We start from the raw sequence: 54776 nt of genomic DNA, 5'->3' as shown, positions 1-54776 counted from the left end.
CTTCATCCGCACGACCCGGTCGTAAACCTCGCGCGCCAGCAGCCGCAGCGGAAAGCCGATCACGCCGCTCGAATGCGCGCACATCCGTTCGATGGCGAGATGGGTCTTGCCTGTGTTGGTGGGCCCCAGAATCGCCCGAACAATCCCGTCGTCACGCAACGCCATGATGCGAATGTGGCACGCCCACCGCGAAGTGCAAGCGGGCCATTTGTCTACATCGGCTTAAATCGACATTAACCATATGCGGGCAGGAGGAAGGCTCACTCCGGGAGCGAAGCGTGCTGGCACGAAGCATAGGGCAGGAAGCGGGGGCATATCGCCCGGCTTTCGCTCGCGCAGCGCCGGCCGCAACGCCCAGCTTCGGCGCCCGCAGGAAGAGCTGGCGCGACGTGGAACTCGCCATCGACCTGGCCGAGGATTTCGGATCGCGCCGCTGGTGGCGCGGTTTTGCCACCCTGACTGCGCTGACAGTCGCCACCGCGCTGATGACCCCGCCATTCGTGCCATTGCCCGGCGGCCATCCCGCTGCAGTCAACGAAGCCGAAGAAGCCCAATTTGCCGCCGCCGGGATTGGCACGCTGGTCGAGGGCAGCACGGCCGGCATGGCGATGGCTCCAACCCGCGCGGTCGAGACTCTCTCCGCCGCCCCCGAACGCCCGCGGATCGACCTGTTCGCCCGCCTTGCTCCGCGTGAAAACCTCGCCCGCATGCTCGTCCGCCTCGGCGCCCGGGTCGGCGACGCGGGGCAAGCCCAACTCCTCCTCGGCGAAACCTCGATCGCGCCGGGCACCAGCATCGCCATCACCCTTGGCCGCAACGAGGGCGGGGTCCGTCCGGTAGAGCGCCTGTCCTTCCGCTCGGGGCTCGATGCCGAGGTCATCATCACCGGCTCCCCCGCCGGGCTTCGCCTCGATCGCCAGTCGATCGCGGTCGATGCCACCCCATTGCGCATCCGCGGGCGAGTCGGCGACGGCCTTTACTGGTCGCTCCGCGCTGCCGGGATTGCCCCCGACATCGCCTCCGATTATCTCAAAGCGCTGGGCGGCCAGCTCGACCTCGGCACCGATATTGCCGCCAACGACCGCTTCGACCTGGTCATCGCCAATCGCCGCGCCGCGACGGGCGAAAATGAGCCCGGCGCCCTGCTCTACGCCGGCCTCGACCGCGCCTCGGGCGCTCCGCTCCAGCTCGTCAAATGGACCGTCGGCAGCTCTTCGCTATGGTATGAAGCCTCGGGCGTCGGGCGCCAGGTCAGCGGCATGATCTGGCCCGTCTCCGCGCCGATCACGTCGGGCTTCGGCGAACGCTATCACCCGATTCTCCACTTCATGCGGATGCACAACGGGATTGATTTCGGCGCCCATTTCGGCACCCCGATCGTCGCCGCCGCCGATGGCACGGTCGAGCGCGTCGGCTGGGCTGGCGGCTATGGCGAGCAGGTCCGCCTCGCCCACGCCGGCGGGATCGAGACCAGCTACAGCCACATGAGCCGGATAGTCGTCGCCCCGGGGAGCGTCATCCGCCAGGGCCAGCTGATCGGCTATTCGGGCAACAGCGGCCTGTCGACCGGTCCTCACCTCCATTATGAAGTCATGCGCAGCGGGCAGGCGATCAACCCGATGTCGGTCCGCTTCATTGCCCACGCCACCCTCGACGGCCCGTCCCTCACCGCCTTCAAGGCGCGGCTCGCAAGTCTGCTCGGCGTCGGAGAAAAGGGCTAGGGAAGGCAGACCGAGACGCTAGGCGCGCGTGATCTCGATCGCCTCCTCGAACCGCACCGACGCCAGCACCGCGCCGTCATCGTCTTCGATATCGATCCGCCCGCGCAGGTCCAGTTGACCGCCACGCACTTCGTGGCTGAGGTAACCGCGAATTCCGTCGATCGCCATGGCCCGCGCTTCATCGAGCGACGCAAGCAGATGACCTTCGCGGTCATCGGCATCGACGCGGGTGTTGATCAGGTGAAGATGATAGGTTTCCACACGCAGAAATTATGGCGCTTTTCTGCGCATGTCCTTCGCATAAGTTAAGCCCGGTTTACCGCCCCCGCCGCCAGCTGCGGGTTTTACCTTCCATGCCCGCGCCAGCGCTTGATCGTGCGCTGGATAATCCCTTCCTCGCCCCCGGTTTCGCGCCACAGCGCGGCGAAGCTGGGGTCGCTCGACGCCGGGCGCTTTTCGGGCTCGAGGTCGTCGAACCGCACCCGGATCGGGATGGCCACGCCCTCGCCGCAGACGATGCACTCGCGGTTGCGAAGCGCCGGGATCGCGTCGAGAAACCCGCGCGCGCCTTCGGGCATCGCGGCCCGCACGCACGCCTGATCACGCTCGTTGTTCAGTCGCATGGCGACGATCGTGCCGCACTGCGACAACACGCCTTCGGCCAGATCCGACGGCCGCTGGGTAATCAGGCCGAGCGACACGCCATATTTTCGCCCTTCCTTGGCGATCCGCTCGAGGATCTTGCGTACGGCCTGCCCCTTGGCGGTGTCGTCCTTGGGAACATAGCGATGGGCTTCCTCGCACACGAGCAGGATCGGCCGCTGCGCCTCGGTCCGCGACCAGATGGCATAATCGAACACCATCCGCGCCAGCACCGACACCACCACTGACGTGACTTCGGACGGGATCCCAGACACGTCGACGATCGAGATCGGCCGGCCATGGCTCGGCAGGCGGAACAGCTTCGCCAGAAACGATCCCATCGAATCCGACACCAGCATGCCTGAGAACATGAACGAATAACGCGGATCGGCCTTTAGCTCGTCGAGCTTGGACTTCAGCCGCTGATACGGCAGCGTGTCCCCGGCGCGGTCGAGCTTGCCCATCTCGTTGACCAGGATCGTGTTGAGGTCGGACAACAGATAGGGAATCGGCGAATCGACCGTGATGCGCCCGTAATTTTCAGCCGTCTTGCCCTTTGACCGAGCGCCCAGCAGGCATTTGGCCAGGATGTCGGCATCGCGCTGGCGTTCGCCGCCGTCGGTCGTCAGCAGAACCTCGCAATGCTCCTCAAAGTTGAGCAGCCAGTAGGGGAGCTGGAGGTTGTCGGCGTTGAACAGCTCGCCGCAATCCTTGAACGCAGCGGAATATTCGCCGTGCGGATCGATCATCACAATGTGCCCCTCGGGCGACAATTGTGAGATTCGGTGGAGGATCAACGCGACCGAGGTCGACTTGCCCGTACCGGTCGACCCAAGGATTGCAAAATGCTTCGACAGCATCGGATCGACATACAGCGTGCCGCGAATATCCTCGGTCGGATAGACCGTTCCAATCTCGATATGCGGGCTGTCGTCGGCGGCGAAGATGCCCTGCATGTCATGGGTCGACACCGGGTAAACCTTGTCCCCGGGGATCGGATAGCGCGTGACGCCGCGACGGAAACTGGTCAGCGAACCGTCGGCGGTCTGCTGGCCCTCGCCCAGAAAGTCGACATGCGCGCAGACCGTTCCGGGCTCGTCGCCGGCGCGCAGTGTGCGGACGTTGGCGATCAGCCAGGTTCCGTTGGCCAGCATCTTGATCTGGCTGCCGACCTGGCCCGACATCGCCAGGCTGAGGTCCGCATGGCCCGCCAGCACATGAAGCGCGGCGGCGTCCATCACCACGCTCGACCCTGACCCGGCAATTTCGATCACGCGCCCGATCGCCTCGACCGGACCCGACGGCGCAGCAGCGGCGCGACCGGGCACGCTTTCGCCATCGCCATAGCTCCCGATGTCGTCGAGAAACTGCTTGAGGCTGCTGTTATCGTCCATGGCGCGCGGATCCACTCATTCGTTTACGAACGAACGGGGTAGGCGAGCGCGGTTAAGATAGGGTTAGAGTTACCCCCGCCGCCGGAATGCAGCCGCCGCCGCCCAGCCCAGCCCGAGCGACAGCAGCACTGCCGCCAGTCCATAGAAAAAGGCGTGCCGCCGCGCGACGAGCGCCACGTAGCGCTCGAAGCCCGACTTGCCGATCTTCACGTCGCGGGTCGCCGCCGCCAGCACCCGGCCATCCTCGATCAGGAAGGTCTCGGCGGTGTAGGTCCCGACCGGGACCTGGCTCGGAATGGTGATCACCGCGCGGTACAGCACACCATTATTGACCTCGATCCCGTGCGGATTCTCGGCGTAGAGGCCCTGCCGCGTACGCAGGTCGAGCAGCCCCGCCTCGAAATGACGCTCGCGCCCGGGCAGTGCGCCTCCCCCGGGGGACAGCTGGAGGTTGCGCAGGCCAAGCTCGTAAATCGACGCCGTTCGATCATCGACCAGCTCGCGCAGCGGGCGCGACGAGGCGACCGAGTAAAAGCTCGGCGCCGATCGGAAGCGGCTCTGGTCGGTGTTCATCCAGATCCCCGCGACCTTCTGCTTCTCGCGGATCAGGATCGGCTGGTCGGGGCCGCGCAGCACGACCACGACATCGGCCGGCTTCTCGGGCACCCGCCCGCCGGGGTAAAGCACCGCGCCGAACAGCAAAAGCTGCGCCCCGGTGAAGCTGTAGCGGATCTCGACCTCGCGCGCCGATACGTCGGGGACCAGCTCGGGCTTGGTCGCGGCGCCCAGCAGGGGCAGCGCGACGAGAAGAAGTAAGGGGCCTCGCTTCACACCAGCTCGATTTTTGCTGTCGATCTGCTTCACAGCAGCTCGATCGTGAAAATCTCGTCGGGGCGCCATGCCAGCCCCAGCGCCATGCGCAGGGCGACCAGCAAAATGATCACCGCCAGCGCCAGCCGCAGCAGGTCGGGCTTCATCCGCGTCGCCAGGATCGCGCCATATTGCGCTCCGATCACGCCGCCGATCAACAACAGACCCGCCAGCACGATGTCGACCGCGCCACTGGTCAACGCCTGGATCATCGTCGTCGCCGCGCTCACCGCCAAAATCATGACCAGGCTGGTGCCGATCACCACCCGCGCCGCCATGCCGAGCAAATAGATCATCGCCGGGACCAGGATGAAGCCGCCGCCGACCCCCAGCAGCACCGTCAGCGTGCCCGCGGCAAAGCCGAGCATCGCCGGGGCGAGCGGGGAGATATACAGTCCCGAGGCATAGAAGCGCGTGCGCAGGGGCAGGCTCGCGACCCAGCGGTTGTGGCGCGGAGTGACCTTGGGTTCGGCACGTTTCAGCCAGCCGAGCGCGAACAGCGCGTCCTTGAGCATCAGCACGCCGATCGATCCGAGCAGCACGACGTAGAGAAAGCCGACGACCAGGTCGACTTGCCCCGTCGCCTGAAGGATGGTGAACAGCGCCGCCCCGGCCAGGCTGCCGAACAGCCCGCCGCCGATCATCACCAGCCCCATCTTGAGATCGACCCCGCCGCGTCGCCAGTGGGCCAGCGCCCCCGACACGCTCGCCCCGGTAATCTGGGTCGTCGCCGATGCCACTGCAACGGTCGGCGGGATACCGTAAAAGATCAAAAGCGGTGTCGTCAAAAAGCCTCCACCGACCCCAAACAGACCGGATAGGAGACCGACCAGCGCACCAAGCGCAATAATCAAAAGCGCATTAACCGACTGACCGGCGATGGGGAGGTAGATGTGCATGGCCGGGGGCGACGCTACGGCGCGGGGGCGAAGGTCGCAATGGCGGGAAGGTTAGAAATCCCCCGCGATCGTGACTGCCGGACCTGAACTGGGGAAGGCCGTGCCCCGCAAGCGCTGGCGGTAATCGAGGTGGACTCTGATCCCCTTCTTCATCCTGATGCTCAGCCGCGGACCGGCGTCGAGGCGGTAGAGATGCGGCTGCGCTCCGCCCCACACCCCGAACCCGCCCGAAATGTTGCGCCACAAGGGCCGTGTCAGGGTGAAGGCTCCATCACCGAACAGGTCGTGCGACTTGATTCCGACCACTCCGGCCTGGGCATAGCCGTCAAGCCGGAAGCCCATCGGCATCGGCTGGTCCCACAGCCCGCCCTCGACGAACATCGCAAAGTCATTGCGGCCCCCGGCGCGGCCGAAACGCTGGCGGCGTTCGGCGGTAATCGCGAAGGGCACCGATTGCCGCGGCCGATAGCGCAGCCCCAGCGCCGCTTCGCCGCCCCGCGCGCCGCCAATCGGGCTCGACGCGCGCAGGCTCGCGCCCAGATTAGGTGTCACCCAATAGGTCATTCGCGCCCCAGCCTGGCTTCCCCCGAGCGAACCCCCGCTGGCCGATAGGCTGTTGGGCCCGAGAAGGTCGCCGGGCTTGCCGCGCATCATCGCCCAGCTGCTAAGCTCGAGCTTGCGCGATTTTCGCATCAGCGGCGGCGCACTGGGGTCCTCGAAGGTCGGCGGGTGCGACCCGGGCAGCGCCGCCGAAGCAAGCTGGACTGGCGGCGCCTCGGGCACGGCCGGTTCGCCCGAGAAGGGCAAGCGCCGCGGTTCGGGCATTAGTGTATCGGCGACATCGGACCGTCCCTCCTCGCGAGAGGCCCGCGCCCGCGATTGGCGCAACGACGCAGGATAATAAATGGGCGGCAAATAGATCGGCTGGACGTAGGCCTGCTGGGGATAAGCCCGTGGCGGAGGCCCATATTGGGGATAGGGATTTTGGGGCGGATAGGCATATTGCGGATAGGGCGCACCTGCCCCGGTCGCATAAGGATAGGGCTGGGGAGAACTGCTGACCGGGTCGAGCGGCGCGAACAGGGTCGGCGCGGGGGTTTCCACGGGGTGGGCCGGCACGCTGCTCGCCGCCACCCCGGTTCCGGGTGCAACCCCGGTCAGGCTGACGGCACGCACCCCTGCCCAGGCGAGGACGGCCATGCCGAGGAAGCGGGTCGAAGCGGTCATGCGCCAAGCTCCTTGGGGAAAATATGCTGGGTCTTGTCCCATTTGGGGGGAGCGGCAGGATCGTGCAGCGCCAGCGCGCGGCGCACCGCCAGAATCGCGATCAAATTGGCGACAAACAGCCGCGGGATCGACAGCAACCCCTGCCACAGGCCGTAAGAGGCGGTCGTGAACAGCGCGCGCACCAGCATCCGCCACAGCAGCAGGACAAAGTTGAGCTTGAGCAGCAGCATCAGTTTCGGGCCGATGTTCGCTTCGATCGGGGCGCCGAGCGCCTGCGCCAGCGACAGCTGCGCCCACAGGATCGACGCGCCATAGCCCGCGACCATCAGCAGCGCGGCGAGCGGCCCGCGCCGATCGCGCATCCGCATCCACCGCTCGCCCAGGCCCGCGCCCCAGCCGAGCCGGTCCCAGCCGGCAAAGGCGATTCCCCCGATCCACCGCGCCTTCTGCCGCACCGCCGCATCGAGGGTCGCGGGAAAATGGCTTCGCGAGGCGATCGCGGCACGGTCCCCGGGGGCGGCGGGAATGCGGACGAACATTGTCTTGAGCCCGAGCGCCCCGAGCCGGAGCCCGATCTCATAATCCTCGGTCATGCTGTCGGTTGCGAACGGGCGTCCGCCATGAACCGCGGCGAGCCGCGCCAGCGCGCCCCGCTCGATCGCGCATGCCACCCCGGCAAGCGGGATCGCCGCCCCGACGGCCTCGCGAACGACCAGCTCCTTGCCATGGTTTTCGGCGAACTCGTCGCAATAATGGCCCGCGATCCACGGGCTCGTCGGATCGGGCAGCGGCACGACCGGCAACTGGATCGCCGCCGCTCGCCCGATCAGCGCGGCGAACAGGCCAAGCTCGCTGGCATGGACCACATCCTCGGCGTCATGAAGCACGACCGCGCGCGCCGGGCCACGCCGCCCTTCCTCGGCGATCAGGGCGACATAAAGCGCGTTGAGGCAATCGGCCTTGGTCGTCGGACCGGAATGCGGCACCGCCACCGTGACGACACGCGGATCGGCCACGCTCGAAATCGCCAGCGCGGTCGCCGGATCATTGGGATAATGGCCGACGAACAGCCGATACTCCCCCGCCCCGAAGCGAAGCAGCGTCTCGCGCAGCATCGGCGCGATGACCGCGCTCTCGTCCCAGGCCGGAATGAATACCGCCATCCAACCCGGGCCCGCAGGCGGATCGAGCGTGGTTGCAAAGGCGCGCGGGAAACGCGAATAGACCGCCGCTCCGCGCCACAGCCGCCGCACACCATACAGAAAGTCGACGATCAAATCGTCGACCGCGAACAACGCAAAGCCGACGCCGGCGAACAGCGCAAGCTCTTCGGCGATCGCGACCATGATCGGCGCGAGTGAAGGGACGTCGGCCCCATTTCAGTCAGACGATACCCGGCGCATGACCCCCCATGGGCTGCGATGTGCCGAGCAGCGTAAGACTGCCACATCTGCGACCGTAGGGCAAGCAGGCGGGAACTACGGGGAAAAGGGTGCGCGTCCGCGGCGGATTGGCTAGGGTAAGCCGATGACGATATGGAGAGCTTGTGGAGGCGCGGGTCTCGTCCTGCTGTTGACTGCGGCGGCACCGCGCATTGTCTTTGCCGACGGGGCGTGGGCGGCGTTCGATCGCGGCGGGCGGTGCGAGGCGGTCAGCCGCGCCGCTCGAGTGACCACCGACCGTGCCGAGCAGGCCAGCGTCGCCATCCTGTTCGATCGGGCGTCCCACGCCCGCGGTCAGCTTGCCGTGCGCCTCGGCAAGCCGATGCGCCCCGGAGGTACCGTCATGCTGACGATCCGCGACATCCCCTTCCTGCTCGTCGCGCGGCCGCCCTTCGCGTGGAGCAGCGGCCCTGCGCAGGAAGCCGCGATCATCGCCGCAATTCGCCAGGGCGGGGCGATGCGGGTCGAGGCGGGAGGCGCCGGCGGCCGCTTCGTCGATCGATACGCGCTCGACGGCGCGGCAGGCGCGATCGATGCTGCGGCGGCTTGCGCTGCTCGCACCTAGAAAAATCGCGCGAACATCGCTAGATGGCCTCATCCATGAGCGCCGACACCAACTTGATGCCGATTCCCGGCCAGATCGACCCCGTGCCCGTGGCGCGCCCGACGACGGTCCGCGACGACGGCCGGATCGAGCTGATCGGGCGCCCCCGCGAAGCAATCCGCGCGGCGCTCGAAGACGCCGGGCTCGACCCTCGCGTTGCCAAGCTTCGCGCCAAGCAGATCTTTCACTGGGTCTATAATCGCGGTGTCACCGACTTTGCGCTGATGACCGACATCGCCAAGGCGCAGCAGCCATGGATGGCCGAGCGGTTCGTCATCACCCGCCCCGAAGTGGTTGAGGCGCAGGTCTCGACCGACGGCACGCGCAAGTGGCTGTTGCGCACCCACGACGGCCACGATTACGAGATGGTGTTCATTCCCGACGCCGATCGCGGGACGTTGTGCGTGTCGAGTCAGGTTGGTTGCACGCTCAATTGCCGCTTCTGCCACACCGGCACAATGCGCCTCGTCCGCAACCTCGAACCCGCCGAGATCGTCGGCCAAGTGATGCTTGCCCGTGATGCGCTTGGCGAATGGCCGTCGGCGCCCGAGGGCCGGATGCTGACCAATATCGTCATGATGGGGATGGGAGAGCCGCTCTATAATTTCGACCATGTCCGCGACGCGCTCAAGATCGTGATGGATGGTGACGGGCTTGGCCTGTCGAAGCGCCGGATCACCCTGTCGACCTCAGGAGTGGTGCCGATGATGGCGCGCGCGGGCGAAGAAATCGGGGTAAATCTCGCGGTCTCGCTTCACGCCGTAACCAAGGAAGTGCGCGACGAGATCGTCCCGATCAACCGCAAATATGGCATCGACGAATTGCTCGCCGCCTGCGCCGCGTACCCCGGTGCCAATAATGCGCGGCGAATCACCTTCGAATATGTCATGCTGAAGGACAAGAATGACAGCGACGCCGAGGCGCGCGAGCTGGTCCGCCTGATCCGCCATTACGACCTTCCCGCCAAGGTGAACCTGATCCCGTTCAATCCATGGCCCGGCGCGACCTATGAGTGTTCGACGCCCGAACGGATCAGGAGCTTCTCGAACATTATTTTCCAAGGCGGCATTTCGGCCCCGGTGCGGACCCCGCGCGGCCGCGACATCGACGCTGCCTGCGGTCAGCTCAAGACCGCGTCGGAGAAGAAAAGCCGCGCCGAGCTCGACCGGCTGGCCGACGAAAAACAGGCGGCGCTCGAAGCCGAATGAACCCGGCCGGGCTTGTCCGCAAGGCTCTCGTCCAGCGCGTGCGCGCGCGGTTCAACGATCTCGATCGCGGCGAGCGCCCGGTCGACCGCTCGACGAATGCCCTGTTCGCCCCCGACAGCGTGGCGTGGCGAGTGCATGGCGACGTCACGTCGATGATGGTCGGCGGGATCGCTGCGCTGCTGGTCGAGATGCTTCACCCGCTCGCGCTCGGCGGGGTGTGGGACCATAGCAATGTCGCCGCCGACATGCCCGGCCGCCTGCGCCGCACCGCGCGCTTTATTGCGCTGACCACGTTCGGCGAGCGCAGCGCCGCCACGGCCGCGATCGCCCGAGTCGCTTCGATCCATAAGCAAGTCCAGGGCACGCTTCCCGATGGCCGTGCTTACCGCGCCGACGACCCCGCGTTGCTCGCATGGATCCATGTCGCGGGATCGCTCAGCTTCCTCGACGGCTGGATCCGCTACGGCGAACCCGATCTTAGCCTCGCCGACCAGGACCGTTATTTCGCCGAAGTCGCCCAAATCGCGCGGCTGCTCGGCGCCGATCCTGTCCCTGAAACGCGGGCCCATGCCGAGGCACTCGTCGCCCGCTTCCGGCCAGAACTTGTCGCCGACGATCGCACCGCCGCCTTCCGCCGACTCATCCTCGACGCGCCTGCCCCGTCGCTGGCCGAAGCCCCGCTCCAGCGGCTGCTGATGGCCGCTGCGGTCGACCTTATGCCCGACTGGGCGCGGTCGATGCACTCGCTCCGCGCGCCGCTGCTCATGCGACCCGCCGTTCGGGGCGCGACGCGGGGCATGGCAGGCACGCTGCGCTGGGCGTTCGGCGGCGGGGTTCGCTAGACTTGCGCGCCGCGCGTGTCCTCGGCAAACAGCGCCACGGGGCGGGGAGAGACGAATGTCACTGATCGGGAAATTGCTTGGCACGCTCGTCAAGAAGGGGCGGATGACGCTGATCACCGCCGACGGCAAGCGCGAGAGCTTTGGTCCCGATGCCGACGCCAAGCCGATCACCATTCGCTTCACCGATCGCAAGCTCGCCTTCGAAATCGTCCGCAACCCGCGGCTCGCGTTCGGCGAGGCCTATATGGATGGTCGGCTGATCGTCGAGGAAGGCAGCATCCTTGACCTGCTCGAGCTGATCGTCGGCGCCAATCGCTGGGAGTTTGGCGGCAGGGGTCGCAAACTCATGTCGAAGGGCAGGATGAGCGAAGTCGCCGCACTGTTCCGCCGCAACCCCGCCGCCAAATCGAAGAAAAACGTCGCTCACCACTACGACCTCAGCGACGACCTCTACGACCTCTTCCTCGATCCCGACCGCCAGTACAGCTGCGCCTATTACACCGACCCCGCCAACAGCCTGGAAGAGGCGCAGGCCGACAAGAAGGCGCATATCGCCGCCAAGCTCGACCTGAAGCCCGGACAGCGAGTGCTCGACATCGGCTGCGGCTGGGGCGGGATGGCGCTTTATCTCAACCGCGTCGCCGGGGTCGACGTGCTCGGCATCACTTTGTCGAAGGAACAGCTCAAGGTCGCGCGCGAGCGGGCCGAAGCGGCGGGTGTCGCCGACCATGTGAAGTTTGAACTCATCGACTATCGCAGCCTCACCGGCAGTTTCGACCGGATCGTTTCGGTCGGCATGTTCGAACATGTCGGCGCGGCGCATTACGACGAGTTTTTCGCCACCTGCCATCGGTTGCTCGCGCAGGACGGCGTTATGTTGCTCCACACCATCGGCAAGCTTGGATCGGCCGGGTCGCCCGATCCGTTCACCAACAAATGGATCTTCCCCGGCTATCACTTGCCCTCGCTCAGCCAGATGAATGCCTCGAGCGAAAAGGTCCGCCTCATCGCCAGCGATACCGAGATGCTGCGCGTGCACTATGCCTATACGCTGCGCGCCTGGCTTGAGCGATGCGACGCACGCAGAGCCGATATCGTCGCCATGTATGACGAACGCTTTTACCGGATGTGGGAGTTTTACCTCGCCGGCGGAATCGTGATGTTCGAGAACGGCTCGGCGTGCAATTTCCAAGTGCAGTATATCCGCGACCGCTACGCCCTGCCGATCACTCGCGACTATATGGCAGAAGCGGAAGCGCGCTACCGGGCAAGCGAACTCGCCCGGTAGGCCGGTCTCTCACTTGGCGTGCAGTTCGGCCAGCAGCGCCGGCGCTGGATACAGCACGCGCAGTCCTTCCTCGAGTGCCGCGGTCGACACCGCGACGGTGCGATTGTTGCTGCCGTCATAGGCATAGTCGCCTGCTAGGCTATGGATATTGCCGTCGAATGCCGCGCCGATGACATTGGCCTCGCGGTCGATCACCGGCGATCCCGAATTGCCGCCGATAATGTCGTTGGTGGTGATATAGTCATAGGTAACATTGGGGTTGAGCTTCGCCTTATTGGTGACGAACGCACTCGGCAGGTCGAACGGCGCCGCCCCCGTCGCGCGGTCGTAAATCCCGCCCATCAGGGTGCGCGTCGGCACCATCTTGCCGCGCTCCATCCAGCCCGCGACCTTGCCATAGCTGATGCGCAGCGTGAACGTTGCGTCGGGATACAGCGTATCGCCATAGGCGGCGAAGCGCGCATCGGCGATCTTGCCCCGCGCCGCAGTGATCGGCCCGGTATATTGCTCGTCGGTGAGCGCAATCATCTGGCGGTCGCGCGCATCGAGCCGGCGGGCCAACCGGATCATCGGGTCGGTCGAGGCGTTGATCGCGGCTTGCCCGCCATTCCACAGCGCCCGGCGATAGACCGGGTCGCGAAGCTTGGTCCCGGCGATGAGCCTGGCGGCCATTGCCTCGGGCGATTCGCGGCCCAGCAGCAGCTTCACATCGGCATCGTCCGGCCCCAGATATTCGCGCGCCTTCGACAGGTAAAACTCCAGCTTCAGCTGGTCGACCCACGGCGTCACCGGGGTCGGGTCGAGCAGCTGCTTCTCGAGCAACGGCAGCGCGCTGTCACTATAGCCGGGAAGCCGCTCGCCATCAGGCTTGGTCCGCTCGGCTGCCGACCGCACCAGCGCCGCCGCATAGCCGAACAAGTCGCTGCGCGGGCGCAGGAAGCGCCGCGTCAGGTAGATGTTGCGATAGGCCGCAACCGCCTTTTCCGAATCGGCCCATGGATCGCCGATCCCGGGCTTGCCGACCGAGCGCGAGCGAAGATCGGCTTCGGCCGCCGCCATCTTGGCCGACAGCGCGGGGTCGTTGAGCGCCTTCACCCGGCCGATGTAGACTTTAAGGCTATTCTCGATTCCGTCGAGATCTTCCTTGCCCTCGCGCGCTCGCTGCGGGCTTTGCGCCATCGCCGCGATGAAGCGGCCGCGAAGCTCGCTGAACAGCAGCGCATCCATCGGCGCACTGACTTCGCGCGAAAAGGCCAGCTGCGACTGAGTCAGCAAGCGTTCGGTCGTCCCCGGATTGCCGACGACGAAGGTCGCCTCGCCATCGGCCGGGGCGCGGGCGGTCCAGGTCAGATGCTGCGGCGTCATCACCGGCTTGCTATTTTCATAAGCGCGCAGGAAACTGCCATCCAAGGCATAGCGCGGGAAATTGAAATTGTCGGGATCACCGCCGAACTGCTCGGCGCGCGATTCGGGCGCCCACACGATCCGCACGTCCGAATATTTGCGATAGGTGTAGAGCTTGAACTGACCGCCGCCGTAGAGCGTTACTACCTGGCATCGCGTCGTCTTGCGGTCAGGGCAACCGGCGCCCTCGATCTGCGCCCCTGCCGCCGTGCGCGCCTTGACCGCGGCAAGTCCCGTCAGCGATCCGACCGCCGCCTTCATCTGCGGCGTCACGTCACTGATCGACGTCACCACTTCGGCTTGCTGCCCCGGGCATAATTTCTCCTCGGTCCGAGCACGCGCGACATACCCGTTCTTGAGCAGGTCGGCGCCGCCTTCGGACAGGTCCTGCAGGCAGCCGGCAACGCAATGGTGGTTGGTCAGGATAAGCCCGCTCGCCGAAACAAAGCTTGCCGAGCAGCCACCCGTCAACCGCACCGCCGACCCGCGCACTCGGTCGAGCCACGCCTGGTCGGGGGCAAAGCCATAGTCGGCGCGCATCTTGGCTGCGGGGAAGGCATCAAATGTCCACATCCCCTCGTCGGCGCGCGCGGCGGCAAGCGGGATCGAGAGCATCGTGCCGAGCAAGGCAAAGCGAGTCGTAAGGCGCATCGGAGGGCTCCGGATTGGTTGTGATTGATTCACATCCCAGCAGCAAAAAGGGCCCGGCGCAAGCACCGGACCCTCCCTGTTCGACGAACGGTTGGCGAGCGCCTTACTTGCCGCGCAGCTCCCGCTCGGCGGCGCGTTCTTCCGGCGTGACCTGCCCGTCGTGATTAGCATCCATCCGGTCGAACCGCATCAGCGCCATGTCGGTAGCTTCCTTCAGCGTCACGCGGCCGTCGTGATTAGCATCGGCCATGCTCCACATCCGCGCCATGCCGCCGCCTCCCATGCCGCCGTGATCGCCGCCTCTCATCTTGCCGCCACCCATGCCGCTACCCATTCCATGGTTCATCGGCGCGCGGGCGAACTCATCGCGACTGATAATGCCGTCATGGTTGGTGTCGATCATGTCGAACATCGCGTTGCGGTCCATCGGCATCGGCCGATCGGCGTTGCTGTTCGGCGATCCGCCTGCAGCTCCGTCCCAATTGCGCCCCGCAGCGGTGAGTTCAGCTTGGTCGAGCACCCCGTCATGGTTGGTGTCGAGCATCGCAAAGGCGCGCTGGGTGCGGGCGATCACTTCGGCGCGAGTCTGAACCTTGTCCTTCATTCCCATCCCCTGGACATTCCCGTGTCCCATACCCTGCCCCATCCGATCGGGCTGCCCGGCAGGCATCGTCTGGGCGAGGACCGGCGCCGCGACGAGCAGCGCGGTGGCGGCGAGGAGAAGCTTGTTCATGATCGTTTCACTCCGACAAAAGATGACGCGCGATTACCCCGCCTACAATGTATGCCGCTTGAATAGGACGCGCCTCGATGGCAGGGCGCGCGGGCGACCAACAATAGGGTTTTATACATGGCCGATCGCCTGCGCCGCGTGGTGCTCGCCTACTCCGGCGGGCTCGACACCAGCGTTATCCTGAAGTGGCTTCAGACGACATACAAGTGCGAGGTCGTGACCTTCACCGCCGACCTGGGGCAGGGCGAGGAGCTCGAGCCGGCGCGCGCCAAGGCCGCGCTGATGGGGGTCAAGCCGGAACATATCTTCATCGACGACCTCAAGGAGGAGTTCGTCGGCGACTATGTCTTCCCCATGATGCGCGCCAACGCGCTCTACGAGGGCCTCTACCTGCTCGGTACTTCGATCGCCCGTCCGCTGATCGCCAAGCGCCAGATCGAGATCGCGCGGATGGTCGGTGCCGACGCGGTCAGCCACGGCGCGACCGGCAAGGGCAATGATCAGGTCCGCTTCGAGCTTGGCTATTACGCCCTCGCCCCCGACATTAGGGTCATCGCCCCGTGGCGCGAGTGGGACCTGACCAGCCGCACCGCACTGATCGAGTTCGCCGAGAAGAACCAGATTCCGGTGCCGAAGGACAAGCGCGGCGAAAGCCCCTTTTCGACCGACGCCAACCTCCTCCACACCTCGTCCGAGGGCAAGGTGCTCGAGGATCCGTGGATCGAGGTTCCCGATTATGTCTACTCACGCACCGACGACCTCGTCTCTGCCCCCGATACCCCCGAGGAAATCACTGTCGAGTTCCGCCAGGGCGACGCAGTCGCGGTCAATGGCGAAGCCTTGTCCCCCGCCAATTTGCTCGCGAAACTCAACACACTGGGCAAGCGTCACGGCATCGGCCGTCTCGACCTGGTCGAGAATCGCTTCGTCGGGATGAAGTCGCGCGGTATGTACGAGACCCCCGGCGGGACCATTCTCCATGCCGCCCATCGTGCGATCGAGCAGCTGACCCTCGATCGCGGCGCTGCCCACCTCAAGGACGAGCTGATGCCGCGCTATGCGGAGCTGCTGTACAACGGCTTATGGTTCAGCCCCGAGCGCGAGATGCTCCAGGCGGCCATCGACCATAGTCAGGCCAAGGTTGACGGCGAGGTCCGCATGAAGCTTTACAAGGGCGGAACGCACATCACCGGACGCCGCTCGCCCAACAGCCTCTACAGCGAGAAGGTCGTGACCTTTGAGGATGACGCCGGCGCCTACGATCAGCGCGACGCCGAGGGCTTCATCAAACTCAATGCGCTGCGCCTGCGACTGCTCGGACGGCGCGACCAGGGTTGATCACCGCCGCCGCCCCGCGTTCCTCGAATGAACCCCACAACTGGTGGGAAACGCGGTGGTTCGTTGCGGCGATGATCTGCCTTGCGTTCGTGCCGCTGCTCTATCCGGCGATCCCCCCGCTGGTCGACCTGCCCGGTCACATGGGCCGTTTCCGGGTCGAGCTTGACCTTGCTCATTCGCCTGACCTGCAACGCTATTACACCTTCAAATGGGCGCTGATCGGCAATCTTGGGGTCGACCTGCTGATCTTGCCCATGGCCAAGATCTTCGGGCTCGAGCTGGGCATCAAATTGATCGTGATGACCATCCCGCCGCTAACCGTGGCGGGCTTTCTGTGGGTTGCCCGCGAGGTACATAACCGCATCCCGCCAACCGCCCTCTTTGCCCTGCCGTTCGCGCTCAGCCACCCGTTCATGTTCGGCTTCGTCAATTTTTCGCTGTCGATGGCGCTCGCCTTTCTCGCTTTTGGATTGTGGCTCAGGCTTGCCCGGCTTGACCGCACCCGGCTTCGCGGCTGGCTGTTCGTGCCGATTTCGTTCGTCATTTTCGTGGCCCACGCTTTCGGCTGGGGCGCTCTCGGCATGCTTTGCTTCTCGGCCGAAGCCGTTCGCCAGCATGATCGCGGGATTAGCTGGTGGCGCTCCGGACTCCACGCCGCCGCGCAGGCTTCGGTGATGGCTCTGCCGATCCTCCTGATGCTGTTGTGGCGCACCGGCAGTGCGGGCAGCTCAGCGCACGACTGGTTCGATTTTTCATCTAAGTTTTTCTATATCGAAAGCGCCCTTCGCGACCGCTGGGACCTGTTTGACCGCTCGTCGATTGCAGTCGTTTTCATGATGCTCGTCGTTACCTTCGCACGGCGCGAGCTCGGCTTTTCGCGCAACCTGGGCTTTTCGGCCTTCGTCCTTTGCCTGTGCTTCGTCTGCTTGCCGCGCATCCTTTTCGGATCAGCCTATGCCGACATGCGGCTTGCACCGTTCATCTTTGCGGTGGCGCTGATCGCGATCCGTTTTCGCGGCCAGACTCCGCTACGGTTCGCGCGAATGCTCGCCGCGATCGGCCTCGTTTTCTATGTCGCCCGCATCGCCGCGACCAGCATCAGCCTCGCCCTCGCCGCCAACCAGCAGCAGCGGGCCCTCGGTGCAATTGACCATCTCCCCGTCGGCGCGCGGGTGCTCAGCCTGGTCGGCACCCCGTGCGGCGAGGATTGGGCGCTTTCCCGCATGAGCCATCTCGGCGGGATCGCGATCGCCCGCCGCAACACTTTCGAAAATGACCAGTGGAACATCGCTGGCGCCAACCTCCTTCAGGTCCGCAACCCGGGGCAATATGGCGGCTTCGCGGCGGACCCATCACAAATAGTTGTGTCCATGAGCTGCCAGCGCCGCGAGTATCACGGGATCGACGGGGTGATCGCGGCCTTCCCGCGCGCCTCGTTCGACTATTTGTGGTTGATCGAGCCCCCCGCGCACAATCCCCGCGGGCTGGCCGGCATGACTCGGGTGTGGGGCGCGGGCGCCAGCGCGCTCTATCGTGTCGCCCCTGCAGGCAAAGGCGCCCCGGCAAGCAAGGTCGCCCCGGCAGGGAAGAGCGCCAACTCGGCCGGCTAGGCCAGCTTGCGGAGGCGCCACCCCTCCACTACTCAATCGCGCCATGACCAGCCCGCTCGTTTCGATCGTCGTCCCCTGCTTCAACGAGGCGGAATGTCTCGCGACGCTCCACGCCCGGCTGACCGCGGTCGGCCGCTCGGTCGCCAGCGACGGCTATGAGATATTGTTCGTCAACGACGGTTCGCGCGACGATAGCTGGGCGATGATGGAGGCGCTGGCGGCCGAGGATCCGCACCTCGTCGCGGTCAACCTGTCGCGCAATCACGGCCATCAGCTGGCGCTGACCGCCGGGCTCGACCTGTGCCGTGGCGATCTTATCCTGATCATCGACGCCGATCTCCAGGACCCGCCTGAACTGCTCGGCGCGATGCTCGAGATGATGCGCCGCGAGGGCGCAGACGTCGTCTATGGCCTGCGCCGCAGTCGCGCCGGCGATTCCGCCTTCAAGCGCGCCACCGCCCATGGTTTCTACCGCCTGCTCGCCAGCGCGACAGACGTCGACATCCCGCTCGACACCGGCGATTTCAGGCTGATGACCCGCCGCGCGCTCAACGTCCTGCTGGCGATGCCCGAACAGGCGCGCTTCATCCGCGGAATGGTCGCCTGGATCGGTTTCAAGCAGGTCCCGCTCCCCTATGACCGCGACGAGCGCTTCGCCGGTAATAGCAAATATCCGATCGGCAAGATGGTCCGCTTCGCATTCGATGCGCTGACTAGTTTCTCGTCGGTCCCGCTCAAGCTCGCCAGCCACGCCGGCCTCGCCTTGTCATTCGGTTCGCTCCTGATCGTCGCTTACATCCTCTACGGCTGGGCGACGGGCCGATCGGCCCCCGGCTGGACCTCGGTCATGCTGGTCGTCGTCGTGCTCGGCGCAGTGCAGATGTTCGTGCTCGGTCTGATGGGCGAATATATCGGCCGACTCTACAGCCAGGCCAAGCAGCGCCCGCTCTATATCGTCCAAGCGGTCACCGGCGGCCTAGAGCGCCCCACCCCTCGCCTCGGTCAGCGCGCCGACGCGATTGCTAACAGCGACAATCCGGGCGGAAGCGGCACCCTGCCCAGCAGATAGGCCTCGGCCCCGAATAAGGTGTCGAACAGGCGGTTGATCGGCCCCGGCGGAAGCTTGTCGTCGGCGGCGTCGCGCCCGGTCACCTTGCCCGCCAGTCGAGCCGCGATCGCGACCGGAAACAGCAGGCTATTGAAATAGCTGATCCGGTCGATCTTCAACCCCGCGCCGACAATCAGCGCCTCGAACCTCTTTTTCGAATAGCGACGGTGATGATGGTTTAGCTGGTCGTGCGCGCTCCACATCCACTGGTGCGCTGGCACGGTAATGAGCACTCGCCCGCCCGGCGCCAGTCGCCGCACGATGCTCGCCAGCCCGGCATGATCATCCTCGACATGCTCGATCACGTCGAGCAGTGCGACCAGGTCATAACGCCCCTCCTCGACCCCGGCCAATTCGGGTAACGACGCCCCAATCACCTTCATCCCCAGCCGGTCGCTCGCAACGCTGCGCGCATCGTCGTCGAGCTCGACTGCATCGACCGCTCCGAAACGGCGCAGCATCGGCACATTATGGCCCGTGCCGCAGCCGATCTCTAGAATCCGGGCATTGTCCGGCAGCTTGATCTCGCGCCCGATCAGCGCGCTCAATATCCGCCGCCGCGCGGTATACCACCAATGCAGCTGGTCCAGCTCGGCCATGCGGTCGTAAATGATCCGTTCCATCAGGCGAATACCCATTTGCGCTTGAGTGTGTCGCGCCGGCCGCAGGCGAGGAAGCTCAATCGGCGGTGGAGGATATAGCCAATCACGAGAAAGCGAAGCAATTGCCGCGCAACGACGCGCTGCTCGCTCAGGCCGTGGGTCAGGCGATCAATGATGGACAAGCAGCGCACCTTGAACATGGCTTTGCCGGGAGCGGCTGACCGGCTGAAACCCGCGTAATAGGGCGGGAGTGACGATGCAAACCAGCGTGGGTTTTTGGGGTTGGCGATACCGGCGGCAATATACGCATGCGCCAGGTCCGCGCGACGCTCGGCATCCACGCGTCAGTGGCCAAAGGTCCAGTGGCGGTGGAGCCAGAAGGTCGCCAGCGGGGTCAGCGCGATATTGGGCACGATCGGCCACCACGTCGGCCCGCCGAAATGCTTGACTAGCAGCCACACGAACAGCGAGTTCATCGCAAAGCCAAGCAAGTTGACGACCACGAACCGCATCCCGGTCTCGCGATGATTGTCGCGGCTGCCATGCCCGGCAAAGCTAATCGCGCCATGGGCGAAATAGCCGACGATGATCCCTACCAAGAAGGCGATCCCGATCGACACATTGGGGTCGAGCCCAAGCCATTCGACCCCTAGATAATAGATCGCCTGGCCGCCCGCAGTAATCAGCCCGCCGACGATGGCATAGCGGACAAGCTGCCACAGCGCGGCGCGCGCGGCCTCGTCGCCGGGAAGCCAGCGCTGCATCATTCTCAGGAGAAGGCGCGCTTGCGCAGCGCTACCTCAACCTTGGCCTTGATCATCGCCATCGGCTTGACCAGCCCGGTCGGGATCAGGCGGACCATCGCCCGGCGCGCTGCCCAGGCGAAGTCGCCGCCGATCGCAATCGGCTTGCCATCGGCCACCCGCGCCGCGCGGATCGACGGCGACAATTGCTCCTGCCCCGCTGCATTGGCGTAGATGATGCTGTTGAAGCGGTACCAGCCTTTGACATGGGCCTGCCCGGCAAGCCTGGGTCGCAACCAGTCGAACGCCGCAAAGCCTTGGGCGGCGAACAGCTGGCGCCAATATTCGGGGGGCTGCTCGTTGACATGATGTTCGCCGCCCTGGTGCGGGACCGCCGCCGAGAACAGCACGACGTCGCCGTGGCGGGTCAGCGTCTCGACAAACATCGCTGCCTTGTCAGCAGTCAGATGTTCGGCGACTTCCAGACTCTGAACGAGGTCATATTTGCGCCCCAGGTCGAGCGGGGTGGCCAGGTCGTGCGCCCGGAAACGCTCGGCCGGAATGACTAGCTGGTCGGTCTTCATATAATCGCCGTCGATGGCCAGCACGTCGCCGACCCCGGCAGCAGCCCATTCGGCGGCCCACGCACCATGACCCGCCCCGACGTCAAGCAGGCTGTCGATCTTCATCTCGCCCAGCAACAGCGGCGCCACAGTCCGCGCCGACGCGCGCGACCCGTCGTCGATATAGTTGTAGAAATCACTGTTGTAGACGTGATCGGCCATGGGTCGGGTCCAGTGGGGCAAGTGATGGGCGCGCTATGCAGCCGCCGCGATAGAGATTATGCGCGCGCTCGTCGACATAGTTGGGGTTGCATCGGGGATGAGTGATTACGCAGCGCGCCTCGAGCGGAGCAGATTGTTCGCGCTCGACCTAATCGAACGCCGCTGGCGCTGGATCATCGTCGCTACCTGGCTGGTGATGGCGGCCTGGTTCATCTTCGCCAGTTGGCGGCAGATCCGCGGTTTTGGGCTTGGCGATACCGACGATAATATGCGCATGAGCCAGGTTCGGGCACTGCTCGCCGGGCAGGACTGGTTCGACCTTCGCCAATATAAGATGAACCCCCCGTTCGGCGCCAACATCCACTGGTCGCGGCTGGTTGACCTACCCCTTGCCGGCATCATTCTGGCACTTCGCCCGTTCATCGGCGGGCGCGACGCAGAACAGGTGGCGGTCGCGGTTGCACCGCTGCTACCGCTGCTGCCCGCGATGTTCGCCATCGCGCTGACCGTCCGCCGGATGATCGCACGCCCGGCATGGCCATTGGCGATCGTCGCGCTGTTCTTTGCCGGCGCGACGATCGGCATGTTCCTGCCGCTGCGCATCGATCATCATGGCTGGCAGCTTGCCCTGCTTGCCATCGGGGTCAGCGGCATGACTGATCCGCGCCGGGCTCGTGGCGGGGTCACCACCGGGCTTGCCGGCGCCCTCTCGCTGACCATCGGGCTGGAGATGATCATCTACATCGCGCTGTCGGGCGTGGCCTCAGTGCTGTCATGGGTCGACGATCGCGACGAGCGGCGCCGGCTGGCGGCGTTCGCGGTCAGCATCGGCGGCGGCTGTGCGCTCGGCTTCGCCGGCTTCGCCTCCTACGCCAACCGCCTCGCCGTGTGCGATGCCCTGTCCCCTGTTTGGCTGTCCGATGCGCTCCTCGCCAGCGCGCTGCTGCTCGGCCTCGCCATGCTGCGGATCGAACGCTGGCCGCTGCGCCTCATCCTCGCGCTCGTCGCGGGCGCAATCGTCGCCGCCTTTCATGCGCTGATGTGGCCGCACTGCCTGCAGCGCCTTGAAGGCGTCTCGCCCGAAGTCTCGCAGCTGTGGCTCAGCCATGTCCGCGAAGCACGCCCCGTGTGGTCCAATGGCTGGAAGGTCTCGTCGCTGATCCTGGCGCTGCCGATTGCGGGAATCTTCGGCTATGCGATCCTCGGCTGGACGCTTCGCCACGACCGTCCGCGCCTGCGCGCCCTGCTCTCGATCGCCGCCCCCGCCGTCGCCGCGACCGCGCTCCTCGCCTGGCAGACCCGTACCGGTCCGGCCGCGCAGATGCTCGGCGTGACCGGCGGCACGGTGTGGATCTGGATCGTCGCGCGCAAGATGTTCGCCTCGACCAGCAGCATCGTGCGCGTGCTCGGCACCACCGCCGTCGCGCTGGTCGGCTTCGGCGCGCTGGTCCCGACATTGATCAGCTTTGTCCCCGGCACCCCCCTGACCAAGACCGAGCAGGCGATCAACCGTGCTAACAATTTGTGCCCGACGATGTGGGCGATGAAGCCCGTCGCGCAGCAACCGGCGGGCACCGTCTTCACCTTCGTCGACCTGGCGCCGCGACTGATTACCATCACCCCGCACACGTCGATCGCCGGCCCCTACCACCGCAATGGCGATGCGATTGCCGATGTCATGCATGCCTTCCGGGGAACGGCGGATCAGGCCCATGCGATCATGACCGCCCACCACGCCGACTATCTGCTGACCTGCCCGATGATGAGCCAGACGACGATCTTCATGTCGGAAGCGCCCAAGGGCTTCTATGGCCAGCTGTCACGCGGTGAGGTCCCGGCGTGGCTCCAGCCGATCCCGCTGCCCAAGGACAATCCGCTCAGGATGTGGAAGATCGTCGGCTGAAGGCGACACGCTCGGACACGGTATCGGGGTTAACTAAGCCCCGGGAAACTTTGGCGGATTCCGTCGATCACAAACTGCGCTGCGAGCGCTGCCAGGATGACCCCCAAGAGCCGGGTGATCATTGCCTCGAGCTTGGCGCCGATCAGCCGCATGATCGGCCCTGCTGCTAATAAAGCCAGCATTGTCAGCAGGATGACCAGGCTCATCGCGCCAAGCACGATCGCCGTCTCGGTCACGCCATCGGCGCGCGCGGTGAGCAGCATGGCGGTCGCGATCGATCCCGGGCCGGCGATCATCGGGATCGCCATCGGGAAGACCGAAATATCCTCTGCGCCCTCGGCCTCTACCAGGGTCGCGCGCTCCTCTCGCTTCGCGGTACGCCGTTCGAACACCATTTCGAGCGCGATGATGAACAGCATGATGCCCCCGGCGAGCCGAAAACTGGCCAGCGTGATCCCCAACGTGTGGAGCAACGGCCGCCCGAGCATCGCGAAGAAGATCAAGATCACCCACGCGATCAGCGCCGATCGGACCGCCATCTTGCGGCGATGGTCGGCGCTGGTCCCGGCAGTCAGCGAGGCGAAGATCGGGGCGCACCCCGGCGGGTCGACAATGACAAGGAAGCTGACCAGTGCCGAGGTGAACAGGGCAAGCACTTACGGCGCGACGCGCTGATAGACACGCTGGGCATAGCCGCGCCCGGTCCACTGATAGACGCGGAACGTTCGCGTGCCGTCCTTTTCGACTTTCCAGTCCCAGCCAAGCGTGCGGTCGGCGGATTCGCCGCGACCATAGTCATTGGGTTTGCCCGTGCCTGGCGGCGACAGCGCCGGCGGTCCCGCAATCGGGGCGCCCTTGGGATGCCCGGCGCAGGACGCGACGCTGACCAGCGGCACCGGCCCCGACGGAACCGGCTTCGCCGTGCCCTCGCCGCCGTCATAGATCCAGTGCCAGCCATTGCGGGCTTTCATCCACACGGTGGTGAAGCGGCCATGATGGCCATCGGGGGTCGAGTAAGGCCCGCCGTTGACCGCAACGGTGCGATCACACGACATGACCGACGCTGCGGGCGTCCAGCTGATCGCGCGCCTGGGATTTTTGCGCCCGGCGAGATAGTCGCGCGCCCACACCGCCTGCGGATTGAACATGATCGCGTCGCGCGCGGCATATTTGCGAAAAGCGGTCCACTGGCCGATCCGCTGGGCATCGCGGGCAAAGGCGCGTTCGGCGTCGATGGCGGTCGAAGGAGGGGCAGTCGAAGGAGCGGCGGTCGCGGCGGCCGCGGCAAGCAACAAGGCAATCATGAGGCAGACTCCAGGGTAAACCCGTCGCGGCGCGCGGCCGAGACCAGGGTGTTGCGGATAAGACAGGCAATCGTCATCGGCCCGACCCCGCCCGGCACCGGCGTAATCGCCCCCGCGACCCCACTTGCCGAGGCGAAGTCGACATCCCCCACCAGTTTCGTCTTGCCCCGCTCGCTTCCCTCCACCCGGTTGATCCCGACGTCGATCACGCAGGCGCCGGGCTTCAGCCAGTCGCCCTTGACCATCTCGGCGCGCCCCACCGCCGCGACCACGATATCGGCCTGCCGCACGATGGCGGGCAGGTCGACCGTCCGGCTATGTGCGATCGTCACGGTGCAGCTGTCGCCGAGCAGCAGCAGCGCCATCGGCTTGCCGACGATGTTCGACCGCCCGATGACCACCGCCGACTTGCCGGACAGGCTGCCCAGTTGGCTACGAAGCAGCATCAGGCAGCCGTAGGGCGTGCACGGGACGAAGCCGGGCAGCCCCGTCGCCAGCCGCCCGGCATTGACCGGGTGGAAGCCGTCGACATCCTTGTCGGGATCGATCCGGGTGATGACCTTGTCGGCGTCGATCTGCGGCGGCAGCGGCAGCTGGACCAATATCCCGTCGACCGCGGGGTCGCCATTGAGCGTATCGACCAGCGCCAGCAGTTCGGCCTCGCTGGTGTCGGCGGGAAGGCGGTGCTCGAAACTCTCCATTCCCGCCTCGACCGTGGCCTTGCCCTTCGAGCGGACATAGACCGCGCTGGCCGGATCTTCCCCGACCAGCACCACCGCCAGTCCCGGCGACCGCCCGGTGGCAGCGGCAAAGCGCGCGACCTCGACCGCGATGTCGGCGCGCAGCGTGGCGGCGGCGGCCTTTCCGTCGATGATCGTCGCGGTCATGGTCAGGCGGTCACGCCGGTGGCGCTGGCGGCACTGGTGGCAATATCCATCGCCGCTGCCGCCAGCAGTTTCTGCAGGATGAGGATGATCAGCAGCACGACCATCGGCGAAAAGTCGATGCCGCCAAAATCGGGCAGGATTCGCCGGATCGGGCGATACAGCGGCGCCGTCAGCTTCTCGAGCGCCAGCGCGATCTGGCGCACCACCGGCGACTGGAGGTTGAGCACGTTGAACGCCAGCAGCCAGCTCAAAATCGCCTGGATGATGATAATCCACCACAGCACGTTGAGCAGCAGGATGGCGATCGAGAATAGCGAGAGGATGATATTCATGGGCAGCGTCTAGCCGCCGCGCCACAGGCGGGCAATCGCGATCGCCTCCGCATCACGATTTGGGATAGGGCGATCAGGGCGCGAAGCGGTTGGGCTGGGCTTCGGCCAGGATCAGGGCGAAATCTCCTGCCGGGTCACTCCATTCGGCGAGAGGGGTCCAGCCGCCCGCGAGCAGGAGCAGGCGGCTCCCGCGCTGGCCATATTTATGGCTGTTCTCGGTGTGGATCGAACTGCCTTGAGCAAAGTGGAACGGCGTCCCCTCGACGGTGAATGCGACATTGCGGGTGGCAACGAGGTGCATCTCGATCCGCCCGAGCATGTCGTTCCATCGTGCTTCATGGACGAACGCCCCGTCGGGGATGGTGCCGGACAGTTCACGGTTGATCCGCTCGATCAGGTTGAGGTTGAACGCCGCGGTGACGCCCGCCGCATCGTCATAGGCCGCGATCAGCCGGTCGACCGGTTTGACCCGGTCCATCCCGATCAGCAGCTTGGCGCCCGTCCCCAGCGTTGCCCTGAAGTGCCGCAGCAGGTCGGTGGCACTGCGCGGCACGAAGTTGCCGATGGTCGATCCGGGGAAGAAACCCAGCCTGGGCATCGCCTCGATCGCGGCGGGGAGCCTGATCGGCTTGGTGAAATCGGCGACCACCGGAAGCACCGGGAAACGGAATGCCTTGTCGACCCCGGCGGCGCTCTCGTGGAGGTAATCGCCGCTGATATCGATCGGGACATAGGCGGCGGGGTGGATCGCGCCGAGCAGCAGCGGGGTCTTGGTCGCCGACCCTGCGCCAAACTCGACCACCGCCATGCCCGGGCGCAGCGCCGCGACGATCTCGGGCATGATCCGGGTCAGCAGCGCGGTCTCGGTCCGCGTCGGATAATATTCGTCCAGCCGGGTGATGTCGTCGAACAATTCCGATCCGCGCCGGTCGTACAACCAGCGCGCCGGGATCGACGGGATCGGATCGGCCAGCCCGCGCAGTACGTCGTCGCGAAAGGCGGGGTCGATGGCGTCGGCCTGAAGGTCAGGCGCTTCAAAGGTCGCGAGCAAGACGGACTCCGGTGAACTGCCAGCGCGCGGCGGGCGGGAAGAAATTACGATAGCTGGCGCGGCTGTGCCCGCGCGGCGTGGCGCAGCTTGCCCCTTTCAGGACGAACTGGCCGCTCATGAACTTGCCATTATATTCGCCGACGGTGCCTTGGGCGGGCGTGAAGCCGGGGTGGGCGAGATAGGCCGAGGCGGTCCATTCCCAGACCGAGCCGAACCAGCTTGACTTGGGCGCCGGGATGGCGGGGGCAGCGGCATCGAGTTGCTGGCCTTGCGCGGGGTCGGCGGGCGCGGCGGCGACCTCCCATTCTTCCTCACGTGGCAGGCGGACCCCGGCCCAGCGGGCATAGGCGTCGGCCTCGAAAAAACTGATGTGCGACACCGGTGCCGAAGGATCACGCACCCGCCGCCCGGCAAGCGTGAAGGCAGTGCCGTCGTCGTGCCAGTAGAGTGGGGCGGCGATGCCCTCGCGGCGGACCCAGTCCCAGCCTTCGGCGAGCCATAACGAGGGGGTGGCGTAGCCTGCATCGGCGATGAAGGTGTCCCACTCGGCGTTGGTGACGGGGGCGGTGGCAATGGCGTGGGGCCGGATCAGCACCTGATGGCGGGGGCCCTCGCAATCGAACGAGAAACCGTCAGGGCCGGCGCCGATGTGGGCCATTCCGCCGCCATGCTCGGTCCATCTCGGAGCCGCCGCGACCATCTTCAGCTGCTGCTCGCCGGGCATGTAGGCAGGCTCGATCGGATTGGCAGCGAAGGTCGCCAATATGTCGGTCAGCAACAGTTCCTGGTGCTGTTGCTCATGCTGGATGCCAAGCTCGACCAGCGTGAGTGCGTCAGGCGACAGCAGCGGGAACGCCCGCTCGACCGCCTCGTCGACATGCCCCCGCCAGTCGCGAATCTCGTCGAGGCTGGGCCGCGAGAGCATGCCCCGGCGGTCGCGGGCATGGCGCTCGCCCTCGCCGTCATAATAGCTGTTGAACAGGTAGGCGAAGCGCTCGTCATAAGGCGCTACCCCCAGGTCGCGAAGCACGAAGGTCTCGAGAAACCAGGTCGTATGCGCGAGATGCCATTTCGCCGGAGAGGCGTCGGGGTTGGGCTGGATGCTGGCATCGGCATCGCTAAGCGGTGCGGCAAGGTCGAACGTCAGTTGGCGGGTCGCGGCAAAGCGCGGCCCCAGATCGTCACTCAATCGTCCCTGGTCGCGCCGGGTCGCCACAGCACATCGCCTCCCTCACCTGCCGCGACCGAACGCGCGGCGACGAACAAATGGTCCGACAGTCGGTTGAGGTACGTCAGCGCGGGTGGATTGATGCGGTCTTCCGCCGACAACGCGACCGCCGCCCGCTCGGCCCGGCGGACGATCGCGCGGGCCAAGTGAAGCGCCGCCACCCCTTTCGATCCACCGGGGAGGATGAAGCTTGCCAGCGGCGACAGCTCCTCGTTCATCGCGTCGATCTCGCGCTCTAGCCGGGTCGCTTGCGCGGGGATGATCCTGAGCGCCCACTCGGGGTCGGCCGCGTCGGTCACCGGGGTCGCAAGGTCGGCGCCAAGGTCGAACAATTCATTCTGTACCCTCAGCAAGGACTCGCACATCCAATGCTCGCCAAGCTCGGCAATCGCGAGGCCCAAGGCGCTGTTGGCCTCGTCGACATCGCCGATCGCGTTCATCCGGGCGCTGGCCTTCGACACGCGCGAGCCGTCGACCAGGCCCGACGATCCGTCGTCCCCGGTGCGGGTGTAGATCTTGTTGAGCTTGACCATCGTCGAGCGCCCCGCTTCGCTTGCAGGCTAGCTCTGCGCGCCCTTGGCGAACAGCAGGATGACCGCGACGATGGCGATCGCAATCCCCTGGTAAAATACGCGTTTGCGCATCCATTCCTGTTGTTTCGCGCCATTGTCCTTGCCCGAAGCCATGGCGATGACTCCGCGCACGAGGACATAGGCAGTCGCGCCCATGGCAGCGACGAGGGCGATGATCAGGAGGATTGTCATATGCCCTATCTAGGCGCTCGACAGGGCGAATCCTAGGGGCAGGCGGTCCTCCCTGAGCGCGCCCACCAGCGCCCGCCCGTCGACCCCTGCCGCCCGCATCGCTGCCAGCGTCGGTGCCTGGTCGCGCTTGGCCAGCCGCCGCCCGTCGGCATGGGTGACGAGCGGGTGATGGCGATACGCGGGCTCGGGCAGGTCGAGCAGCATCTGCAACAGTCGCTGCACAGGGGTCGAACTGCGCAAATCCGCGCCGCGCGTGACCAGCGTCACCCCCGACGCCGCATCGTCGACCACGCAGGCGAGGTGATAGGCGGCGGGGGCATCCTTGCGCGCCAGGATCACGTCGTCGAGGTCGGCGCGAGTGGCGGTATGCGCCGTGCCGTCATGCTCGCGCCATCCCGGCAATCCGACCCGCGCCACCGCCCGCGCGGCATCGAGCCGCCAGCTATGCGCCGCGACCGCCCGCCGCCCCGGATCGTCGGCCAGCCCGCGGCAGGTCCCGGGATAGTGCGCGCCTGCGCCATGCGGAGCGCTCAGCGCAGCGGCAATATCCGCGCGCGTGCAGAAGCAGGGATAGGCCAGCCCTTGCCCACGCAACTGCTCCAGCGCCGCCTCATACACCGCGCCGCGCGCCGACTGGACCAGCGGCGCTTCGGCGGGGTCCAGCCCGAGCCACGCGAGATCCGCGCCGATCGCGCCGACAAATTCCCCCCGGCTCCGCCCCGGGTCCAGATCCTCGATCCGCACCAGGAACCGCGCTGCCTCGGCCGCGAGCGCGGCCGAATAGGCGTGGCCGAGGTGGAGCAGTCCGGTCGGGGATGGTGCGAAGCGGGAGGTTGTTTTCACGTTGTGATCACAAGGACTCTTGACGGGGAATCATGCGGCGTGCTGTCATCACCATGTCACGTCGGTTTGGCATCCGGCGCGTCACAAGGGAAGCGGGCTCGGACGCCCTCTCCTCCTTGCGTGCGACGGGGCCGGAGAGCTGGGGTTCGGGTCAACCGAACGAAAGGCTATGCGCGCTCGTGTATCACCCCGACCTCATGCGACATCCCGATGGCTGCCCAGCGCTGGTCCTCAACGCCGACTATACACCCTTGTCTTATTATCCGCTCAGCCTGTGGCCGTGGCAGACTGCGGTCAAGGCGATGTTCCTCGAACGGGTCGATGTCGTCGCCCTTTACGACCGCGAGGTTCATTCGCCGACGCGCTCGCTCAAATTGCCCTCGGTGATCGCGCTTCGCCAGTTCGTTCGGCCCAATGAATATCCCGCCTTCACCCGCTTCAACCTGTTCCTGCGCGACCGCTTCAACTGCGTCTATTGCGGCAGCCACAAGGAGCTGACCTTCGACCATGTCATCCCCCGCGCCCAGGGCGGCCGGACGACGTGGGAGAATGTCGCCACCGCCTGCGCCCCGTGCAACCTCAGGAAGGGCGGCCGCACCCCGCGCCAGGCGCAGATGCCGATCCACCGCGAGCCGATCCGCCCGACCAGCTGGCAGTTGCAGGACCATGGCAAGAGCTTCCCGCCCAACTACCTCCACCAGAGCTGGCGCGATTATCTCTATTGGGACATTGAACTGGAAGCGTGATGGGAATTGGAGGCATAATGGCGCGCGGACTAAGCCCCTCTTAACCATTACCGTTTAATTGGGGTGGAATGACAGCGCCGTCCCCTTTGGCCCATGCTCCACGAATCCTCATCGTCGAGCCTAATCGCGCAGCGCTCGGCGTCCTCGCGCGGCGGCTGGGCGAAGCCGGCTACCGCATCGTCGCCGCCGACAGCGCTGAGGTTGCGGTCGCCGAACTTTATCGGTTGCCGGTTGATCTCGTGCTCGCCGAACTCGCCATGCCGGTGATGACTGGGATTGATCTTGCCCGCCTGATCCGCGACGACACCGCGCTTCGCGACGTAGCGATCATCCTCATCGCCGGGCGAAGCAACCGCTCGGGTGCGGTCCTGGGGTTTCAGGCCGGGGCCGACGATATCGTCGTCAAGCCGTTCGACCACGACCTCCTCCTCGCCCGCATCGCCCGCCAGTTGAACCGCGCACGGGCGACCAAACAGCTGCGCGCCGACAATGCCGTCCTCGACGCCCGCGTCGTCACTCGCGCGATCGAGCTAGGCGAAATGCGCGTCGCGCTGGCGGCGAGCGAAGGCGAGCGGATACGGTTGGCCGGGCTGGTCGCGAACTGACAGTATGCGATGCGTGCGATTGACCGCTCTCGACCCATTGGCGATGCCAGCGATCACTTTCTGGGCTTTGAAACATGCCTTCTCAAATCTAGTGAAGATCGGCATTCGGCAACTCTGCTAAGGCCAAGCATGCGGAAAAGGGTCCCCATATGAAGATTGTTGCCGCAACACTGGCCACAATCGGGCATTCGGGTCCGTTCAAAGATGACCGGCCGCTGCGCCTGGCGGGGCTTACGCTCGATCCACCGCGCGTTGGCGAACTGCTTGTCAAAATCGAAGCGGCAGGACTTTGCCACTCTGACCTTTCGGTGATCAATGGTGATCGACCCCGACCAATGCCCATGGTGCTCGGTCATGAGGCATGCGCCACGGTGGTCGAGGTCGGCGATCCCGACGATCCACAGTTCGCCGTTGGTGACCGGGTGTCGCTCGCGTTCCTGCCGGCGTGCGGAGCGTGCGTGCGCTGCCTGTCGGGCGAAGGCTATCTCTGCCCCAAGGGAGCGGCGGCCAATGGCAAGGGCGAATTGCTGCGCGGCGGGTTCCGGCTTCATGACGCGGGGGCCGATGTGCACCATCATCTCGGTGTCTCGGCCTTTGCCGACCATGCCGTGATTGACCGACGATCGGCGGTCAAGATCGAGGGCGACGTCCCGCCAGAGATTGCCGCCCTGTTCGGCTGCGCGGTGCTGACCGGGGTCGGGGCGGTGCTCAACAGCGCAGGGCTTCGCCCCGGCGAGAGCGTCGCCATCTACGGGTTGGGCGGGGTCGGGCTTGCAGCGTTACTCGGCGCGGTCGCGGGCGGCGGTAACCCGATCAGTGTAATCGACCCGGTCGCGGGGAAACGCGCGCTCGCCCTCGAACTCGGTGCGGCGGAAGCCTTTGCGCCGGGCGAGGAAGACGGCGTCGCCCCGCCCGACGTCGTGATCGAAACCGTCGGCAAGGCGGTCGTCCTCCAGCGCGCCTATGCACTGGCGCGGCGCGGCGGGCGGGTCGTGACCGTCGGGCTGCCCAATCCGGCCGAGACTTTTTCGATTCCGGCCGTGAGCCTCGTCGCCGACGGCAAGACGATCATCGGCAGTTACCTCGGCAGTTCCATCCCGGCGCGCGACATCCCGCGCTACATCGCGCTTTGGCGCGCGGGGCGGTTGCCGGTCGAGCGACTGCTTACCTCGGTCTCGCCGATCGCAGAGATAAATGCCCTGTTCGACATCCTGGCGTCCGGACATGCCGTCCGCCAGGTCGTCATTCCCTAATGCTAGACATGCCCGCGGCTCGCCAGATATTCGGCGACTCGGGGCCCCAGGACCGGATCGTCCATCGCGATTGCCAGATTGGCCAGCACGAACCCGGCCTTGTCGCCGCAATCGTGCCGCACCGCGTCGACTTCGACTGCGTGGAACGGCTGCTTGCCGATCAGCTTGGCCATGGCGTCGGTCAGCTGGATTTCGCCCCCCGCCCCGGACTCCTTGGCGTCGAGGATATCCATGACCTCGGGCTGGAGGATATAGCGGCCGATGATCCCCAGACGGGACGGCGCGTCGGCGGGTTTCGGCTTCTCGACCATGCCGAGCACTTGCGTGAGATTGCCTTCGCTCTTGCCCGGGGTGACGATACCATAGCTCGCGGTCTTGTCGGCTTCGACCTCAGCAGCGCAGACGATGTTGCCGCCGACCCGGTTATACGCTTCGACCATCTGGCGGAGAGCGCCACCGACCATCAGGTCGTCGGGCAGGATCACCGCGAACGGCTCGTCCCCGACGATATGCCGCGCGCACCACACCGCGTGGCCGAGCCCGAGCGGCTGCTGCTGGCGGACCGAGATCAGCTCGCCCGGGGTGGTCCGCGATCCGTCGAGCGCAGCCCTGCTCTTGCCCGCTTTCTCCATCGTCGCCTCAAGCTCGAAGCCGAGGTCGAAATAATCGACCAGGCTCGACTTGCCGCGCCCGGTGACGAAGATCAGCTGCTCGATCCCTGCGTCGCGTGCCTCGTCGACGGCGTACTGGATCAGCGGCCGGTCGACCACCGTCAGCATTTCCTTGGGCATCGTCTTGGTCGCGGGGAGCAGGCGGGTGCCGAGCCCGGCGACGGGGAAGACGGCTTTTCTGACGGGGCGGATAAGACTCATTTGGGCAATTCGGTTCCTGTCGTGTCCGAGCGCGCGGCGGCGGGATCGGTTCCCGCAGAAAGCGTCGGGGCGCCGCCGTCGGGGGGCGGCAGGTCGAACCGGTCGGTGCGGCGCGGCATCGACTTGCGCATCAGCTCGTCGACCCGCTGTGGCGCGGCATCGGTGCGCGGCTGGAGCAGTTCCTCGGCGGTCAGTTGGCGCGGCGCCATCGCCGGCTTGACCGACAACGCATGGCCCGGCGCGGGCTCGAGCGGAACGATCTTGCCACATCCAACCAGCAAAAAGACACCGGCGAGGCCCCAAAAACGCTTCACTTGCTGCTCCTCGCGGCGGCGATGGCTTCTCGTACCCGGTCGGGCGCGGTCCCGCCAGCCGAGGTGCGCGACGCCACCGATGATTCGACCGAAAGACACGCCAGGGCGCCATCGGTGATGCGCGGGTCGACCGCCTGAAGCTGTTCGAGGGAGAGCCCGTCGAGCGGTATGCCCGCCGCCTCGGCCACCGCCACTGCGCGACCGGCGACATGATGCGCCTCGCGGAACGGGACATCGGCCTCGCGCACCAGCCAGTCGGCAAGATCGGTCGCGGTGGCGTGTCCGGCGGCAGCGGCGGCGCGCATCCTCGCCGGCACGAATTCCAGGTCGGCGATCATCCCGGCCATCGCGGCCAGGCTGAGCGAAAGGAGGTCGGCCGCGTCGAACACCGGCGGCTTGTCGTCCTGAAGGTCTTTCGCATAGGCCAGCGGGAGCCCTTTCAGGAGCACCAGCATCGCGATCAGGTCGCCGATGATCCGCGCCGAATGGCCGCGCACCAGCTCGGCGGCATCGGGATTGCGCTTGTTCGGCATGATCGACGAACCGGTCGACCAGCCGTCGGGCAGCTTGACGAAGCCGAACGGCTGCGATGCCCACAGGATGATCTCCTCCGCCAGCCGCGACAGATGGACGGCGGTCAGCGCGGCGGCGTGGAGATAGTCGACCGCGAAATCACGATCGGACACGGCGTCGAGGCTGTTGGCGGTCGCCCGGTCGAAGCCGAGCGCGGCGGCGGTCGACTCGCGGTCGAGCGGAAAGCCCGTCCCCGCCAGTGCCGCCGATCCCAGCGGGCTTTCGTTCATCCGGCGGCGCGCGTCGGCAAAGCGGCTGCGGTCGCGGACCAGCATCTCGCGATAGGCGAGCAGGTGATGGCCAAGCGTCACCGGCTGCCCCGACTGCAAATGAGTGAAGCCCGGCATGACCGTCGCGGCATGCTCCTCGGCCCGCACGAGCAGTGCCTCTTCGAGCGCGTCGATCCCGCCCAGCGCCTCGTCGATGGCGCCGCGCACCCACAGCTTGAAGTCGGTCGCGACCTGGTCGTTGCGCGACCGCGCGGTGTGGAGCCGACCTGCCACCGGGCCAATCAGCTGCGACAGGCGATGCTCGACATGCATGTGGATATCCTCGAGCGCGGGATCCTCGACCAGCTTGCCGGCTGCAATCTCCTGCCCGACGGTCTGAAGCCCGGCGTCGATCGCGGCGGCATCGTCGGATGAGAGGATCCCCTGCTTCGCCAGCATCGCGGCATGGGCGCGGCTGGCGGCGATGTCCTCGCGCCACAATCGCTTGTCGATTGCGATCGAGGCATTTATCTCGCGCATCACCGCGGCCGGGCCGCCCGCAAAGCGTCCGCCCCACATTGAATTGGAGTTGCCCGTGTCGCTATCCCTGCGGCTGATAATATCGCTCCTCATGGGGCTGGTGGCGCTTGGCGGCTGCGATAGGCAAAAGCCGCCGGAGCAGCAAGCCAACGTCGCGAGCGCCGCCGCCGATCAAGGCCCGAAGAAGGGCCTCGACACGAGCCACGCCGGCCAGCCCGCGCCCGACATCGTCATCAAGGACGGCGAGGGTGAGGATACGGCCTTGTCCGAGTTCAAGGGTCATCCGGTGCTGATCAATCTGTGGGCGAGCTGGTGCGTACCGTGCGTCAAGGAATTACCGACGCTGGACAAGCTCGCCGCCGCCAATGGCCCGGTCAAGATCGTCGCTTTGTCGCAGGACATGGCCCCGCTCGCCTCGGTCGCCGCCTTCCTCGCCGAACATGGCATCAAGAACCTCGACGTGTGGCAGGATAGCGAGATGGCGATGAGCGACAAGGCGGGAGCGCCAGTGCTGCCGACGAGTATTCTTTACGACAGCGAGGGGCGTGAGGTTTGGCGGTTCGTCGGGGATCGCGACTGGACGAGTGCCGAGGCGGCGAAGGATCTGGCGGCGGCGAAATAGCGATATGTGCCGCCCCGACCTCACCACGAGCGACCGAAACGCGCCGTGGAAACGGTATCTTCATATACGGTGAGATAGGAGTTCTGCAGGAGAACTCGATCAGATGCATCAGCTCGTCTATATCAGCACATCTCGCTCGGAAATTTCGCCAGACTTGTTGCGCGAGATACTCGCTGTATCACAGAGAAATAACGCGCGTGTTGGCGTTACCGGGCTTCTGGTTTGCGGAGGTAATCGCTTTCTCCAGGTCCTTGAGGGTCCGGTCGCGGCGGTCTGCGACACTTACGAGCGAATCCAGCAGGATCAGCGTCACTTCGCCACAGTTGTTTTGACATCGCGAAGCGTGTCGGCCCGAGCCTTTGGCGAGTGGTCGATGGCGTTCAAGGAGGGGCCCCGAGCCTCAGACGGGACCCTCAGCGAAATCATTTTTGGAGTCACCGAAAAGCTGAGTGATCCAGGTCTCCAGGCAGAATTCCGTGGCTTTGCCGAAATACACAGCCAACGCGCTTAGTTTTTTCGAAGAGTAAGCGATACGAACGACCGAGCTTGGTATCACTTAGTCCCGCAACAACTCGTTGATGCTGGTCTTGCTGCGGGTTTTTTCGTCGACGCGCTTGACGATGACGGCGCAGGCGAGGCTGGGGCCACCTTTGGCGTCGGGCAGCGTGCCGGGGACGACGACCGAGTAGGCGGGGACGCGACCGTAGATGACTTCGCCGGTGGCACGGTCGACAATCTTGGTGCTGACGCCGAGGAACACGCCCATCGAGATGACCGCGCCTTCCTCGACGATGACACCTTCCGCGACTTCGGAGCGGGCGCCGACGAAGCAATTGTCCTCGATGATCACCGGGCCGGCCTGGAGCGGCTCGAGCACGCCGCCGATCCCGGTGCCGCCCGAGATATGGACGTTCCTGCCGATCTGCGCGCAGCTGCCGACGGTCGCCCAGGTGTCGATCATCGTGCCTTCGCCGACGTAGGCGCCAAGGTTGACGAAGCTGGGCATCAGCACCGCGCCGGGCGCGATGTAGGCGCCGCGGCGGACGATCGCGCCGGGGACGGCGCGGAAGGCGGCGGCGGTGAACGCGTCGCCATCCCAGCCGTCGAACTTGCTCGGCACCTTGTCCCACCAGGTCGAACCACCCGGACCGCCCGAAATCGGCTCCATCGGGTTCAGGCGGAACGACAGGAGGACGGCCTTTTTAAGCCATTGGTGGACGGTCCAGTCGCCGACCCCGTTGCGGGTCGCGATCCGCGCCTGGCCGCTGTCGAGGCTGAGCAACGCCTGCTCGACCGCGTTGCGAACCTCGCCGGTGGTGGCGGCGCTGACCCCGTCGCGAGCATCCCACGCGGCATCGATGATCGCTTGCAGGTCAGTAGACATGGGGAGGCTCCAGTAGGTCGGTCAGCCAGTCGGCGACGTCGGTGATGGTCAGGTCGATATCGGCGGGGTCGTGGAGATGATTGCCATGGTCCGAGCCATTGTCGACCCACACGGTGGTCATCCCCATCGCCTTGGCGGGCTTGAGGTTCTTGGCCATGTCCTCGACCAGCACGGCGCGGGTCGGGTCGATGGCGAAGCGGTCGATCAACAACTGGTAGCCGGTCGGATCGGGCTTGGGTCGATAGGCGCAGGCGTGAATGTCGATCAGCCCGTGAAACTGGTCGTCGATGCCGATCGCCGCCAGCACCCGATCGGCGTAGGCGTCATTGCCATTGGTGAAGACGAAGCGGCGCCCGGGCAGGCGGCGGAGGGCTTCAGCCAGTCGCAGGTCGGGCGCAACCCGGTCGAGCGCGATGTCGTGAACGTCGTTCAGGAAATGGTGCGGATCGACGTCGTGGTGCTTCATCAGCCCCGCGAGCGTCGTGCCATGGTCGCGAAAATATGTCTTCTGGACCCGTTTGGCCTCGACCGGGTCGCAGCCGAGCAGCCGCTGGACATAGGCGCTCATCCGCTCGTCGATCAGGTCGAACAATCGCGTCGAGGCAGGATAGAGTGTATTATCAAGGTCGAAGACCCAGTCGGTGATGCCGGCGAAGGGCGGGGCGAGCGAAAATTCCATATCTGTCCGGGCGCCTAGACGTTTTTGGGTCTTCAGCAAAATGAAAGCATTTCAAGATTATGGACAATCTTGGAAAGCTGTTATCAATCAGCGTCTTGGGCGGGAGTTAAGGATGAGGACTCGGCTATTGAGCTCGGCCAGTTGCGCGCTTGCGCTGGTGCTGGCCGTGTCCGCCTGTGGCGGTGGCGGTGGAGTCGGCTCGACACCCGCTCCTATCCCGACGCCGACGCCGCCGCCAACCCCCACACCGACCCCGACCCCGACCCCGACCCCGACGCCGACGCCGACTGCGGTCAACTATGACACGCAGGAATATCGTCGAAGCAATGCAGCGGCCGCAGCGGGGGCGATTGCAGCCTATAATGCCGGTGGGACCGGCGCGGGAATCAAGATCGGAATCGTCGACAGCGGCATTAATCCCGCGCTGTCCGAATTCACCGGAAGGATCGATGCAGCAAGCGCCGATGTCGCCGGATCGCGCGGGGTTAGCGACGAAAACGGTCATGGAACCGCAGTTGCCGATGTTGCTGCGGGGGCCAAGGATAACAGCGGGATCCAGGGTGTGGCCTTCAACGCCACGATCATCTCGCTTCGCGCCGACGAACCCGGCACCTGCGCCACGCCCAAGACCGATACCGGGGGTGGCTGCGACTTTTTCGATAGTGCGATCGCCAGCGGCATCGACGCGGCGCGAGTCGCCGGCGCACGAGTCATCAACTTGAGCCTTGGCGGATCTGCGCCTGGCACGGTTCTTCTGGCGGCCATGACCCGAGCGACCACTGCCGGCATCGTGCTGGTCATTTCCGCCGGGAACGACGGCGCCAAGCCCGAGGGCATCAACCCCGACCCGTTCGCACTGACCCCGGCGGAATCCTCGCCCGGATCGGTAATCATCGCCGGATCGATCGGCGTCCCGACCGACCCCGCAAACCCGGGCGCCGGTACCGACGCGACCCAGCTTTCGACCTTTTCAAACCGCGCCGGAACGGGCGCCGCCTATTATCTTGCCGCGGTCGGCTATCGTGACCGCGCGATCAGCAATGACGGCCTCGAATATTACTGGTCCGGGACCAGCTTCTCGGCGCCGACCATCAGCGGGGCGGTGGCGCTGATGGCGCAGGCCTTCCCCAACCTGACCGGCAAGCAGATCGTCGACATATTGTTCAAGAGCGCCGACGACCTCGGCGCGGCCGGGACCGATGCGATTTTCGGTCGTGGCGCACTTAACATCGCGCGCGCCTTCCAGCCGATCGGGGCGACCAGCCTGGCGGGAAGCCAGGTTGCGGTCTCGACCGGGATGAATGGCAATCTTCCCGCCGCGGCCGGTGACGCAGCATCGGGGCAAGGCTATGGCGCGGTGATCCTGGACGGCTATTCCCGTGCCTTTGCGATCGACCTCGCCAAGACGCTTCGCCAGGCCGACCAGTCGCGCCCGCTTGAACGCGCATTGTCGGGGTCTACCCAAGTTGCGGGCGCCGCCGCGGGCAAGTTCAGCATCGCCATGACCGTCTCGCTAAGCCACAGTCGCCAGCGCGAAGTCGAATTGTCGCAGCTCGGCATCGGCCCCAACGACGCCCGCCGCGCGCGGCTGATCGCGGGATCGGCGATTGCCCGGCTCGACAGCAAGACCGCCGCCGCGTTCGGCTTTGCCGAGGGTGCCAAGGCAATGGAGCGCAGCCTGTCGGGCGCGGCGGCCGGCGCTTTCCTGATTGCGAAGGACGCGTCGAGCGACAATGGCTTTGCGTCACGGCGCGGGGGCAGCATGGCTCTTCGTCGGCAGGTCGGCCCGGTCGGCGTCACCTTGTCGGCCGAAAACGGCCATGTGTGGCAGGACGTCAGGACGACCGCCACCGGATCGCCCTACCGGCTGATGGCAATGTCGGTCGACAAGAGCTTCGGCCACAGCTTCCTGTCGGCGGGGATGAGCCGGCTCGACGAGCAGCAGACGCTGCTTGGCGGACGGATCGGCGGCGCGCTCGGCGGGGGTGGGTCATCGACCCTGTTCCTGGATGTCGAGGCCCGGCGCGAGCTTGGATCGGGATGGAGCGCAAGCCTGGCCGGACGGCGCGGGTGGACGAGCTTCGGCGCGGGCAAGTTCCAGAGCGAGGCCTATGCCTTCGATCTTGCCAGGACCGGGTTGTTCAATGGCAGCGACCGGATCGGCCTGCGTCTGTCGCAACCGCTACGCATCGCCACCGGCGGCTTTGCGACGATGTTGCCGACTGCCTATAATTACACCACCGGCGAGGCGACCAACAGCCTGGAGCGTTTTTCGCTCAGCCCCAGCGGGCGCGAGATGGACGCCGAGCTGTCCTATGGTCGGCCGGTAATCGGCAGCGGTTGGGTCGGCGGCAATTTGTTCATGCGTCGGCAACCGGGACATGTCGCGAGCGCACCAAATGACGTTGGCGCAGCGTTCCGCTTTTCGCTCGGCTTTTAGACCGTAAAGCTTTCGCCGCAGCCACAAGCGCCCTTGGCGTTGGGGTTATCGAAGGTGAAGCCCGCGGCGAAGTCATCCTCGACCCAGTCCATGGTCGATCCGATCAGGTAGAGAATCGACCCGCCGTCGACGAAGAATATCCCGCCCGGGGTCTCGATCTTCTCGTCGAACGCGACCGCGTCGGTGACGTAATCGACCGAATAGGCGAGGCCCGAGCACCCACGGCGCGGGGTCGACAGCTTGACCCCGATCGCGTCGGCGGGCGCCTTGGCCATGAGGTCGGCGATGCGCGCCTCAGCGGCGGGCGTGAGGGTGATTGCGGCGGGGCGCGGGCGGCGGGTCTGGACATTCATGGCTACAGCATTCCCAGTTCGAGGCGGGCCTCGTCGCTCATCTTCGAAGGGTCCCATGCCGGTTCCCACACCAGCTTGACCTCGGCGTCGCGCACGCCCGGGACCGAAAGAACGCGCATCTCGACTTCGCCCGGCATCGACTCGGCGACCGGGCAATGGGGCGTGGTCAGCGTCATGGTGACGACGACATCGCCGTCCTCGGTGGCGGCAACGTCGTAAATCAGACCCAGTTCGTAAATGTCGACCGGTATTTCGGGATCGTAGATCGTCTTGAGCGCATCGATCACGGACGACTGAAGCGCGCCCCCTGCCCCGCCGACCGGCGCGGCGGGTTTTTCCTCGGCGAGGAAGCCGGCCAGATAATCGCGCTTGCGGGCAAATCCTTCGGCCTGGGACTCAAGCGCCGCTTCGGGCTCGACGCGGGCGCGCGCGGGCGGCTCGACGCTATCCACCGGTTCGATCTTGATCGCTTCGTCCATCATCCGAAAATCCGTTTCACTCGCGTCAATCCGTCCACCAGCGCCTCGACATCGTCAGCCCCGCTGTGCGCCGCGAACGAGGCGCGGGCGGTCGCGGGAACCCCGAGCCACTCCATCAATGGCTGTGCGCAATGGTGCCCGGCGCGGATCGCAACCCCCGCATCGTCCAAGATGGTGGCGACGTCGTGCGGATGCACCCCTTCATAGGCGAAACTGACAATTCCGGCCGATGCATCGGGGCCGAACAGGCGGACACTGTTGATCCGGCGAAGCGCCTCGCGCGCCGACCGGGTCAGCGCCATTTCATGCGCGTGGATGGTGTCACGGCCGATGCCCTCGACCCAGTCGATTGCGGTGTGGAGGCCGAGCGCGCCGACGATATGCGGGGTGCCCGCCTCGAACCGGCCCGGAGGTGGAGCGAAGGTCGTGCCTTCGAAGCTCACTCGGTCGATCATTGCGCCGCCGCCCTGCCACGGGGTCATGGCGTCGAGCAGGGACGCTCGGCCGTAGAGCACGCCGATGCCGGTCGGGCCGTAGAGCTTGTGCCCCGAGAAAGCGTAGAAATCGCAGTCGAGCGCGGTGACGTCGACGTTGAGGCGGGGCGCGGCCTGGCAACCGTCGAGCAGCAGGAGTGCGCCCTTGGCATGCGCGATGGCGGCGGCGCGGGGGGCATCGAGGATCGAGCCGAGCACGTTCGAGACATGAGCGAAGGAGACGAGGCGCGTGCGGTCGGTGACAAGGGCTTCGGCCGCGTCGAGGTCGATCTGGCCGTCTGCTGTCAGCGGGCAGACGTCGATCGCGTACCCCGCCAGCTGCCACGGCACGATATTGCTGTGATGCTCCAGCGCCGAGAGGAGAACGCGGTCGCGGCCTTCGCGGGGGAGGGCGTAGGCGACGAGGTTGATCGCCTCGGTCGCGCCCTTGGTGAAGACGATTTCGTCGGGCGAAGCGGCGCCGACGAACGTCGCGGTTGCGGCGCGGGCGGCTTCATAAGCCAGCGTCATGTTCGACGATCGCTGATAGACCCCGCGATGGACGGTCGCATAATCGCGGGCATAACCGTTGGTAATCGCGTCGATCACCGCCTGCGGCTTCTGCGCGGTCGCGGCGGTGTCGAGATAGTGCCAACCCGCGGGGATCGCCGGGAATTGGTCGCGCACATCGAGGGGCGTGGAGAGGCGCTCGAACATGGTCATGCGATGGCTCTCAGCGCGGCGCTCGCGGCGGTGCGGATGGCGTCGTCGTCGAGGTCATCCCACAGGCCGCCGACAAATCCTTCAAGCAGGAGCGCGCGGGCGGTGGCGGGGTTGAGGCCGCGCGCAGCGGCGTAAAAGAGTTGCTCGCGGTCGAGTTCGCCGACGGTGGCGCCGTGGGCGCATTTCACGTCGTCGGCGTAGATTTCGAGTTCGGGCTTGGCGTTGGCGGTGGCGCCGCGCGAGAGGAGCATGGCTTTCACCGACTGCTCGCTATCGGTCTGCTGGGCGCCGCGCGCAACGGCGACCTTGCCGAGGTAGGAGCCAGTGGCGGTCCCACCAAGAATGTTGCGGATGATTTGCTTCGACGTTCCGCCGATACCGATATGGCGGACGGTGGTGACGATTTCGAGCGTGGTCGAACCGCTGCCGATGATCGCCGCGTTGAGCTCGAAATGGGCGCCGTCAGAGAGGGTCACGTCGATTTCGTAGCGGCCGTACCGAGAGGCAGTGTTCAACGCGAAAATATGCGCCGATGCGCCCTCCGCCAAGGTGATTTCAGCGCGACGGACTTGCACGTCATCGTCGCTCGGGAGCCAGATTTGCTGCAGCTTTTGCTGCGCAGCAATTCGCGTCGTTTCAGGCACGGCGAGCGTGTCCCACACGTCGCCCAACGCGGCGATGTCGGCGTAGCGATAGGCTTCCAGCTTGCGGGTGGGGAGCGCGGTCATGCGGCCTCGACATAGCCTTCGCGCTCGAGTTCGAGGGCGAGTTCGGGGCCGCCCGAGCGCTCGATCCGGCCCGCGCGCAGGACGTGGACTCGGTCGGGCGTCACGTAGTCGAGCAGGCGTTGATAATGGGTGATCAGCAGCACCGACTTGTCGGGGGCGCGCATGATGCGGTTGATGCCCGCGCCGACGGCCTTGAGCGCATCGATGTCGAGCCCGCTGTCGGTCTCGTCAAGGATCGCGAGGCGCGGGTTCATGATGCCCATCTGGACCATCTCGGCGCGCTTCTTCTCGCCGCCAGAGAAGCCGACGTTGACCGGGCGCTTGAGCATGTCGGCATCCATGCCGAGGGCTGCGGCCTGGGCCTTGGCGAGCTTGATGAACTCGGCGCCCGAGAGGTCGGCTTCGCCGCGCGAGCGGCGCTGCGAATTGAGGGCTTCGCGGAGGAACTGGAACGAGGAAACGCCGGGGATCTCGACCGGGTATTGAAAGCCGAGGAACAGGCCCGCGGCGGCCCGCTCGTGGGGGGCGAGGGCGAGGAGGTCGATCGCCTCATCGTCATTGCGAGCGGAGCGAAGCAAGCCAGCCTCTTGCCGCTGGGTTGCTTCGTCGCTTTGCTCCTCGCAATGACGAGCGGGGATGAACATCACACTTCCCCCCGTCACGTCATACCCCGGTCGCCCGCCGAGCACATAGGCGAGCGTCGACTTGCCCGCGCCATTGGGCCCCATGATCGCATGGATTTCGCCCGCCGGGACGGTGAGGGACAAGCCGTTGAGGATCGGCTTGCCGGCGACCGTGGCGTGGAGGTTTTCAATTTTGAGCATTTTGTTTCCGCAATTCCGGCACAAGGTAGCGGATCATCATGCCGGCCACGGCAACGCCGACCAGGCCCTTAAAAATGAGCGCTAAATTCATGCCCGGACCGAGAGCAGCTTCAGCAATCATCGCAAGGCCACCGAAGCCAAAGACTCCCCAGAAAGCGATCCAGATTCTCGGATGTTTTTTAAAGAAGCTCATCCGACGCTCCCCTCAAGCGAAATTCCCAGCAGCTTCTGCGCCTCCACAGCGAACTCCATCGGGAGTTGCTTCAGCACTTCGCGCGCGAAGCCGTTGACGATCAGCGCCACCGCCGCCTCCGCATCGAGGCCGCGAGACGTCGCGTAGAAGAGCTGGTCTTCGCTAATTTTCGACGTCGTCGCTTCATGCTCGATCGTCGCGGTGGGGTTCTTGACCTCGATGTAGGGGACGGTGTGGGCGCCGCTTTCGCTGCCCAGCAGCAGGCTGTCGCACTGGGTGAAATTGCGGACATTCTCGGCGCCGGGGAGGACGCGGACCAGGCCGCGGTAGGTGTTGTTCGAGCGGCCGGCGCTGATGCCCTTCGAGATAATCGTCGAGCGGGTATTCTTGCCGATGTGGATCATCTTGGTGCCGGTGTCGGCCTGCTGGCGATGGTTGGTCAGCGCGACCGAGTAGAATTCGCCGACGCTGCCTTCGCCCTTGAGGATGCACGACGGATATTTCCAGGTGATCGCCGATCCGGTCTCGACCTGGGTCCAGCTGACCTTCGACCGCGCGCCCGCGCACAGGGCCCGCTTCGTGACGAAGTTGAAGATGCCGCCCTTGCCGTCGGCGTCGCCGGGATACCAGTTCTGGACGGTCGAGTATTTTACCTCGGCATCTTCATGCGCGTAGATTTCGACGACTGCCGCGTGAAGCTGGTTCTCGTCGCGCATCGGCGCGGTGCAGCCTTCGAGGTAGGAGACGTAGCTGCCCTTTTCGGCGACGATCAGGGTACGCTCGAACTGGCCGGTGTTTTCGGCGTTGATGCGGAAATAGGTCGAGAGTTCCATCGGGCAGCGGACGCCCTCGGGGACGAGGACGAAGGTGCCGTCGGAGAAGACCGCGGCGTTGAGGCAGGCGAAAACATTGTCGCGCTGCGGGACGACCGAGCCGAGGTATTTCTTGATCAGCTCGGGGTACTCGCGGATCGCTTCGCTGATCGACAGGAAGATGACCCCGGCGCGCTTCAATTCCTCGCGGAAGGTGGTGGCGACCGAGACGCTGTCGAACACCGCGTCAACCGCGATCTTGCGCGCGCCCTCGACCCCGGCGAGGACTTTCTGTTCCTCGATCGGGATGCCAAGCTTGGCGTAAATGCGCAGGATTTCGGGATCGACCTCGTCGAGGCTGCCGAGCTTCGGTTTAGCCTTGGGCGCGGCGTAATAATAGCTGTCCTGATAATCGATCGCGGGGATGTCGAGCTTGGCCCAGTCGACTTCTTCCATGGTCAGCCACGCGCGATACGCCTTGAGGCGCCATTCGAGCATCCATTCGGGCTCGTTCTTCTTGGCCGAGATGAAGCGGACCGTGTCTTCGGACAGGCCCTTGGGCGCGAACTCCTGCTCGATGTCCGATGAGAAGCCCCACTCATAATCCTTGGCGATCGCCTCACGCGCCTGGGCGTTGTCGAGCTGTTCGTCCATCATCGGGCCAATTGTTGAAGGGTGACGGCATCGAGCGCGCCGCGGACGGCGTTGCCGACGAGGCCCATGTGCGGTTTCACCCGGCAATGTGCGTCGAGCGCGCAGTCGGAGGCTTCCTCGCTGCCGCCGCACTGGGTCAGGGCGATCGGGCCCTCGACCGCCTCGACAATCTCGGCAAGGCTGATCGCGGTCGGGCAGCGGGCCAGCGTGAAGCCACCCTGCTGACCGCGTGTGCTGGTCAGGAGGCCGGCCAAGGCGAGGCGGCCCATTAATTTCTGCGCGGTCGGCAGCGGAACCCCGGTCTCGGCGGCGAGCGCACAAGTCGACAGCCGCTCCCCTTGCGGGCGGCGCGCGGCGGCGGAGAGAATCACGACCGCATAATCGGCAAGGTGGGTGAGGCGCATGTCTATTCGGATCTTTCTCGTCCGAATTAGGGTGAAGGCGGGGAAATTGCAACGTCCCTGCGAGCGGAACAACGCAATCCACTGCGGCGCGACTGGGTTGCTTCGCTTCGCTCGCAATGACAGGGCGGTTCCATGTATCGCGCGCTTCGCCCCCTGATCTTCGCCATGGATGCCGAGCGAGCGCATCGGCTGACCATCGCCGGGCTGAAGGCCCTGCCCTATCGGCCGTCGAAGTTCGATGCGCTGCTGGAGCAGACGCTGTTTGGAATGACTTTCCCCTCACCGCTCGGGCTGGCGGCGGGGTTCGACAAGGACGGCGAGGTGCCCGATGCGATGCTGACGCTGGGCTTTGGGTTCGTCGAGGTGGGGACGGTCACGCCCTTGCCGCAGACCGGCAATGCCAGACCGCGCTTGTTCCGGCTGGCCGAGGATCGCGCAGTGATCAATCGCATGGGGTTCAACAATCGCGGGCAGGCAGCGCTGCTCGAGCGGCTGGCGGGGCGGCCGAGGCGCGGGATCGTCGGGGTCAATATCGGGGCGAACAAGGACAGCGCCGACCGCATCGCCGATTATGCCATGGGGGTGCGGACCATGGCGCGGGTGGCGGACTATCTGACGGTCAACATTTCGTCGCCCAACACACCGGGGCTAAGGGCATTGCAGGCTGGCGGCGAGCTTGGCGAGTTGCTGAGCGCGGTAGCCGAGGCTCAAGGCCCAGGCGGGGTGCCGCTGTTTTTGAAGGTCGCGCCCGACCTGGAGGCGGGGGACCATGAGCGGATCGTCCGGGCAGCGATCGATCACGGGGTCGATGCGCTGATCGTCGCGAATACGACCGTCTCGCGCCCTGCCCTCTCGTCGAGCCACAGGGGCGAGACGGGCGGGCTGTCGGGACGTCCGCTGAAATCGCTCGCGCTCGATCAGTTGCGCCGGTTTCGAAGCGCGAGCGGGGGCGCTTTGCCGCTGATCTCGGCGGGCGGAATCGAGGATGCCGACGACGCCTTTGCGCGGGTCGCAGCGGGGGCGTGCCTGGTCCAGCTGTATTCAGCGCTGGTCTATGAAGGACCGGGGCTGGCGCGGCGGATCGCCGACGGGCTGGCCGAGCGGCTTCGGCACGGCGGTTTCGCCAATATTGCGGGGGCCGTGGGAAGCGAGTAGCCAGTGGCAATGCGCTTCAAATCAATCCTCGCCGCCGCGTTCGCCCTGACGGGTTGCGCCACCCTCCCGCCAATGGCGATCACCATGCCGCAGCGCACCGTCGCCTCGACCATTGCCGTGCCGGGAATGGTCAGCGCGGCCGATCCGCGCGCGGCCGAGGCGGGGGCGTCGATCCTCCGCCAGGGCGGAAGCGCGGCCGACGCCGCAATCGCCACCATGCTGGCGCTGACCGTGGTCGAACCGCAAAGCAGTGGCATTGGCGGGGGAAGCTACTTGGTCTTTCGTGACGCGAAAGGCGTGATCGAAACTTATGACAGCCGCGAGGTTGCGCCGCACGCCGCGACCGGCAGTTGGTTCCTGGGTCCCGACGGCAAGCCCCGCGCCTTTGAGGATGTCGTTCCCGGCGGGACCAGCGTCGGCGTTCCGGGCAATATGCGGATGGCGGCGCGGGCCAGCCACGATCATGGCAGGTTGGAGTGGAAGGCCCTGTTCCAGCCGGCGATCGCGCTTGCCCGTGATGGCTATGTCGTGACGCCGCGATTGCATGGTGCGCTGGCCGAGGAACGATCGACGGCAGGTTTTTCAGCGGGCGGGAGGGCGCTTTTCTATGGCGCCGACGGCCAGCCGCTTGGCGTCGGGACGCGGGTCTTTAACCCTGCGCTGGCGGCTTTCCTGACCGAGCTCGCGGATCGAGGCCCGGATGCTTTCTATGTCGGCCCCAATGCCAACGGAATCGTCGCCGCAGTTCGCGGCGCGTCGCATAATCCCTCGCCGATGGATGCCGGCGACCTCGCCAGCTACAGCGCCAAGAAGCGCGCGCCGGTGTGCGGATCGTATCGCGGCTATTCACTTTGCGGGATGGGACCATCGTCGTCAGGCGGGGTCGCCGTGATCCAGACGCTGGCGATGCTCGAGCGATTCGACTTGCGCGCGCTTGGACCCCGGTCGCCGGTGGCGTGGCACCTCATCACGGAATCGATGCGGCTGGCCTATGCCGACCGCGACAAATATCTCGCCGACCCCGACTTTGTATCGGTGCCCGTCGCGGGGCTGCTCGACCCGGCCTATCTCGCCGAACGATCGAAGCTGATCTCGCCGACCACGACCAACGCCATCGTCGTCGCGGGCAATCCGGCGGGTGCGCCAAAGACCGCGCTCGGGGTCGAGGCGGTCGAGCATGGTACTTCGTCCTTCGCTGCGGCCGACACGATGGGCAATGTCGCGTCGATCACCTCGACGATCGAAAGCGGATTCGGGTCGGGGCTGATGGTCAACGGCTATTATCTCAACAACGAGCTGACCGATTTCAGCTTCGCGCCGAGCGTCGACGGGGTGGCGGTGGCCAATCGCGTCGAGGGCGGCAAGCGTCCGCGAAGCTCCATGTCGCCGATGATCGTGACCGGTCCCGACGGGCGCGTTCGGCTCGCGGTCGGGGCGGCCGGGGGGCCGACGATCCCGGCGCAGGTGCTCAAGGCGATCATCGGCGTGATCGACTGGCAGCTGAGCGCGCAGGAGGCGATCGCCCAGCCGGTGATTTTCGCGCCGAGCGGCCCCACCGTCTATGTCGAGGGCGACACTCCGCTGGAGGCAATGATCCCGGCGCTGACCGCGCTTGGCCATCGCGACATCAAGGTCCGGCCGCACGGCACGTTCAAGGCCAACGCCATCGAATGGGTCGCTGGCAGTGACGGACGGGGGCGCTGGGCCGGGGGCGCCGATCCGCGCAGCGAGGGCGTGGCGGTTTCGCAGTGAGGCCCGTCCGCCAGCTCGAGCATTTCCCCAACCTCGTCGCGATGTTCTTCGCGCGGGCGGCGGCCAAGGGTGACGCGCCGTTCATGTGGGCCAAACGCGAGGGCGAGTGGGCGCCGACCAGCTGGGCCGAGGCGGCGCGGCAGGTCGCGGCCTTGTCGGCTAGCCTAAGCAGGCTTGGGCTGAAACCCGGCGACCGCGTGATGCTGGTCAGCGAGAACCGCCCTGAATGGCTGATTTCAGACCTGGCGATCATGGCCGCTCGCTGTGTCACCGTGCCGACCTACACGACGAATACGGTGCGCGATCACCAACATATCCTTGGCAATTCCGGGGCGCGGGCGGTGATCGTCTCGTCCCAGAAACTGGCCAAGTCGCTGATTCCGGCGGTGCTGTTTTCGTCCGAATGCAATCACATCATCTCGTTCGATGCGCTGGCGGTTCAGCAATCGCCCGACGTCGCGCAATTCCACCGCTGGGCCGACTTGGCGGCGGGTGAAGCGAATGTTCCCGCCGCCGAGGAAGCGATCGCGGAAGTCGGGCGCGGCGACCTCGCCTGCCTGATCTACACCAGCGGCACCGGTGGTGCGCCGCGCGGTGTGCGCCAGCATCATGGCGCGATCCTGCACAATGTCGAAGGTTGCATCGACATCATCGCCAATGATTTCGGCTGGGATGACGAAGTGTTCCTGTCGTTCCTGCCCGCGAGCCACGCTTATGAGCATAGCGGCGGGCAGCATTTCCCGATCGCGCTGGGCGGGCAGATCTACTTCGCCGAAAGCCTTGAGAAGCTCGCCGCCAATATCGAGGAAGTCCGCCCGACGCTGATGGTCGTCGTCCCGCGCCTGTTCGAGATGCTGCGCGCGCGGATCCTCAAGACGATCGAAAAGGATGGCGGGCTTCCGGCCTACCTGCTCGGCAGGGCGGTTGGGATCGAGGCGCGGCGCGCGGCGGGGACCAAGCGGATCATCGACGTGCCGATGGACAAGTTGCTCGACTTCACGCTGCGCAAGAAAGTTCAGGCCAAGTTCGGCGGGCGGATCAAGGCGATGGTCTCGGGCGGGGCGCCGCTCAATCCCGAAGTCGGCAATTTCTTCGCTGCAACCGGGCTGATGGTGCTCCAGGGCTATGGCCAGACCGAATCGGGGCCGGTGATCAGCTGCAACCGTCCGGCCGCCGGGATCGCGATGGACACGGTCGGGCCGCCGATGCGCAATACCGAAGTGAGGATTGCCGGGGATGGCGAGATCATGGTGCGCGGCGAGCTGGTCATGCACGGCTATTGGCGCGACCCCGAGGGCAGCGCGAAGGTGTTGCAAGATGGCTGGCTGGCGACGGGCGACGTCGGGCATATCGACAAGTCCGGGCGGATCGTCATCACCGACCGCAAGAAGGACCTGATCGTCAACGACAAGGGCGACAATGTCGCACCTCAGCGGGTCGAGGGAATGCTGACGCTCCAGCCCGAGATCGCCCAGGCGATGGTCTATGGCGACCGCCGCCCGCACCTTGTCGCGCTGCTGGTGCCCGAACCCGAATTTGCGGGCGAGCCCGATCTGGCGGCGCGACTGTCAAAGGCGGTCGACCGGGTCAATGCCGAATTGAGCGTAGTCGAAAAGGTGCGGCGCTTCGTCATCGCCGACGGGCCGTTCACAGTCGATAACGAACAGCTGACCCCGTCGATGAAGATCCGGCGGCACGTCATCGGCGCGGCCTATGGCGAGCGGCTGGCGGGGCTCTACGCGACCGCCAAACGATAATATCTACCCGCGCGGTTTTTCGTACGGCACGAAGGCGTCGAGCGAGCAGCTACCGACCGTTATTCCGCTTTGCAGGTCGACCACTTGCGCAATGTCGCCGCGGCACAGGCCCATGCCGCCGAAGCTTTTTGTGATGAGTGTATAGTGGCCCGAGCCGAGCGGCGAACAACCGCCGCGCGGAGCCTGGACATAGGTCCGGCGGCCTTCGTTGAACAGGATCACATTGTCGTCGATGACCTGCATGTTGGACGAGTTGTGCGACTGGAGGCAGTCGATCGGCTTGCCCGCGATTTTGCCCGCGAGCGCTTGGCGAAGTTCAGCTTCCTGGCGGGCGCCGCGCTGGACGGGCTGGCCCATGTCGGCAGTGCAGGCGGCAAGGCCCGAGGCAGCGAAAGCGATGGTGGCAAGTCGGCGCATGGCGATCACTCCTGTTGGGGTCGTCGGGATAGTAACGCACCAGACGTCGGTCCGGCTTAACGGAAGCTGTCTTTTGCGGCGCGGCGATCGGCGAAGTCAGCGACCGAGGCGGCGCGGATAAAGGGATTGGTCGCGCGTTCGAGCGCAATGGTGGTGGGGACGGTCATCTGGCCGCTCGCGCGAAGCCGTTCGACCTCGGCCAGCCGGTGCGCGATGGCGGCGTTGTCGGGCTCGGCGTAGGCAGCAAACTTCGCGTTGGCGAGCGTATATTCATGGGCGCAATAGGCCAGCGTCTCGCCCGGCAGCGCGGCGAGGCGGGTCAAGCTGCCGAACATCTGGTCGGGGGTGCCTTCGAACAATCGGCCGCAGCCCATCGCGAACAGCGTGTCGCCGACGAAGGCGATTCCGGCCGAGCGGAAAATGAAGGCAATGTGGCCGAGCGTGTGGCCGGGCACCTCCCACACTTCGCCGACATGGCCGCCGATCGAGACCGTATCACCTTCCTTCAACGCAACGTCTATCCCGGGGATGCGGTCGGCTTCGGCGGCGGGTCCCGAGACGCGCGCGCCAGTCGCCTTGACCGCGAGATTTCCGCCGGTGTGATCGGGGTGCCAGTGGGTGTTGAGGACCTGCCCGATGCGCCAGCCGCGGCGGTCGGCCTCGGCCAGCACGGGTTCGGCATCGCCCGGGTCGATCACGGCGGTGTCGCCGTTGGCACTGTCGCGGACGAGCCAGAGGTAATTGTCACTGAATGCCGGGACTGCGACGACTTCGAGTGATCCTGCCATCACCATTCGCCCACATTGGGCATCGACGCCCAAGGTTCGGCCGGAGCGAGGCGGTCGCCGGCCTGGAGCAGTTCGACCGAAATCCCGTCTGGCGAGCGGACGAACGCCATATGGCCGTCGCGCGGCGGGCGGTTGATCGGCACGCCAGCGTCCATCAACCGCTGGCAGGTCGCGTAAATGTCGTCGACGGCATAGGCGAGATGGCCGAAGTTGCGGCCCCCGGCATAGCCAGTTTCGCCCCAGTTGTAGGTCAGCTCGACTTCGCCCCCTTCGTCTCCCGGTGCGCCGAGGAAGATCAGCGTGAACTTGCCCGCAGGCACCTCCATCCGGCGGCGCTCCTCAAGCCCGAGGTGTCGAAAAAATGCAACAGTGGCGCCGGGATCGCTCACGCGGAGCATCGAATGCATGAATTTCATTTTACCTCGCTCAACTCGTCGCTATAATTGCACGGTTCGTCGATGACCGTGACCGGCGCTTCCGTCCGGTGGTCATCCATACGACGAATGACGGAAACTACGCCATGATCCAGAAGCTTGCAGACAATCGCGTCGTCCTGCTCGGTGCGGTCGCCATTTTTTCGTTCGGATTGGTCGCCAGCGGCTATTTGCTCGGCGATGGACTGCGTCGCGCCAAGATGGCCGAGCGATCGGTGACCGTTCGCGGCGTATCGGAACGCGATGTGGTCGCCAATCTCGCCACTTGGAACATCAGCTTCGCCGAGGAAGGCAATTCACTTGGCGCGGTCGACGGAGCGGTGGAGCAGCGCAGCCGGGCAGTGCGAGACTTCTTCCGCCGGGCCGGGTTCAGGCCGGAGGAAGTGAGCGATTCGGGAGTCAGTGTGCGCAGCGACTTCAACAAGGATCGCAAGGAAGATCGAGTGTCAGTGACTCGCTCGATACAGCTGCGCACCGTTGACGTGATGAAGGTGCGGTCGGCATTCGAACGGCAGGCCGAGCTGATCAGCGCGGGGGTGCCGCTGAGCGGGTCGGACGTCAATTACAGCTTCACCGGGCTGAGTTCGATCAAGCCGCAGATGATCGCCGAAGCGAACCTCAACGCCCGTACCAGCGCCGAACAATTCGCCAAAGACAGCGGGGCTGCGGTCGGGGGGATCAAGACCGCCAGCCAAGGCTATTTTTCCGTCGGGCCACGCGACGGGGCAAGCGACGGTGAGGAAGGCGGCTCGGGCGGCAGCGGATCGCCGTTCCAGAAGGTTCGCGTCGTGACGACGATCGACTATGATCTGGGCTAGCCCGAAATGGTAACCGGCGTCGCCGGGCGGCCCTAGCGGACCGTCAGCGGGACGCCGGCAAGGCCGAGGGCTTCGCGGGCGGCGCCGCCGACGGGGCCGTTGGGGTCAGCGGCGATGGCCTTTGTCCAGGCGGTGCGCGCGGCGCTGTCCTCGCCCGCCAGGCTGGCGACATGGCCCTGTTCGAACAGCAGGGTGGCGTCGTTGGGGGCGAGGGTTAGCGCGCGGGCAATGGCGATCTTGGCGCGCGGGACATCGCCGCCGGCGACCGCGATGACGGTCCGGAAATACCATAGATAGGGGTCGGCGGGAACGAGCCGCGCGGCCTCTGCGCTGCGGCTTTCGGCAGTGGCGAGGTCGCCCAGTGCGTGGGCTGCGCGGGCGCGGTCGAGGAGCAGCTCGCCGCGCTCGAGCGGGGAACCGCCCGGGATGGCGAGGCCCTGGTCAAAGTCCTTCGCTGCGGTAGCGGCGTCGCCGGCCTTGAGGCGGAGGTTGCCGCCAAGTGTCCATAAAGAGCGCGAGTGAGTAGCGGCAGCGCGGGCCTCAGCAAGGTCGGCGGTCGGCGGGGTAACGGGCGTGGCGGCATTCGTGGTGGCGGCGGCGAAGAGCAAAGCGAGGATCATGGCAACTCCACAAGGGGGGCGAGGCTGCGGAAGAGAGCGTCGAGTTCGCGCGGTTCCGACAGGCGGTGGCCACCACCTTTGACGAGGGTCAGCTGGACATCGGCTGAACGCAGCTGGGCGAGGAGCTTCAACGGGACGCCGACCGGGACGACCTGGTCATGCTCGCCGTGAAGCAGACGAACGGGGCAGTCGATTGCGATCGGGCCGCCGAGGATGCGCAAGGCCTCGCCCGACTGCCAGAAGCCGCGGTGGGTGACGAAGGGCGTGTTAGAATCGGGATCGGGGCGCTCCAGTCTGCCGTCCTGGAGCAGCCTGATCTTGTCCTCGGGAGAGAAGCCCCAGTCTGTAAAGTCGGGCGCGGCGGCGATTCCGACGAGCGCCGAGACCCGGTTCCCGAGACGGAGCGCGGCGAGCAGGGCGATCCACCCGCCCATCGACGAGCCGATGAGGATGACCCGCCCGTCTACCAGCCGGTCGATCGCGGCGAGGACTTCCTCCAGCCAGCGGGCAAGCGTGCCGTCGGCAAACTCCCCGCCCGAGGCGCCGGTGCCCGAATAGTCGAGGCGCAGGCAGCCGCAGCCGGTAGCCCCGGCAAAGGCATCGACCGCGACCGCTTTCGAGCCGGTCATGTCCGAGGCATAGCCGGGCAGGAAGACGAGCGTCGGGCGGGCGGGATCAGCCGGCAGGCGGTGGCAGATGGCGATGCGGCGGCCATCGCCGGGGTCGAAATAGGCGAGGTCGGGCAGGAGCATGTCCTGGCTTTAGCCGATCGACGATAGGCGGGGGAGTCTTTGTGCGCTCGGAGTCTCTGTGCGCTCGCCTGTCGCTACCGCTCGCTCGCGGGCGGCGAATGTTCACACATGTTCACGGTGATGAGCATGTTTTTGTTGTCCTGCTCATCCTCTCGATCGGGTTGATTCGGAACTGACGAGGGGGTTCATGCACCCGCAGGGACGCTGTAGGACAGGAAATTCGACAGGCACGATGGGGAAGAGCAGGCATGCGACTGAAACTACTCGGCTTTGTAGCGGCGATCGCGGTCTTGCTAGCCATCGGCGGCTGGTGGTTCGCATCGCCTTGGTGGACGCTGAAGGCGATGCGCGAAGCGGCGGCGGCTCACGACGAGAAGGCATTGTCGGCGCATGTCGACTATCCCGCCCTGAGGGCCAGCGTGAAGAGCGAAATCGCAAAGCAGATGGCGGGTTCGGGCGGCGGCGAAACGGATGGCACGCTTGCGACGGTGGTCGCGGTAATCGCCGGGCCGATCGTCGACGCCGCGATCACCCCGCAGGGGGTACAGGCGATGTTCGAGGTCAGGGACGTATCCAAGCAGGGTGGCGCCGCGCCCGCGACCGGGGAAGGCGTCTTGCCGAGGTTGCCCGCGGCCAACGACCACCCGGCGATCGAGCGCGACGGGATCGACCAGTTCCGGGTGCGCTGGCAGGAGCAGGGCACGGGAACGATGGTCTTTCGGCGTCACGGGCTGGGATGGAAGCTGGTCGGGATCGACCTGCCGCCTGCCCCGGCTATCCGTGTTCGCTGAGCGGCTGACTAGCCGCTAGGGCGCCACGAACGCATCAAGCGCGGCGGCGAAGGCGGCGGGCTGGTCGAGCATGGCGAAGTGGCCGGCGTTGGCGATCGGGACGAAGGTGACGGTCGGGGTGCCAGCATATTGGGTCTTGTAGAAGGCCAGCGTGCGGTCCTTGCCAAAGCCGGTATCGCTCCACGGGAC

Annotated in this window: 61 protein-coding genes (2 of these 61 cut by a window edge); 20 read left to right on the top strand and 41 right to left on the bottom strand. The window is 65.9% G+C overall.

Annotation, left to right across the window (positions count from 1 at the left end; all coding sequences use genetic code 11):
- Window positions 1–165 carry the 5' end (the start) of a helicase-related protein gene (locus tag U1700_RS05820; protein WP_332750939.1) on the bottom strand. Its footprint begins 2346 nt before the window's first position, so the window shows 165 of its 2511 coding nt (coding positions 1–165); it begins with the start codon at window positions 163–165; its stop codon lies beyond the left edge, outside the window.
- A gap of 224 nt (window positions 166–389) precedes the next feature.
- Between U1700_RS05820 and U1700_RS05815 the strand changes: the two genes are divergently transcribed.
- The gene (locus U1700_RS05815) at window positions 390–1721 is read left to right on the top strand and encodes a M23 family metallopeptidase (RefSeq protein WP_332750937.1); all 1332 of its coding nucleotides are present in this window, start codon (window positions 390–392) and stop codon (window positions 1719–1721) included.
- Between the two features lie 18 nt (window positions 1722–1739).
- On the opposite strand, the gene U1700_RS05810 is transcribed toward U1700_RS05815, so the two are convergent.
- The 6 genes from U1700_RS05810 to U1700_RS05785 form a co-directional block, all read right to left on the bottom strand.
- Entirely contained in the window at window positions 1740–1982 is a 243-nt protein-coding gene (locus U1700_RS05810) for a DUF6894 family protein (RefSeq protein WP_332750936.1), read from the bottom strand.
- A gap of 83 nt (window positions 1983–2065) precedes the next feature.
- Complete coding sequence (locus U1700_RS05805) at window positions 2066–3757, bottom strand: ATP-binding protein (protein ID WP_332750935.1); 1692 nt, start codon at window positions 3755–3757, stop codon at window positions 2066–2068.
- Between the two features lie 69 nt (window positions 3758–3826).
- Window positions 3827–4588, bottom strand: coding sequence for a TIGR02186 family protein (locus tag U1700_RS05800; protein ID WP_332750934.1), 762 nt, complete (start codon window positions 4586–4588; stop codon window positions 3827–3829).
- Between the two features lie 29 nt (window positions 4589–4617).
- Window positions 4618–5526, bottom strand: coding sequence for a sulfite exporter TauE/SafE family protein (locus U1700_RS05795; RefSeq protein WP_332750933.1), 909 nt, complete (start codon window positions 5524–5526; stop codon window positions 4618–4620).
- 51 nt (window positions 5527–5577) lie between these two features.
- Window positions 5578–6753 carry a hypothetical protein gene (locus tag U1700_RS05790; protein WP_332750931.1) on the bottom strand — a complete coding sequence of 392 codons (1176 nt, stop codon included), beginning with the start codon at window positions 6751–6753 and terminating at the stop codon, window positions 5578–5580.
- Window positions 6750–8099 carry a glycosyl transferase family protein gene (locus tag U1700_RS05785; RefSeq protein WP_332750930.1) on the bottom strand — a complete coding sequence of 450 codons (1350 nt, stop codon included), beginning with the start codon at window positions 8097–8099 and terminating at the stop codon, window positions 6750–6752. Before U1700_RS05785 ends, U1700_RS05790 begins: the two co-directional genes overlap by 4 nt.
- A 181-nt stretch (window positions 8100–8280) precedes the next feature.
- Between U1700_RS05785 and U1700_RS05780 the strand changes: the two genes are divergently transcribed.
- From U1700_RS05780 to U1700_RS05765, 4 genes are read left to right on the top strand one after another with little or no spacing between them, the layout of a single operon-like run.
- Entirely contained in the window at window positions 8281–8760 is a 480-nt protein-coding gene (locus U1700_RS05780; protein WP_332750928.1) for a hypothetical protein, read from the top strand.
- A 35-nt stretch (window positions 8761–8795) separates the two neighbouring features.
- Window positions 8796–10007: a 23S rRNA (adenine(2503)-C(2))-methyltransferase RlmN gene (rlmN, locus tag U1700_RS05775; RefSeq protein WP_332750926.1), complete on the top strand. Its 1212-nt coding sequence runs from the start codon at window positions 8796–8798 to the stop codon at window positions 10005–10007.
- Window positions 10004–10849, top strand: coding sequence for an oxygenase MpaB family protein (locus U1700_RS05770; RefSeq protein WP_332750924.1), 846 nt, complete (start codon window positions 10004–10006; stop codon window positions 10847–10849). Before rlmN ends, U1700_RS05770 begins: the two co-directional genes overlap by 4 nt.
- 55 nt (window positions 10850–10904) lie before the next feature.
- Window positions 10905–12137, top strand: coding sequence for a cyclopropane-fatty-acyl-phospholipid synthase family protein (locus U1700_RS05765; protein WP_332750923.1), 1233 nt, complete (start codon window positions 10905–10907; stop codon window positions 12135–12137).
- 9 nt (window positions 12138–12146) lie between these two features.
- On the opposite strand, the gene U1700_RS05760 is transcribed toward U1700_RS05765, so the two are convergent.
- Together U1700_RS05760 and U1700_RS05755 are read right to left on the bottom strand one after the other, a co-directional pair.
- Window positions 12147–14192, bottom strand: a complete 2046-nt coding sequence (locus U1700_RS05760; RefSeq protein WP_332750922.1) for a S46 family peptidase — start codon at window positions 14190–14192, stop codon at window positions 12147–12149.
- Between the two features lie 103 nt (window positions 14193–14295).
- Window positions 14296–14925 carry an EF-hand domain-containing protein gene (locus U1700_RS05755; protein ID WP_332750921.1) on the bottom strand — a complete coding sequence of 210 codons (630 nt, stop codon included), beginning with the start codon at window positions 14923–14925 and terminating at the stop codon, window positions 14296–14298.
- Window positions 14926–15042: 117 nt separating this feature from the next.
- Here U1700_RS05755 and U1700_RS05750 point away from each other — a divergent pair, with 117 nt between their 5' ends.
- The 3 genes from U1700_RS05750 to U1700_RS05740 are packed head-to-tail and all read left to right on the top strand — an operon-like array spanning window position 15043 to window position 18942.
- Window positions 15043–16263, top strand: coding sequence for an argininosuccinate synthase (locus tag U1700_RS05750; RefSeq protein ID WP_332750920.1), 1221 nt, complete (start codon window positions 15043–15045; stop codon window positions 16261–16263).
- The gene (locus U1700_RS05745; protein WP_332750918.1) at window positions 16260–17873 is read left to right on the top strand and encodes a hypothetical protein; all 1614 of its coding nucleotides are present in this window, start codon (window positions 16260–16262) and stop codon (window positions 17871–17873) included. The genes U1700_RS05750 and U1700_RS05745 overlap by 4 nt, the downstream gene beginning before the upstream one ends.
- A gap of 43 nt (window positions 17874–17916) precedes the next feature.
- A complete protein-coding gene (locus U1700_RS05740; RefSeq protein ID WP_332750917.1) occupies window positions 17917–18942 on the top strand; it encodes a glycosyltransferase family 2 protein in 1026 nt (341 codons plus the stop codon).
- On the opposite strand, the gene U1700_RS05735 is transcribed toward U1700_RS05740, so the two are convergent.
- The 4 genes from U1700_RS05735 to U1700_RS05720 all read right to left on the bottom strand — a co-directional run bounded on the left by U1700_RS05735 (window position 18876) and on the right by U1700_RS05720 (window position 21111).
- Entirely contained in the window at window positions 18876–19604 is a 729-nt protein-coding gene (locus U1700_RS05735) for a class I SAM-dependent methyltransferase (RefSeq protein WP_332751148.1), read from the bottom strand. The genes U1700_RS05740 and U1700_RS05735 overlap by 67 nt on opposite strands.
- Window positions 19604–19765 (bottom strand): hypothetical protein, encoded by a 162-nt coding sequence (locus U1700_RS05730; RefSeq protein ID WP_332750915.1) that lies wholly within the window; start codon window positions 19763–19765, stop codon window positions 19604–19606. The genes U1700_RS05735 and U1700_RS05730 overlap by 1 nt, the downstream gene beginning before the upstream one ends.
- Window positions 19766–19927: 162 nt before the next feature.
- On the bottom strand, window positions 19928–20347 hold the full coding sequence (locus U1700_RS05725) for a GtrA family protein (RefSeq protein WP_332750913.1): 420 nt from the start codon (window positions 20345–20347) through the stop codon (window positions 19928–19930).
- A 5-nt stretch (window positions 20348–20352) separates the two neighbouring features.
- Entirely contained in the window at window positions 20353–21111 is a 759-nt protein-coding gene (locus U1700_RS05720; RefSeq protein ID WP_332750912.1) for a methyltransferase domain-containing protein, read from the bottom strand.
- A gap of 97 nt (window positions 21112–21208) precedes the next feature.
- Here U1700_RS05720 and U1700_RS05715 point away from each other — a divergent pair, with 97 nt between their 5' ends.
- Window positions 21209–23014 carry an AcrB/AcrD/AcrF family protein gene (locus U1700_RS05715; RefSeq protein ID WP_332750910.1) on the top strand — a complete coding sequence of 602 codons (1806 nt, stop codon included), beginning with the start codon at window positions 21209–21211 and terminating at the stop codon, window positions 23012–23014.
- A 29-nt stretch (window positions 23015–23043) separates the two neighbouring features.
- On the opposite strand, the gene U1700_RS05710 is transcribed toward U1700_RS05715, so the two are convergent.
- From U1700_RS05710 to gluQRS, 9 genes are all read right to left on the bottom strand, one after another.
- Window positions 23044–23670 carry a MarC family protein gene (locus U1700_RS05710; RefSeq protein WP_332750908.1) on the bottom strand — a complete coding sequence of 209 codons (627 nt, stop codon included), beginning with the start codon at window positions 23668–23670 and terminating at the stop codon, window positions 23044–23046.
- Window positions 23671–24318 (bottom strand): hypothetical protein, encoded by a 648-nt coding sequence (locus U1700_RS05705; protein WP_332750907.1) that lies wholly within the window; start codon window positions 24316–24318, stop codon window positions 23671–23673. It abuts the gene before it with no gap.
- Entirely contained in the window at window positions 24315–25205 is an 891-nt protein-coding gene (gene folD, locus U1700_RS05700; RefSeq protein WP_332750906.1) for a bifunctional methylenetetrahydrofolate dehydrogenase/methenyltetrahydrofolate cyclohydrolase FolD, read from the bottom strand. Before folD ends, U1700_RS05705 begins: the two co-directional genes overlap by 4 nt.
- A 2-nt stretch (window positions 25206–25207) precedes the next feature.
- The gene (locus tag U1700_RS05695) at window positions 25208–25537 is read right to left on the bottom strand and encodes a YggT family protein (protein ID WP_443025883.1); all 330 of its coding nucleotides are present in this window, start codon (window positions 25535–25537) and stop codon (window positions 25208–25210) included.
- A 73-nt stretch (window positions 25538–25610) separates the two neighbouring features.
- The gene (gene egtD, locus U1700_RS05690) at window positions 25611–26588 is read right to left on the bottom strand and encodes an L-histidine N(alpha)-methyltransferase (RefSeq protein WP_332750905.1); all 978 of its coding nucleotides are present in this window, start codon (window positions 26586–26588) and stop codon (window positions 25611–25613) included.
- Window positions 26572–27777 (bottom strand): ergothioneine biosynthesis protein EgtB, encoded by a 1206-nt coding sequence (gene egtB, locus U1700_RS05685; RefSeq protein WP_332750902.1) that lies wholly within the window; start codon window positions 27775–27777, stop codon window positions 26572–26574. Before egtB ends, egtD begins: the two co-directional genes overlap by 17 nt.
- Window positions 27774–28349, bottom strand: coding sequence for a cob(I)yrinic acid a,c-diamide adenosyltransferase (locus tag U1700_RS05680; protein WP_332750900.1), 576 nt, complete (start codon window positions 28347–28349; stop codon window positions 27774–27776). The genes egtB and U1700_RS05680 overlap by 4 nt, the downstream gene beginning before the upstream one ends.
- 27 nt (window positions 28350–28376) lie before the next feature.
- Window positions 28377–28580 carry an HIG1 domain-containing protein gene (locus U1700_RS05675; protein ID WP_332750898.1) on the bottom strand — a complete coding sequence of 68 codons (204 nt, stop codon included), beginning with the start codon at window positions 28578–28580 and terminating at the stop codon, window positions 28377–28379.
- A gap of 9 nt (window positions 28581–28589) precedes the next feature.
- Window positions 28590–29423, bottom strand: a complete 834-nt coding sequence (gene gluQRS / locus U1700_RS05670) for a tRNA glutamyl-Q(34) synthetase GluQRS (protein WP_332750896.1) — start codon at window positions 29421–29423, stop codon at window positions 28590–28592.
- 179 nt (window positions 29424–29602) lie between these two features.
- Here gluQRS and U1700_RS05665 point away from each other — a divergent pair, with 179 nt between their 5' ends.
- The 3 genes from U1700_RS05665 (at window position 29603) to U1700_RS05655 (ending at window position 32027) form a co-directional block, all read left to right on the top strand.
- A complete protein-coding gene (locus U1700_RS05665; protein WP_332750894.1) occupies window positions 29603–30169 on the top strand; it encodes an HNH endonuclease in 567 nt (188 codons plus the stop codon).
- 68 nt (window positions 30170–30237) lie between these two features.
- Window positions 30238–30774 (top strand): response regulator, encoded by a 537-nt coding sequence (locus U1700_RS05660; protein ID WP_332750892.1) that lies wholly within the window; start codon window positions 30238–30240, stop codon window positions 30772–30774.
- Between the two features lie 149 nt (window positions 30775–30923).
- On the top strand, window positions 30924–32027 hold the full coding sequence (locus tag U1700_RS05655) for an alcohol dehydrogenase catalytic domain-containing protein (RefSeq protein ID WP_332750890.1): 1104 nt from the start codon (window positions 30924–30926) through the stop codon (window positions 32025–32027).
- Between the two features lie 2 nt (window positions 32028–32029).
- On the opposite strand, the gene U1700_RS05650 is transcribed toward U1700_RS05655, so the two are convergent.
- Genes U1700_RS05650 through argH form a run of 3 tightly spaced genes read right to left on the bottom strand, consistent with a single transcriptional unit; the run spans window position 32030 to window position 34628 of the window.
- The gene (locus tag U1700_RS05650; RefSeq protein WP_332750887.1) at window positions 32030–32899 is read right to left on the bottom strand and encodes a UTP--glucose-1-phosphate uridylyltransferase; all 870 of its coding nucleotides are present in this window, start codon (window positions 32897–32899) and stop codon (window positions 32030–32032) included.
- The gene (locus tag U1700_RS05645) at window positions 32896–33213 is read right to left on the bottom strand and encodes a hypothetical protein (RefSeq protein WP_332750885.1); all 318 of its coding nucleotides are present in this window, start codon (window positions 33211–33213) and stop codon (window positions 32896–32898) included. The genes U1700_RS05650 and U1700_RS05645 overlap by 4 nt, the downstream gene beginning before the upstream one ends.
- Window positions 33210–34628 (bottom strand): argininosuccinate lyase, encoded by a 1419-nt coding sequence (gene argH / locus U1700_RS05640; RefSeq protein WP_332750883.1) that lies wholly within the window; start codon window positions 34626–34628, stop codon window positions 33210–33212. Before argH ends, U1700_RS05645 begins: the two co-directional genes overlap by 4 nt.
- Between argH and U1700_RS05635 the strand changes: the two genes are divergently transcribed.
- Both U1700_RS05635 and U1700_RS05630 read left to right on the top strand, forming a co-directional pair.
- Window positions 34591–35157 carry a TlpA family protein disulfide reductase gene (locus U1700_RS05635; protein WP_332750881.1) on the top strand — a complete coding sequence of 189 codons (567 nt, stop codon included), beginning with the start codon at window positions 34591–34593 and terminating at the stop codon, window positions 35155–35157. The genes argH and U1700_RS05635 overlap by 38 nt on opposite strands.
- A gap of 103 nt (window positions 35158–35260) precedes the next feature.
- Complete coding sequence (locus U1700_RS05630; protein ID WP_332750878.1) at window positions 35261–35668, top strand: BLUF domain-containing protein; 408 nt, start codon at window positions 35261–35263, stop codon at window positions 35666–35668.
- Window positions 35669–35713: 45 nt separating this feature from the next.
- Here U1700_RS05630 and dapD read toward each other — a convergent pair whose 3' ends face one another.
- Both dapD and U1700_RS05620 read right to left on the bottom strand, forming a co-directional pair.
- Window positions 35714–36541, bottom strand: coding sequence for a 2,3,4,5-tetrahydropyridine-2,6-dicarboxylate N-succinyltransferase (gene dapD / locus U1700_RS05625; protein WP_332750877.1), 828 nt, complete (start codon window positions 36539–36541; stop codon window positions 35714–35716).
- A complete protein-coding gene (locus U1700_RS05620) occupies window positions 36531–37220 on the bottom strand; it encodes a pyrimidine 5'-nucleotidase (protein ID WP_332750876.1) in 690 nt (229 codons plus the stop codon). The genes dapD and U1700_RS05620 overlap by 11 nt, the downstream gene beginning before the upstream one ends.
- 127 nt (window positions 37221–37347) lie before the next feature.
- Between U1700_RS05620 and U1700_RS05615 the strand changes: the two genes are divergently transcribed.
- Window positions 37348–39660, top strand: a complete 2313-nt coding sequence (locus U1700_RS05615; protein WP_332750874.1) for a S8 family peptidase — start codon at window positions 37348–37350, stop codon at window positions 39658–39660.
- Here the strand turns inward: U1700_RS05615 and U1700_RS05610 are convergent.
- The 8 genes from U1700_RS05610 to U1700_RS05575 are packed head-to-tail and all read right to left on the bottom strand — an operon-like array spanning window position 39657 to window position 45303.
- Window positions 39657–40013: a HesB/IscA family protein gene (locus U1700_RS05610; protein ID WP_332750872.1), complete on the bottom strand. Its 357-nt coding sequence runs from the start codon at window positions 40011–40013 to the stop codon at window positions 39657–39659. The two genes, U1700_RS05615 and U1700_RS05610, sit on opposite strands and share 4 nt — an antisense overlap.
- Before the next feature lie 2 nt (window positions 40014–40015).
- Window positions 40016–40495: an SUF system Fe-S cluster assembly protein gene (locus tag U1700_RS05605; protein ID WP_332750870.1), complete on the bottom strand. Its 480-nt coding sequence runs from the start codon at window positions 40493–40495 to the stop codon at window positions 40016–40018.
- On the bottom strand, window positions 40492–41688 hold the full coding sequence (locus U1700_RS05600) for a cysteine desulfurase (protein WP_443025881.1): 1197 nt from the start codon (window positions 41686–41688) through the stop codon (window positions 40492–40494). The genes U1700_RS05605 and U1700_RS05600 overlap by 4 nt, the downstream gene beginning before the upstream one ends.
- On the bottom strand, window positions 41685–42416 hold the full coding sequence (locus U1700_RS05595) for a SufD family Fe-S cluster assembly protein (RefSeq protein ID WP_332750868.1): 732 nt from the start codon (window positions 42414–42416) through the stop codon (window positions 41685–41687). The genes U1700_RS05600 and U1700_RS05595 overlap by 4 nt, the downstream gene beginning before the upstream one ends.
- Window positions 42413–43240, bottom strand: a complete 828-nt coding sequence (gene sufC / locus U1700_RS05590; protein WP_332750867.1) for a Fe-S cluster assembly ATPase SufC — start codon at window positions 43238–43240, stop codon at window positions 42413–42415. The genes U1700_RS05595 and sufC overlap by 4 nt, the downstream gene beginning before the upstream one ends.
- Window positions 43227–43433 carry a hypothetical protein gene (locus tag U1700_RS05585; protein ID WP_332750866.1) on the bottom strand — a complete coding sequence of 69 codons (207 nt, stop codon included), beginning with the start codon at window positions 43431–43433 and terminating at the stop codon, window positions 43227–43229. The genes sufC and U1700_RS05585 overlap by 14 nt, the downstream gene beginning before the upstream one ends.
- Window positions 43430–44899 (bottom strand): Fe-S cluster assembly protein SufB, encoded by a 1470-nt coding sequence (sufB, locus tag U1700_RS05580; RefSeq protein ID WP_443025880.1) that lies wholly within the window; start codon window positions 44897–44899, stop codon window positions 43430–43432. Before sufB ends, U1700_RS05585 begins: the two co-directional genes overlap by 4 nt.
- Entirely contained in the window at window positions 44899–45303 is a 405-nt protein-coding gene (locus U1700_RS05575) for an RrF2 family transcriptional regulator (RefSeq protein WP_332750862.1), read from the bottom strand. The genes sufB and U1700_RS05575 overlap by 1 nt, the downstream gene beginning before the upstream one ends.
- Window positions 45304–45435: 132 nt before the next feature.
- Here U1700_RS05575 and U1700_RS05570 point away from each other — a divergent pair, with 132 nt between their 5' ends.
- Genes U1700_RS05570 through U1700_RS05560 form a run of 3 tightly spaced genes read left to right on the top strand, consistent with a single transcriptional unit; the run spans window position 45436 to window position 49967 of the window.
- Complete coding sequence (locus U1700_RS05570; RefSeq protein ID WP_332750860.1) at window positions 45436–46458, top strand: quinone-dependent dihydroorotate dehydrogenase; 1023 nt, start codon at window positions 45436–45438, stop codon at window positions 46456–46458.
- Between the two features lie 9 nt (window positions 46459–46467).
- Window positions 46468–48210, top strand: coding sequence for a gamma-glutamyltransferase (gene ggt, locus U1700_RS05565; RefSeq protein ID WP_332750858.1), 1743 nt, complete (start codon window positions 46468–46470; stop codon window positions 48208–48210).
- Between the two features lie 41 nt (window positions 48211–48251).
- On the top strand, window positions 48252–49967 hold the full coding sequence (locus tag U1700_RS05560; protein ID WP_332751145.1) for an AMP-dependent synthetase/ligase: 1716 nt from the start codon (window positions 48252–48254) through the stop codon (window positions 49965–49967).
- 3 nt (window positions 49968–49970) lie between these two features.
- Here the strand turns inward: U1700_RS05560 and U1700_RS05555 are convergent, their stop codons facing one another.
- Genes U1700_RS05555 through U1700_RS05545 form a run of 3 tightly spaced genes read right to left on the bottom strand, consistent with a single transcriptional unit; the run spans window position 49971 to window position 51588 of the window.
- Entirely contained in the window at window positions 49971–50384 is a 414-nt protein-coding gene (locus U1700_RS05555; protein ID WP_332750856.1) for a hypothetical protein, read from the bottom strand.
- A gap of 56 nt (window positions 50385–50440) precedes the next feature.
- Window positions 50441–51172: a hydroxyacylglutathione hydrolase gene (gene gloB / locus U1700_RS05550; RefSeq protein WP_332750854.1), complete on the bottom strand. Its 732-nt coding sequence runs from the start codon at window positions 51170–51172 to the stop codon at window positions 50441–50443.
- Window positions 51172–51588: a VOC family protein gene (locus U1700_RS05545; RefSeq protein WP_332750852.1), complete on the bottom strand. Its 417-nt coding sequence runs from the start codon at window positions 51586–51588 to the stop codon at window positions 51172–51174. Before U1700_RS05545 ends, gloB begins: the two co-directional genes overlap by 1 nt.
- A gap of 104 nt (window positions 51589–51692) precedes the next feature.
- On the opposite strand from U1700_RS05545, the gene U1700_RS05540 reads away from it, so the two are divergent.
- Window positions 51693–52424 (top strand): SIMPL domain-containing protein, encoded by a 732-nt coding sequence (locus U1700_RS05540; RefSeq protein WP_332750851.1) that lies wholly within the window; start codon window positions 51693–51695, stop codon window positions 52422–52424.
- 32 nt (window positions 52425–52456) lie between these two features.
- Here the strand turns inward: U1700_RS05540 and U1700_RS05535 are convergent, their stop codons facing one another.
- Both U1700_RS05535 and U1700_RS05530 read right to left on the bottom strand, forming a co-directional pair.
- Entirely contained in the window at window positions 52457–53044 is a 588-nt protein-coding gene (locus U1700_RS05535) for a tetratricopeptide repeat protein (RefSeq protein ID WP_332750849.1), read from the bottom strand.
- Window positions 53041–53796 (bottom strand): alpha/beta hydrolase, encoded by a 756-nt coding sequence (locus tag U1700_RS05530; protein WP_332750847.1) that lies wholly within the window; start codon window positions 53794–53796, stop codon window positions 53041–53043. The genes U1700_RS05535 and U1700_RS05530 overlap by 4 nt, the downstream gene beginning before the upstream one ends.
- Before the next feature lie 248 nt (window positions 53797–54044).
- On the opposite strand from U1700_RS05530, the gene U1700_RS05525 reads away from it, so the two are divergent.
- Complete coding sequence (locus U1700_RS05525) at window positions 54045–54587, top strand: DUF2939 domain-containing protein (protein WP_332750845.1); 543 nt, start codon at window positions 54045–54047, stop codon at window positions 54585–54587.
- Between the two features lie 15 nt (window positions 54588–54602).
- Here the strand turns inward: U1700_RS05525 and U1700_RS05520 are convergent, their stop codons facing one another.
- On the bottom strand, window positions 54603–54776 hold the 3' portion of the coding sequence (locus tag U1700_RS05520) for an alpha/beta fold hydrolase (RefSeq protein ID WP_332750843.1). Its footprint extends 726 nt past the window's final position; the window shows 174 of its 900 coding nt (coding positions 727–900); its start codon lies beyond the right edge, outside the window; it ends in the stop codon at window positions 54603–54605.

It is taken from the genome of Sphingomonas sp. RB1R13, assembly GCF_036663775.1.
Lineage (GTDB): Bacteria > Pseudomonadota > Alphaproteobacteria > Sphingomonadales > Sphingomonadaceae > Sphingomicrobium.
This window is presented reverse-complemented; position numbering and strand designations above follow the sequence as displayed.

Excerpts from the sequence above, each read along its gene's own strand:
- U1700_RS05805 (WP_332750935.1), bottom strand. The coding sequence starts at position 3,757 with ATGGACGATAACAGCAGCCTCAAGCAGTTTCTCGACGACATCGGGAGC.
- U1700_RS05795 (WP_332750933.1), bottom strand. The coding sequence starts at position 5,526 with ATGCACATCTACCTCCCCATCGCCGGTCAGTCGGTTAATGCGCTTTTG.
- U1700_RS05790 (WP_332750931.1), bottom strand. The coding sequence starts at position 6,753 with ATGACCGCTTCGACCCGCTTCCTCGGCATGGCCGTCCTCGCCTGGGCA.
- U1700_RS05785 (WP_332750930.1), bottom strand. The coding sequence starts at position 8,099 with ATGGTCGCGATCGCCGAAGAGCTTGCGCTGTTCGCCGGCGTCGGCTTT.
- U1700_RS05780 (WP_332750928.1), top strand. The coding sequence starts at position 8,281 with ATGACGATATGGAGAGCTTGTGGAGGCGCGGGTCTCGTCCTGCTGTTG.
- rlmN (WP_332750926.1), top strand. The coding sequence starts at position 8,796 with ATGAGCGCCGACACCAACTTGATGCCGATTCCCGGCCAGATCGACCCC.
- U1700_RS05770 (WP_332750924.1), top strand. The coding sequence starts at position 10,004 with ATGAACCCGGCCGGGCTTGTCCGCAAGGCTCTCGTCCAGCGCGTGCGC.
- U1700_RS05765 (WP_332750923.1), top strand. The coding sequence starts at position 10,905 with ATGTCACTGATCGGGAAATTGCTTGGCACGCTCGTCAAGAAGGGGCGG.
- U1700_RS05760 (WP_332750922.1), bottom strand. The coding sequence starts at position 14,192 with ATGCGCCTTACGACTCGCTTTGCCTTGCTCGGCACGATGCTCTCGATC.
- U1700_RS05755 (WP_332750921.1), bottom strand. The coding sequence starts at position 14,925 with ATGAACAAGCTTCTCCTCGCCGCCACCGCGCTGCTCGTCGCGGCGCCG.
- U1700_RS05750 (WP_332750920.1), top strand. The coding sequence starts at position 15,043 with ATGGCCGATCGCCTGCGCCGCGTGGTGCTCGCCTACTCCGGCGGGCTC.
- U1700_RS05740 (WP_332750917.1), top strand. The coding sequence starts at position 17,917 with ATGACCAGCCCGCTCGTTTCGATCGTCGTCCCCTGCTTCAACGAGGCG.
- U1700_RS05735 (WP_332751148.1), bottom strand. The coding sequence starts at position 19,604 with ATGGAACGGATCATTTACGACCGCATGGCCGAGCTGGACCAGCTGCAT.
- U1700_RS05725 (WP_332750913.1), bottom strand. The coding sequence starts at position 20,347 with ATGCAGCGCTGGCTTCCCGGCGACGAGGCCGCGCGCGCCGCGCTGTGG.
- U1700_RS05720 (WP_332750912.1), bottom strand. The coding sequence starts at position 21,111 with ATGGCCGATCACGTCTACAACAGTGATTTCTACAACTATATCGACGAC.
- U1700_RS05715 (WP_332750910.1), top strand. The coding sequence starts at position 21,209 with ATGAGTGATTACGCAGCGCGCCTCGAGCGGAGCAGATTGTTCGCGCTC.
- U1700_RS05705 (WP_332750907.1), bottom strand. The coding sequence starts at position 24,318 with ATGATTGCCTTGTTGCTTGCCGCGGCCGCCGCGACCGCCGCTCCTTCG.
- folD (WP_332750906.1), bottom strand. The coding sequence starts at position 25,205 with ATGACCGCGACGATCATCGACGGAAAGGCCGCCGCCGCCACGCTGCGC.
- U1700_RS05695 (WP_443025883.1), bottom strand. The coding sequence starts at position 25,537 with ATGAATATCATCCTCTCGCTATTCTCGATCGCCATCCTGCTGCTCAAC.
- U1700_RS05680 (WP_332750900.1), bottom strand. The coding sequence starts at position 28,349 with ATGGTCAAGCTCAACAAGATCTACACCCGCACCGGGGACGACGGATCG.
- U1700_RS05675 (WP_332750898.1), bottom strand. The coding sequence starts at position 28,580 with ATGACAATCCTCCTGATCATCGCCCTCGTCGCTGCCATGGGCGCGACT.
- U1700_RS05660 (WP_332750892.1), top strand. The coding sequence starts at position 30,238 with ATGACAGCGCCGTCCCCTTTGGCCCATGCTCCACGAATCCTCATCGTC.
- U1700_RS05655 (WP_332750890.1), top strand. The coding sequence starts at position 30,924 with ATGAAGATTGTTGCCGCAACACTGGCCACAATCGGGCATTCGGGTCCG.
- U1700_RS05650 (WP_332750887.1), bottom strand. The coding sequence starts at position 32,899 with ATGAGTCTTATCCGCCCCGTCAGAAAAGCCGTCTTCCCCGTCGCCGGG.
- argH (WP_332750883.1), bottom strand. The coding sequence starts at position 34,628 with ATGAGGAGCGATATTATCAGCCGCAGGGATAGCGACACGGGCAACTCC.
- U1700_RS05630 (WP_332750878.1), top strand. The coding sequence starts at position 35,261 with ATGCATCAGCTCGTCTATATCAGCACATCTCGCTCGGAAATTTCGCCA.
- dapD (WP_332750877.1), bottom strand. The coding sequence starts at position 36,541 with ATGTCTACTGACCTGCAAGCGATCATCGATGCCGCGTGGGATGCTCGC.
- U1700_RS05620 (WP_332750876.1), bottom strand. The coding sequence starts at position 37,220 with ATGGAATTTTCGCTCGCCCCGCCCTTCGCCGGCATCACCGACTGGGTC.
- U1700_RS05610 (WP_332750872.1), bottom strand. The coding sequence starts at position 40,013 with ATGAATGTCCAGACCCGCCGCCCGCGCCCCGCCGCAATCACCCTCACG.
- U1700_RS05605 (WP_332750870.1), bottom strand. The coding sequence starts at position 40,495 with ATGATGGACGAAGCGATCAAGATCGAACCGGTGGATAGCGTCGAGCCG.
- U1700_RS05600 (WP_443025881.1), bottom strand. The coding sequence starts at position 41,688 with ATGACCATGTTCGAGCGCCTCTCCACGCCCCTCGATGTGCGCGACCAA.
- U1700_RS05595 (WP_332750868.1), bottom strand. The coding sequence starts at position 42,416 with ATGACCGCGCTCCCCACCCGCAAGCTGGAAGCCTATCGCTACGCCGAC.
- sufC (WP_332750867.1), bottom strand. The coding sequence starts at position 43,240 with ATGCTCAAAATTGAAAACCTCCACGCCACGGTCGCCGGCAAGCCGATC.
- U1700_RS05585 (WP_332750866.1), bottom strand. The coding sequence starts at position 43,433 with ATGAGCTTCTTTAAAAAACATCCGAGAATCTGGATCGCTTTCTGGGGA.
- sufB (WP_443025880.1), bottom strand. The coding sequence starts at position 44,899 with ATGGACGAACAGCTCGACAACGCCCAGGCGCGTGAGGCGATCGCCAAG.
- U1700_RS05575 (WP_332750862.1), bottom strand. The coding sequence starts at position 45,303 with ATGCGCCTCACCCACCTTGCCGATTATGCGGTCGTGATTCTCTCCGCC.
- U1700_RS05570 (WP_332750860.1), top strand. The coding sequence starts at position 45,436 with ATGTATCGCGCGCTTCGCCCCCTGATCTTCGCCATGGATGCCGAGCGA.
- ggt (WP_332750858.1), top strand. The coding sequence starts at position 46,468 with ATGCGCTTCAAATCAATCCTCGCCGCCGCGTTCGCCCTGACGGGTTGC.
- U1700_RS05560 (WP_332751145.1), top strand. The coding sequence starts at position 48,252 with ATGTTCTTCGCGCGGGCGGCGGCCAAGGGTGACGCGCCGTTCATGTGG.
- U1700_RS05555 (WP_332750856.1), bottom strand. The coding sequence starts at position 50,384 with ATGCGCCGACTTGCCACCATCGCTTTCGCTGCCTCGGGCCTTGCCGCC.
- gloB (WP_332750854.1), bottom strand. The coding sequence starts at position 51,172 with ATGGCAGGATCACTCGAAGTCGTCGCAGTCCCGGCATTCAGTGACAAT.
- U1700_RS05545 (WP_332750852.1), bottom strand. The coding sequence starts at position 51,588 with ATGAAATTCATGCATTCGATGCTCCGCGTGAGCGATCCCGGCGCCACT.
- U1700_RS05540 (WP_332750851.1), top strand. The coding sequence starts at position 51,693 with ATGATCCAGAAGCTTGCAGACAATCGCGTCGTCCTGCTCGGTGCGGTC.
- U1700_RS05535 (WP_332750849.1), bottom strand. The coding sequence starts at position 53,044 with ATGATCCTCGCTTTGCTCTTCGCCGCCGCCACCACGAATGCCGCCACG.
- U1700_RS05530 (WP_332750847.1), bottom strand. The coding sequence starts at position 53,796 with ATGCTCCTGCCCGACCTCGCCTATTTCGACCCCGGCGATGGCCGCCGC.
- U1700_RS05525 (WP_332750845.1), top strand. The coding sequence starts at position 54,045 with ATGCGACTGAAACTACTCGGCTTTGTAGCGGCGATCGCGGTCTTGCTA.